The organism is uncultured Ruegeria sp., assembly GCF_947497005.1.
Taxonomy (GTDB): domain Bacteria; phylum Pseudomonadota; class Alphaproteobacteria; order Rhodobacterales; family Rhodobacteraceae; genus Ruegeria.
Window position 1 is genome coordinate 56,388 of the sequence record NZ_CANMFF010000005.1, and the last position, 53,145, is coordinate 109,532.

The 53,145-nt window shown below is 58.2% G+C and carries 69 protein-coding genes (2 of these 69 running past the window's edge); 35 read left to right on the forward strand and 34 right to left on the reverse strand.

The annotated features are described in order from the left end of the window. The 4 genes in view from ugpB to Q0816_RS08550 are tightly spaced (at most 52 nt apart) and all read left to right on the forward strand, a layout consistent with a single transcriptional unit that may run on beyond the window. Positions 1–614: the final stretch of a sn-glycerol-3-phosphate ABC transporter substrate-binding protein UgpB gene (ugpB, locus tag Q0816_RS08535; protein WP_298849451.1), read on the forward strand. Its footprint begins 697 nt before the window's first position; only the last 614 of its 1,311 coding nucleotides appear in the window; the start codon falls outside the window, past its left edge; its stop codon occupies positions 612–614. A 52-nt stretch (positions 615–666) separates the two neighbouring features. Next, a complete protein-coding gene (gene ugpA / locus Q0816_RS08540; protein ID WP_298849453.1) occupies positions 667–1,548 on the forward strand; it encodes a sn-glycerol-3-phosphate ABC transporter permease UgpA in 882 nt (293 codons plus the stop codon). A 20-nt stretch (positions 1,549–1,568) separates the two neighbouring features. After that, complete coding sequence (ugpE, locus tag Q0816_RS08545; RefSeq protein ID WP_298849905.1) at positions 1,569–2,405, forward strand: sn-glycerol-3-phosphate ABC transporter permease UgpE; 837 nt, start codon at positions 1,569–1,571, stop codon at positions 2,403–2,405. Between the two features lie 3 nt (positions 2,406–2,408). Next, positions 2,409–3,464 carry an ABC transporter ATP-binding protein gene (locus tag Q0816_RS08550; RefSeq protein ID WP_298849456.1) on the forward strand — a complete coding sequence of 352 codons (1,056 nt, stop codon included), beginning with the start codon at positions 2,409–2,411 and terminating at the stop codon, positions 3,462–3,464. Between the two features lie 323 nt (positions 3,465–3,787). Here the strand turns inward: Q0816_RS08550 and Q0816_RS08555 are convergent, their stop codons facing one another. Continuing rightward, positions 3,788–4,597 carry a division plane positioning ATPase MipZ gene (locus Q0816_RS08555; protein WP_298849458.1) on the reverse strand — a complete coding sequence of 270 codons (810 nt, stop codon included), beginning with the start codon at positions 4,595–4,597 and terminating at the stop codon, positions 3,788–3,790. A 217-nt stretch (positions 4,598–4,814) separates the two neighbouring features. Between Q0816_RS08555 and Q0816_RS08560 the strand changes: the two genes are divergently transcribed. Continuing rightward, complete coding sequence (locus tag Q0816_RS08560; protein ID WP_298849461.1) at positions 4,815–5,702, forward strand: transporter; 888 nt, start codon at positions 4,815–4,817, stop codon at positions 5,700–5,702. 78 nt (positions 5,703–5,780) lie between these two features. After that, positions 5,781–7,388: an MFS transporter gene (locus Q0816_RS08565; protein WP_298849463.1), complete on the forward strand. Its 1,608-nt coding sequence runs from the start codon at positions 5,781–5,783 to the stop codon at positions 7,386–7,388. On the opposite strand, the gene Q0816_RS08570 is transcribed toward Q0816_RS08565, so the two are convergent. The 3 genes from Q0816_RS08570 to rplS all read right to left on the reverse strand — a co-directional run bounded on the left by Q0816_RS08570 (position 7,385) and on the right by rplS (position 8,391). Next, a complete protein-coding gene (locus Q0816_RS08570) occupies positions 7,385–7,612 on the reverse strand; it encodes a hypothetical protein (protein WP_298849465.1) in 228 nt (75 codons plus the stop codon). The genes Q0816_RS08565 and Q0816_RS08570 overlap by 4 nt on opposite strands. A gap of 162 nt (positions 7,613–7,774) precedes the next feature. Then, positions 7,775–7,996 carry a 50S ribosomal protein L31 gene (rpmE, locus tag Q0816_RS08575; protein WP_050605278.1) on the reverse strand — a complete coding sequence of 74 codons (222 nt, stop codon included), beginning with the start codon at positions 7,994–7,996 and terminating at the stop codon, positions 7,775–7,777. A gap of 11 nt (positions 7,997–8,007) precedes the next feature. Further along, positions 8,008–8,391, reverse strand: a complete 384-nt coding sequence (rplS, locus tag Q0816_RS08580) for a 50S ribosomal protein L19 (protein ID WP_058273331.1) — start codon at positions 8,389–8,391, stop codon at positions 8,008–8,010. Between the two features lie 370 nt (positions 8,392–8,761). On the opposite strand from rplS, the gene Q0816_RS08585 reads away from it, so the two are divergent. Next, on the forward strand, positions 8,762–9,562 hold the full coding sequence (locus Q0816_RS08585) for a GH25 family lysozyme (protein WP_298849471.1): 801 nt from the start codon (positions 8,762–8,764) through the stop codon (positions 9,560–9,562). On the opposite strand, the gene Q0816_RS08590 is transcribed toward Q0816_RS08585, so the two are convergent. The 12 genes from Q0816_RS08590 to ffh form a co-directional block, all read right to left on the reverse strand. Continuing rightward, positions 9,559–9,984 (reverse strand): hypothetical protein, encoded by a 426-nt coding sequence (locus Q0816_RS08590; protein WP_298849473.1) that lies wholly within the window; start codon positions 9,982–9,984, stop codon positions 9,559–9,561. The genes Q0816_RS08585 and Q0816_RS08590 overlap by 4 nt on opposite strands. A 135-nt stretch (positions 9,985–10,119) precedes the next feature. Next, entirely contained in the window at positions 10,120–10,929 is an 810-nt protein-coding gene (trmD, locus tag Q0816_RS08595; protein WP_298849475.1) for a tRNA (guanosine(37)-N1)-methyltransferase TrmD, read from the reverse strand. After that, complete coding sequence (locus Q0816_RS08600) at positions 10,926–11,741, reverse strand: hypothetical protein (protein ID WP_298849477.1); 816 nt, start codon at positions 11,739–11,741, stop codon at positions 10,926–10,928. The genes trmD and Q0816_RS08600 overlap by 4 nt, the downstream gene beginning before the upstream one ends. After that, positions 11,741–12,244, reverse strand: coding sequence for a ribosome maturation factor RimM (gene rimM, locus Q0816_RS08605; RefSeq protein WP_298849479.1), 504 nt, complete (start codon positions 12,242–12,244; stop codon positions 11,741–11,743). Before rimM ends, Q0816_RS08600 begins: the two co-directional genes overlap by 1 nt. Further along, a complete protein-coding gene (locus tag Q0816_RS08610; RefSeq protein WP_298849481.1) occupies positions 12,237–12,386 on the reverse strand; it encodes a hypothetical protein in 150 nt (49 codons plus the stop codon). Before Q0816_RS08610 ends, rimM begins: the two co-directional genes overlap by 8 nt. A gap of 6 nt (positions 12,387–12,392) precedes the next feature. Further along, positions 12,393–13,028 (reverse strand): 5,6-dimethylbenzimidazole synthase, encoded by a 636-nt coding sequence (bluB, locus tag Q0816_RS08615; protein ID WP_298849483.1) that lies wholly within the window; start codon positions 13,026–13,028, stop codon positions 12,393–12,395. Positions 13,029–13,040: 12 nt separating this feature from the next. Next, positions 13,041–13,430, reverse strand: a complete 390-nt coding sequence (gene rpsP / locus Q0816_RS08620; RefSeq protein ID WP_298849485.1) for a 30S ribosomal protein S16 — start codon at positions 13,428–13,430, stop codon at positions 13,041–13,043. A gap of 67 nt (positions 13,431–13,497) precedes the next feature. Beyond that, on the reverse strand, positions 13,498–13,794 hold the full coding sequence (locus tag Q0816_RS08625; protein ID WP_298849487.1) for a chorismate mutase: 297 nt from the start codon (positions 13,792–13,794) through the stop codon (positions 13,498–13,500). After that, positions 13,791–14,345, reverse strand: coding sequence for a GNAT family N-acetyltransferase (locus Q0816_RS08630; RefSeq protein ID WP_298849489.1), 555 nt, complete (start codon positions 14,343–14,345; stop codon positions 13,791–13,793). The genes Q0816_RS08625 and Q0816_RS08630 overlap by 4 nt, the downstream gene beginning before the upstream one ends. After that, complete coding sequence (locus Q0816_RS08635; RefSeq protein ID WP_298849491.1) at positions 14,342–14,893, reverse strand: GNAT family N-acetyltransferase; 552 nt, start codon at positions 14,891–14,893, stop codon at positions 14,342–14,344. The genes Q0816_RS08630 and Q0816_RS08635 overlap by 4 nt, the downstream gene beginning before the upstream one ends. Continuing rightward, on the reverse strand, positions 14,890–15,402 hold the full coding sequence (locus Q0816_RS08640) for a GNAT family N-acetyltransferase (protein WP_298849493.1): 513 nt from the start codon (positions 15,400–15,402) through the stop codon (positions 14,890–14,892). Before Q0816_RS08640 ends, Q0816_RS08635 begins: the two co-directional genes overlap by 4 nt. A 41-nt stretch (positions 15,403–15,443) precedes the next feature. After that, positions 15,444–16,952 carry a signal recognition particle protein gene (gene ffh, locus Q0816_RS08645; RefSeq protein WP_298849494.1) on the reverse strand — a complete coding sequence of 503 codons (1,509 nt, stop codon included), beginning with the start codon at positions 16,950–16,952 and terminating at the stop codon, positions 15,444–15,446. A gap of 848 nt (positions 16,953–17,800) precedes the next feature. On the opposite strand from ffh, the gene Q0816_RS08650 reads away from it, so the two are divergent. Then, positions 17,801–18,688, forward strand: coding sequence for a sulfotransferase domain-containing protein (locus Q0816_RS08650; RefSeq protein WP_298849495.1), 888 nt, complete (start codon positions 17,801–17,803; stop codon positions 18,686–18,688). On the opposite strand, the gene Q0816_RS08655 is transcribed toward Q0816_RS08650, so the two are convergent. Then, positions 18,685–19,209: a hypothetical protein gene (locus Q0816_RS08655; RefSeq protein WP_298849497.1), complete on the reverse strand. Its 525-nt coding sequence runs from the start codon at positions 19,207–19,209 to the stop codon at positions 18,685–18,687. The two genes, Q0816_RS08650 and Q0816_RS08655, sit on opposite strands and share 4 nt — an antisense overlap. Positions 19,210–19,515: 306 nt before the next feature. Here Q0816_RS08655 and Q0816_RS08660 point away from each other — a divergent pair, with 306 nt between their 5' ends. After that, a complete protein-coding gene (locus Q0816_RS08660; RefSeq protein WP_298849498.1) occupies positions 19,516–20,046 on the forward strand; it encodes a prolyl-tRNA synthetase associated domain-containing protein in 531 nt (176 codons plus the stop codon). On the opposite strand, the gene Q0816_RS08665 is transcribed toward Q0816_RS08660, so the two are convergent. Continuing rightward, on the reverse strand, positions 20,047–20,784 hold the full coding sequence (locus tag Q0816_RS08665; RefSeq protein WP_298849500.1) for an aspartate/glutamate racemase family protein: 738 nt from the start codon (positions 20,782–20,784) through the stop codon (positions 20,047–20,049). 71 nt (positions 20,785–20,855) lie between these two features. Beyond that, positions 20,856–21,437: an NAD(P)H-dependent oxidoreductase gene (locus Q0816_RS08670; protein WP_298849502.1), complete on the reverse strand. Its 582-nt coding sequence runs from the start codon at positions 21,435–21,437 to the stop codon at positions 20,856–20,858. A 120-nt stretch (positions 21,438–21,557) separates the two neighbouring features. Between Q0816_RS08670 and Q0816_RS08675 the strand changes: the two genes are divergently transcribed. The 3 genes from Q0816_RS08675 to Q0816_RS08685 all read left to right on the forward strand — a co-directional run bounded on the left by Q0816_RS08675 (position 21,558) and on the right by Q0816_RS08685 (position 23,889). Beyond that, positions 21,558–22,436 carry a LysR family transcriptional regulator gene (locus tag Q0816_RS08675; RefSeq protein ID WP_298849504.1) on the forward strand — a complete coding sequence of 293 codons (879 nt, stop codon included), beginning with the start codon at positions 21,558–21,560 and terminating at the stop codon, positions 22,434–22,436. Continuing rightward, positions 22,433–23,347 carry a DMT family transporter gene (locus Q0816_RS08680; RefSeq protein ID WP_298849506.1) on the forward strand — a complete coding sequence of 305 codons (915 nt, stop codon included), beginning with the start codon at positions 22,433–22,435 and terminating at the stop codon, positions 23,345–23,347. Before Q0816_RS08675 ends, Q0816_RS08680 begins: the two co-directional genes overlap by 4 nt. Positions 23,348–23,475: 128 nt before the next feature. Continuing rightward, on the forward strand, positions 23,476–23,889 hold the full coding sequence (locus Q0816_RS08685; RefSeq protein WP_298849508.1) for a universal stress protein: 414 nt from the start codon (positions 23,476–23,478) through the stop codon (positions 23,887–23,889). On the opposite strand, the gene Q0816_RS08690 is transcribed toward Q0816_RS08685, so the two are convergent. After that, entirely contained in the window at positions 23,886–24,221 is a 336-nt protein-coding gene (locus Q0816_RS08690; protein ID WP_298849510.1) for a metalloregulator ArsR/SmtB family transcription factor, read from the reverse strand. The two genes, Q0816_RS08685 and Q0816_RS08690, sit on opposite strands and share 4 nt — an antisense overlap. 231 nt (positions 24,222–24,452) lie before the next feature. Here Q0816_RS08690 and Q0816_RS08695 point away from each other — a divergent pair, with 231 nt between their 5' ends. The 6 genes from Q0816_RS08695 to Q0816_RS08720 all read left to right on the forward strand — a co-directional run bounded on the left by Q0816_RS08695 (position 24,453) and on the right by Q0816_RS08720 (position 28,057). Beyond that, positions 24,453–24,785 carry an AtpZ/AtpI family protein gene (locus Q0816_RS08695; RefSeq protein ID WP_298849512.1) on the forward strand — a complete coding sequence of 111 codons (333 nt, stop codon included), beginning with the start codon at positions 24,453–24,455 and terminating at the stop codon, positions 24,783–24,785. 2 nt (positions 24,786–24,787) lie between these two features. Beyond that, a complete protein-coding gene (locus Q0816_RS08700) occupies positions 24,788–25,546 on the forward strand; it encodes a F0F1 ATP synthase subunit A (protein WP_298849513.1) in 759 nt (252 codons plus the stop codon). 48 nt (positions 25,547–25,594) lie between these two features. Next, the gene (locus tag Q0816_RS08705) at positions 25,595–25,819 is read left to right on the forward strand and encodes a F0F1 ATP synthase subunit C (RefSeq protein WP_005981269.1); all 225 of its coding nucleotides are present in this window, start codon (positions 25,595–25,597) and stop codon (positions 25,817–25,819) included. An 86-nt stretch (positions 25,820–25,905) separates the two neighbouring features. Then, positions 25,906–26,457, forward strand: coding sequence for a F0F1 ATP synthase subunit B' (locus Q0816_RS08710; RefSeq protein ID WP_298849516.1), 552 nt, complete (start codon positions 25,906–25,908; stop codon positions 26,455–26,457). A gap of 5 nt (positions 26,458–26,462) precedes the next feature. Next, on the forward strand, positions 26,463–27,023 hold the full coding sequence (locus Q0816_RS08715) for a F0F1 ATP synthase subunit B (RefSeq protein ID WP_298849518.1): 561 nt from the start codon (positions 26,463–26,465) through the stop codon (positions 27,021–27,023). 179 nt (positions 27,024–27,202) lie between these two features. Next, positions 27,203–28,057: a hypothetical protein gene (locus Q0816_RS08720; protein WP_298849520.1), complete on the forward strand. Its 855-nt coding sequence runs from the start codon at positions 27,203–27,205 to the stop codon at positions 28,055–28,057. A gap of 44 nt (positions 28,058–28,101) precedes the next feature. Here the strand turns inward: Q0816_RS08720 and Q0816_RS08725 are convergent, their stop codons facing one another. Then, entirely contained in the window at positions 28,102–28,872 is a 771-nt protein-coding gene (locus Q0816_RS08725; protein WP_298849522.1) for a FadR/GntR family transcriptional regulator, read from the reverse strand. Between the two features lie 150 nt (positions 28,873–29,022). On the opposite strand from Q0816_RS08725, the gene Q0816_RS08730 reads away from it, so the two are divergent. The 6 genes from Q0816_RS08730 (at position 29,023) to Q0816_RS08755 (ending at position 36,460) form a co-directional block, all read left to right on the forward strand. Next, positions 29,023–30,216, forward strand: coding sequence for a PLP-dependent aminotransferase family protein (locus Q0816_RS08730; protein WP_298849524.1), 1,194 nt, complete (start codon positions 29,023–29,025; stop codon positions 30,214–30,216). 44 nt (positions 30,217–30,260) lie between these two features. Continuing rightward, positions 30,261–30,668, forward strand: coding sequence for a hypothetical protein (locus tag Q0816_RS08735; RefSeq protein ID WP_298849526.1), 408 nt, complete (start codon positions 30,261–30,263; stop codon positions 30,666–30,668). A gap of 140 nt (positions 30,669–30,808) precedes the next feature. After that, positions 30,809–34,264, forward strand: a complete 3,456-nt coding sequence (locus Q0816_RS08740) for an AAA family ATPase (RefSeq protein WP_298849528.1) — start codon at positions 30,809–30,811, stop codon at positions 34,262–34,264. 53 nt (positions 34,265–34,317) lie between these two features. Next, entirely contained in the window at positions 34,318–34,668 is a 351-nt protein-coding gene (locus Q0816_RS08745; RefSeq protein WP_298849530.1) for a hypothetical protein, read from the forward strand. 223 nt (positions 34,669–34,891) lie between these two features. Beyond that, positions 34,892–35,230, forward strand: coding sequence for an acyl-CoA thioesterase (locus tag Q0816_RS08750; protein WP_298849912.1), 339 nt, complete (start codon positions 34,892–34,894; stop codon positions 35,228–35,230). Between the two features lie 522 nt (positions 35,231–35,752). Then, positions 35,753–36,460, forward strand: coding sequence for a hypothetical protein (locus Q0816_RS08755; RefSeq protein ID WP_298849532.1), 708 nt, complete (start codon positions 35,753–35,755; stop codon positions 36,458–36,460). A 204-nt stretch (positions 36,461–36,664) separates the two neighbouring features. Here Q0816_RS08755 and Q0816_RS08760 read toward each other — a convergent pair whose 3' ends face one another. Genes Q0816_RS08760 through Q0816_RS08770 form a run of 3 tightly spaced genes read right to left on the reverse strand, consistent with a single transcriptional unit; the run spans position 36,665 to position 39,722 of the window. Then, on the reverse strand, positions 36,665–37,828 hold the full coding sequence (locus Q0816_RS08760) for a lytic murein transglycosylase (RefSeq protein WP_298849534.1): 1,164 nt from the start codon (positions 37,826–37,828) through the stop codon (positions 36,665–36,667). 11 nt (positions 37,829–37,839) lie between these two features. Next, complete coding sequence (cbiB, locus tag Q0816_RS08765; protein ID WP_298849915.1) at positions 37,840–38,760, reverse strand: adenosylcobinamide-phosphate synthase CbiB; 921 nt, start codon at positions 38,758–38,760, stop codon at positions 37,840–37,842. Beyond that, a complete protein-coding gene (locus tag Q0816_RS08770; protein ID WP_298849535.1) occupies positions 38,757–39,722 on the reverse strand; it encodes a threonine-phosphate decarboxylase in 966 nt (321 codons plus the stop codon). The genes cbiB and Q0816_RS08770 overlap by 4 nt, the downstream gene beginning before the upstream one ends. Positions 39,723–39,907: 185 nt before the next feature. Here Q0816_RS08770 and Q0816_RS08775 point away from each other — a divergent pair, with 185 nt between their 5' ends. Beyond that, on the forward strand, positions 39,908–40,270 hold the full coding sequence (locus Q0816_RS08775) for a response regulator transcription factor (protein ID WP_050605244.1): 363 nt from the start codon (positions 39,908–39,910) through the stop codon (positions 40,268–40,270). On the opposite strand, the gene Q0816_RS08780 is transcribed toward Q0816_RS08775, so the two are convergent. Next, positions 40,252–41,241 (reverse strand): glutathione S-transferase family protein, encoded by a 990-nt coding sequence (locus tag Q0816_RS08780; protein WP_298849539.1) that lies wholly within the window; start codon positions 41,239–41,241, stop codon positions 40,252–40,254. The two genes, Q0816_RS08775 and Q0816_RS08780, sit on opposite strands and share 19 nt — an antisense overlap. Positions 41,242–41,453: 212 nt before the next feature. Here Q0816_RS08780 and Q0816_RS08785 point away from each other — a divergent pair, with 212 nt between their 5' ends. Beyond that, positions 41,454–41,807 carry a hypothetical protein gene (locus Q0816_RS08785; protein ID WP_298849541.1) on the forward strand — a complete coding sequence of 118 codons (354 nt, stop codon included), beginning with the start codon at positions 41,454–41,456 and terminating at the stop codon, positions 41,805–41,807. On the opposite strand, the gene Q0816_RS08790 is transcribed toward Q0816_RS08785, so the two are convergent. Then, positions 41,804–42,331, reverse strand: coding sequence for a L,D-transpeptidase family protein (locus Q0816_RS08790; RefSeq protein ID WP_298849544.1), 528 nt, complete (start codon positions 42,329–42,331; stop codon positions 41,804–41,806). The two genes, Q0816_RS08785 and Q0816_RS08790, sit on opposite strands and share 4 nt — an antisense overlap. Before the next feature lie 3 nt (positions 42,332–42,334). Further along, positions 42,335–43,507, reverse strand: a complete 1,173-nt coding sequence (locus tag Q0816_RS08795) for a MalY/PatB family protein (protein WP_298849546.1) — start codon at positions 43,505–43,507, stop codon at positions 42,335–42,337. A gap of 94 nt (positions 43,508–43,601) precedes the next feature. Here Q0816_RS08795 and def (Q0816_RS08800) point away from each other — a divergent pair, with 94 nt between their 5' ends. The 6 genes from def (Q0816_RS08800) (at position 43,602) to speB (ending at position 46,893) form a co-directional block, all read left to right on the forward strand. Next, positions 43,602–44,120: a peptide deformylase gene (gene def, locus Q0816_RS08800; protein WP_298849548.1), complete on the forward strand. Its 519-nt coding sequence runs from the start codon at positions 43,602–43,604 to the stop codon at positions 44,118–44,120. Then, the gene (def, locus tag Q0816_RS08805; protein WP_298849550.1) at positions 44,117–44,611 is read left to right on the forward strand and encodes a peptide deformylase; all 495 of its coding nucleotides are present in this window, start codon (positions 44,117–44,119) and stop codon (positions 44,609–44,611) included. Before def (Q0816_RS08800) ends, def (Q0816_RS08805) begins: the two co-directional genes overlap by 4 nt. 2 nt (positions 44,612–44,613) lie before the next feature. Further along, positions 44,614–45,528, forward strand: coding sequence for a methionyl-tRNA formyltransferase (gene fmt, locus Q0816_RS08810; RefSeq protein ID WP_298849552.1), 915 nt, complete (start codon positions 44,614–44,616; stop codon positions 45,526–45,528). A gap of 6 nt (positions 45,529–45,534) precedes the next feature. Next, the gene (locus Q0816_RS08815) at positions 45,535–45,771 is read left to right on the forward strand and encodes a hypothetical protein (RefSeq protein ID WP_298849554.1); all 237 of its coding nucleotides are present in this window, start codon (positions 45,535–45,537) and stop codon (positions 45,769–45,771) included. Position 45,772: 1 nt separating this feature from the next. Further along, the gene (locus Q0816_RS08820; RefSeq protein ID WP_298849557.1) at positions 45,773–46,009 is read left to right on the forward strand and encodes a GlsB/YeaQ/YmgE family stress response membrane protein; all 237 of its coding nucleotides are present in this window, start codon (positions 45,773–45,775) and stop codon (positions 46,007–46,009) included. A gap of 62 nt (positions 46,010–46,071) precedes the next feature. Beyond that, positions 46,072–46,893, forward strand: a complete 822-nt coding sequence (gene speB, locus Q0816_RS08825; protein ID WP_298849559.1) for an agmatinase — start codon at positions 46,072–46,074, stop codon at positions 46,891–46,893. Here speB and Q0816_RS08830 read toward each other — a convergent pair whose 3' ends face one another. The 7 genes from Q0816_RS08830 to Q0816_RS08860 all read right to left on the reverse strand — a co-directional run bounded on the left by Q0816_RS08830 (position 46,894) and on the right by Q0816_RS08860 (position 51,392). After that, on the reverse strand, positions 46,894–47,496 hold the full coding sequence (locus Q0816_RS08830) for an alpha/beta hydrolase (protein WP_298849561.1): 603 nt from the start codon (positions 47,494–47,496) through the stop codon (positions 46,894–46,896). It abuts the gene before it with no gap. Between the two features lie 66 nt (positions 47,497–47,562). Next, positions 47,563–48,186: a trimeric intracellular cation channel family protein gene (locus Q0816_RS08835; protein ID WP_298849563.1), complete on the reverse strand. Its 624-nt coding sequence runs from the start codon at positions 48,184–48,186 to the stop codon at positions 47,563–47,565. Next, on the reverse strand, positions 48,183–48,650 hold the full coding sequence (gene rnhA, locus Q0816_RS08840; RefSeq protein ID WP_298849565.1) for a ribonuclease HI: 468 nt from the start codon (positions 48,648–48,650) through the stop codon (positions 48,183–48,185). Before rnhA ends, Q0816_RS08835 begins: the two co-directional genes overlap by 4 nt. Beyond that, complete coding sequence (locus tag Q0816_RS08845; RefSeq protein WP_298849567.1) at positions 48,643–49,230, reverse strand: bifunctional 2-polyprenyl-6-hydroxyphenol methylase/3-demethylubiquinol 3-O-methyltransferase UbiG; 588 nt, start codon at positions 49,228–49,230, stop codon at positions 48,643–48,645. Before Q0816_RS08845 ends, rnhA begins: the two co-directional genes overlap by 8 nt. Next, the gene (locus tag Q0816_RS08850) at positions 49,227–49,679 is read right to left on the reverse strand and encodes a DUF3429 domain-containing protein (RefSeq protein WP_298849569.1); all 453 of its coding nucleotides are present in this window, start codon (positions 49,677–49,679) and stop codon (positions 49,227–49,229) included. The genes Q0816_RS08845 and Q0816_RS08850 overlap by 4 nt, the downstream gene beginning before the upstream one ends. Continuing rightward, positions 49,676–50,626 (reverse strand): 4-hydroxy-3-methylbut-2-enyl diphosphate reductase, encoded by a 951-nt coding sequence (gene ispH / locus Q0816_RS08855; protein WP_298849571.1) that lies wholly within the window; start codon positions 50,624–50,626, stop codon positions 49,676–49,678. The genes Q0816_RS08850 and ispH overlap by 4 nt, the downstream gene beginning before the upstream one ends. Before the next feature lie 190 nt (positions 50,627–50,816). Continuing rightward, the gene (locus Q0816_RS08860) at positions 50,817–51,392 is read right to left on the reverse strand and encodes an NYN domain-containing protein (RefSeq protein WP_298849573.1); all 576 of its coding nucleotides are present in this window, start codon (positions 51,390–51,392) and stop codon (positions 50,817–50,819) included. Positions 51,393–51,533: 141 nt separating this feature from the next. Here Q0816_RS08860 and folK point away from each other — a divergent pair, with 141 nt between their 5' ends. From folK to Q0816_RS08875, 3 genes are all read left to right on the forward strand, one after another. Beyond that, positions 51,534–52,103 (forward strand): 2-amino-4-hydroxy-6-hydroxymethyldihydropteridine diphosphokinase, encoded by a 570-nt coding sequence (gene folK, locus Q0816_RS08865; RefSeq protein WP_298849574.1) that lies wholly within the window; start codon positions 51,534–51,536, stop codon positions 52,101–52,103. A gap of 94 nt (positions 52,104–52,197) precedes the next feature. Next, positions 52,198–52,551 (forward strand): DNA-directed RNA polymerase subunit omega, encoded by a 354-nt coding sequence (gene rpoZ / locus Q0816_RS08870; RefSeq protein ID WP_298849575.1) that lies wholly within the window; start codon positions 52,198–52,200, stop codon positions 52,549–52,551. Positions 52,552–52,577: 26 nt separating this feature from the next. Next, a protein-coding gene (locus Q0816_RS08875; RefSeq protein WP_298849576.1) for a bifunctional (p)ppGpp synthetase/guanosine-3',5'-bis(diphosphate) 3'-pyrophosphohydrolase crosses the window boundary here: on the forward strand, positions 52,578–53,145 show its beginning. 1,565 nt of this gene lie beyond the right edge of the window; the window shows 568 of its 2,133 coding nt (coding positions 1–568); it begins with the start codon at positions 52,578–52,580; its stop codon lies off the right edge, out of view.

A 53,145-nucleotide genomic window follows, 5' to 3' on the forward strand; every position in this document is an offset into this window, starting at 1 on the left:
TGACGGCCATGGGTGACTGGGCGAAAGACGGCAAGTTCATCTATACCGGGCGCCGCAATGAAGGTGGCGCTAACTTCCGGTCTGGTGAATGTGCGCTGTTCACCGAAAGCTCGGCTGGTTATGCCGGGATCAAGGCGGAAGCAGAGTTTGATTTCGACGTGCGACCACTGCCCTACTGGGAAGGCGTCGGAAACGGCCCGCAGAACACCATCATCGGTGGGGCTTCCCTTTGGGTCATGGAAGGCCATGAAGACGCCGAATACGCAGGTGTTGGCGAATTCCTGAGCTTCTTGTCGTCCAGTGACGTGCAGGCGCAATGGCATCAGGACACCGGCTATCTACCCATCACCGCAGAAGCGGGCGAAGCAACCCGCGACGCCGGATTCTACGAGGCAAACCCCGGTACCGATGTGGCTGTGATCCAGATGACCGCGAAAGAGCCGACGGCGAACTCCAAAGGCTTGCGTCTTGGGTCCTTCGATCAAATCCGCGGCATCATCGACGAAGAGCTTGAGGCCATCTGGGCAGGTGACAAGACCGCTCAGGAAGCGATGGACAGCGCCAAGGAACGCGGCGACGCGTTGCTGCGCCGGTTCGAGTCGGCAAACAACTAAGGCAATACGAAGGGTGGGCCAAACGGCCCGCCTTTTTTAGCCGAGGGGTCTGATGGAAAAACGGGTTAAGTTTCGCGGTTGGGTGCTGCCGCTGCTGCTGATTGCGCCGCAAGTCGTAATCTCGGCAGTGTTCTTTTTCTACCCGGCCGGCCAAGCGATCTGGCAATCGTTGTTCATTCCCGACCCCTTTGGCCTGTCCATGCAGTATGTGGGCCTTGGTAATTTTGAATACCTACTGTCGGACAAGTTCTACCGAGCATCTTTTGTGACGACTGCGATCTTTTCGATCCTAGTTACACTGTGCTCGATGATTCCGGCATTGTTTCTTGCCGTCATTGCGGATCGTTTGATCAAGGGATCCGGCGTTTACCGCACGTTACTGATCTGGCCCTATGCTGTGGCTCCTGCAGTTGCGGGTGTGCTCTGGCTGTTCATGTTCAACACCCGCGTCGGCGTGGTATCCTGGTATCTGGGACAATTAGGATACGACTGGAACCATGTACTGAACGGGACAGAGGCAATGGGCCTTGTTGTCGTTGCATCTGCCTGGGGGCGGATCAGCTATAACTTCCTGTTTTTTTTCGCGGCCCTACAAGCCGTGCCAAAATCGGTCATCGAGGCCGCTGCCATAGATGGCGCGCATTTCTGGCGGCGGTTCTGGACAATTGTCCTGCCGCTTTTGTCGCCTACGACCTTCTTCTTGCTTGTGGTCAATATCGTCTACTCCTTTTTTGAAACCTTCGGCGTGATCCACACCATCACCGGAGGCGGGCCGCAGCAGGCAACCACGATCCTTGTCTACAAGGTCTATTCGGACGGGTTCGTCAGCCAGGATCTAGGGTCGTCTTCCGCGCAATCGGTCATCTTGCTGATCGTGGTGGGGCTGCTGACGATCCTGCAGTTCAAGTTTATTGAAAAACGGGTGCACTACTGATGGCACGCGAAATTCACGGCATGGTCGAAAAGCGAGGCACCGGGCTGTGGCTTACTCACGTCTTTATGATTCTTGGTGTGCTGGTGATCTTCTTTCCGATCTGGCTGGCATTCGTGGCCTCGACGGTGACCCAGTCAGACATCATCCGCCCACCCATGCCGGTCTGGCCGGGTGATCAGCTCTGGATCAACTATAAGAACGCACTCTACTCAGGTATCAACGTGCCGGTCGGGACAATGCTGTTCAACAGTCTGGTTTTGGCCATCGGGATCGCAGTGGGCAAAATTGTCATTTCCCTTCTTTCGGCATTTGCCATTGTCTACTTCAAGTTTCCCGGTCGGGGCATCTTTTTCTGGCTGATCTTCCTGACACTAATGCTGCCTGTTGAGGTACGTATCGTACCCACTTACGAGGTGGTGGCCGGATTCGGTATGCTGAACTCATATTCCGGCCTGATATTTCCTCTGATCGCCTCGGCCACGGCGACGTTTTTGTTTCGGCAATTCTTTCTGACCATCCCGGATGAACTGGCAGAGGCTGCACGCGTGGACGGCGCCCGTCCGATGCGGTTCTTTTGGGATATCGTTGTCCCGATGAGCCGCACAAACATCGCTGCGCTTTTTGTTATCCTCTTTATCTATGGCTGGAACCAATACCTCTGGCCGCTGTTGATCACGACGGACCCGGAGATGAACACAATCGTAATGGGCATCAAACAGATGTTCCCAAGCGGAGATGACTTTGCCCACTGGCCAACGATCATGGCCACCTCAATCCTTGCGATGATCCCGCCGGTAATCGTAGTCGTGGGCATGCAACGGCTGTTTATTCGCGGCCTTGTCGATAGTGAGAAATAGCAGATGGCAACAGTTTCCCTGCAAGATATCAAGAAAAGCTTTGGCGACACTGAGGTGATCCACGATGTCTCTGTGGACATTGTTGATGGCGAATTCATAGTCATCGTCGGACCGTCGGGCTGTGGAAAATCCACCTTGCTACGCATGGTAGCAGGGTTGGAAACGGTAACCGCTGGAGACGTATTAATCGGGGGAGAGCGCGCCAACGAAAAGGAGCCGATGGACCGCGACATCGCAATGGTGTTTCAGAATTATGCTCTCTACCCGCATATGTCTGTGCGTCAAAACATGGGCTACGGGCTCAAGATCGCCAAGCTTCCGAAGGGAGAGGTTGACGCCAAGGTGCTGGAAGCCGCCAGATTGCTGCAACTTGAACCGCTGTTGGATCGCAAACCCCGAGAACTCTCTGGCGGGCAGCGTCAGCGCGTAGCGATGGGGCGGGCTATCGTACGTGAACCGGCGGTGTTTCTCTTTGATGAACCACTGTCGAACCTCGACGCCAAACTGCGCGTTCAAATGCGTCTTGAGATCAAAGAGCTTCAGTCGAAGCTGGGTATAACGGCACTATACGTTACTCATGATCAGGTCGAGGCGATGACTATGGCAGACCGGATGATCGTGATGAATGGTGGCGTTGCCGAACAGATCGGCACCCCACTCGAGGTTTACGAAACCCCGCGCACACTTTTTGCAGCACAGTTCATTGGCAGCCCGGCAATGAACATTCTGGATGCGGAAATTAAGGATGGATGGGTCACTTCGGGCGATCAACGTATTGCTGAGTCTAGTGGGCCCAACGGCCCAGTCAAATTTGGTGTCCGCCCGGAGCATCTGATCGCCGAAGACGCCGGAGCCATCCGCGTGCGCCCCAAATTGGCTGAACCGCTTGGCGCAAATACTCTTCTGCATTGTGAACTTGTTGACACAAACGAAAGCTTCACAGCCAGCCTGCCGGGTGTTCATGTCCTGAGCGGTGAGAACTCTATCATGCGGTTTTCGATCCAGCCCGCTAAATCGCATCTCTTCGATATTGACACAGGCCTACGTCGTACGGGTTAAAAATCTTGTGTTTCACTGCGGTTTTCCAAGTCACCAAATACGCTAAACCGGAACATTGCGACTGACTTGCAGCCTCGGCGATTTCAGATTTGCTATCGCGATTGGCGGTTTGGATCTGTCTAAGCCGACCTCAATGAAAGCTATAGCCCGTTTGTGGTCGTTGACACAGCGCGCATCAATTGGAGTGATTGGGCTCACTGCATTCGTTCTCTGCGGCTAGCTCGGATGGGTTTAATGAGCGCTGAGCCGCCATTGAGCACACTTTGGTCATTTGCAAGCGCGGCACATCGCCTAGCGCGCAATGCGGCTGCCAAGACAGCCGGTCAGAAATCGATCTCAACACCCGGCAGGTTCAGCTCTTTCATCATGTCGCGCAGCTCTTGACGGGCGGCGATGTTCGAGATGTTCAGCTGCTTGACGCCGATATCCTTGAGATCAAGCAGAGTCAGACCACGGGGGAATAGTTCACGGAAAACAACCCGTTCGGAAAAGCCTGAAGCGACGCGAAACCCGATGCGCTGCGACAGCATCTCGATTGCGCGCTGCATCTTTTCCTTGTTGACCATCCGCTGCGTCCCGACCCGGTTGCGGACAACAACCCAGTCGATGGGTTTCAACCCGGCCTGGGCCCGAAGTTGACGGGCATTCCACACCATCTCGGAATAGACCGACGGGCCGAGGATTTTCTCGCCCTTCGAGTCAATCCGCGCCAGCAGGTCAAAGTCGATGAAACTGTCATTCAGCGGCGTGATCAGCGTGTCGGCCAGCGAATGCGCCACCTGGCTGAGCCGCGTGTGTGATCCCGGACAGTCGATCAGGATGAAATCGCTGTCGCTTTCCAGTTGCGACACGGCAGCGGATAGACGGTGGTCATAGATGTTCTCACCCGGCTTCAACGTCGCGGCATCGATCTCAGGCAGGTCGTGGTGGCGCGGGCCGGGCAGAGTCAGGTCCGAGCTTTTGAGGAAGTTGTTGCGGTTCTCGAAATAGCGTCCCAGACTGCGCTGGCGCAGGTCCAGGTCCAGCGTGCTGACCTTGTGTCCCAATCGGGCCAGTGCGGTTGCCACATGCATCGACACGGTCGATTTGCCTGCGCCACCCTTTTCGTTCCCGACCACAATAATATGTGCCATGCTTGTATTCCCAAGTCTTGCCGTGTTTGACTACACGTTGTTGTCAGCCACTATATGTTGTGTCGACTGCGATGAAAAGAACCTCAAGCGCTGCTTTCGAGCAATATCAGGCCCTAAATTGGAAAACCCTGCGCAACACGAGGGTTACAAGGGGCGCTTGTCAAAACATCGACCCTGATTCACAGTCTGAACACCGTTTTGGCAAGGAGAATTCGGCTTGGAACATCTGTTCCTGAACGTTTTGAATGTGGTTTTACCAGTTCTGATCTGTGCCGGGATCGGCTTTGGCCTAGCCGTGATTCACGCGCCGTTCGACAATAAAGTCATTGGTGGGATCGTCTCAAAGGTGGGCTATCCGACGCTGATCATCTCGCATTTATCGACCACGAAACTAGCGGTGGGCACCTTTCTTGACATGATGGCCGCCGCCGCTCTGGCGGTGTCAGGGTTCGCTGTGTTGGGCTTTGTCGCGCTCAAAGCTCTGCACCTGCCTGTGCGGGCCTTTCTGACACCGTTGATGCACAGCAATGTCGGCAATATCGGCCTGCCGATTGCACTGCTGGCGCTGGGCGATGCGGGCATGGCCTATACGATGGCCTTTGTGGTGGTGGTGCTGATCAGCATCTTCACCGTCGGCATGTGGATTCCGGCCGGAGAGTTTTCGCCAAAGAAACTGGCGACCTCTCCGATTATCTACGCCGTGGCGCTTTCGCTGATCCTGATGACCACGGGGACCAGCCTGCCGCAGCCGGTTGCCAAATCCTTTGACATTCTGGGCGGGCTGTCGATCCCGCTGATGCTGCTGACTCTGGGCCACACTCTGGCGACGTTGCAGGTCAAGCGTCTGGGCCGGGCTGTTTTGTTGACGGCCCTGCATCTGGCAATGGCGGTTCTGATTGCCAGTGTTCTGATCTGGTTGTTCGGCTTCACCGGAACCGAGCGGGGTGCTCTGATCCTGTGCTGCCTGATGCCGTCATCCGTGGCGACTTATCTGTTTATCGACCAGCATGTGCCGGAATATGGACCGGATGTGGCCGGGCTTATTCTCGTCTCGACGCTCAGCACCATCCTGGTGCTGCCGATTGCACTGTCCTTCTGGATCTGACGCCACCCTATGCGCGGAGGCAAAAATCGCTAAACTGATGAATAATTGCATTAAACAATCATAGTCTGAGGGTATTTCATGCGCGACAAGACCTCGGCAGATATATCTCAACAGTCCCGCGCCCGCGTGGTGCTGGCGATGACGGCAATCTGCATGATGGTCGTGGGGTTTAACACCACCGCCGTGACCACCATTTTACCCAACCTCAAGGCAGAGTTCGATCTGACCCCGTCAGGGCTGCAATGGGTGATGGCCACTTATTCCGTGACCAGCGCGACACTTGTTTGCATCGTCAGCCGCCTGGGGGACATCACCGGCAAGATGGGCGTGTTCTTCTTTGGCATGATTGTTTTTGCGATCGGATCGGCCCTGGCCCTGTTCGCGCAGGATGGGGCCATGCTGTTGTTCGGGCGCGGTGCGCAAGGGGCAGGAGCAGCGGCATTGTTCGGCACCTCCTTGTCACTGCTGACCGCTGCCACCCCCGAGGAGCAGCGCGCCAGCGTCACCGGTATCTGGGGTGCGATCGTTGGCCTGGCGATCGGTGTCGGGCCGATCGTTGGCGGCGCTTTCGGGCACTATGTCAGCTGGCGCGCAGTCTTTGCGGCCGACCTGGTTCTGCTGGCTTTGGCCTTTGCCATCGGTCTGCATGTCAGCAAACGGAAATACATCCCCGACACCCGTCTGGCCGGGGCAAAGTTCGACTACGCGGGGGCGCTCGCCATCCTGTTTTTCCTTGGACCATTGTCTTTTGCGCTCAGCAACGGGGAAAGCGGCGGGTGGACTTCGCCTCTGACACTGGTGCCGCTTTTAGTGGCGGCGGTGTCGACGGTTGCCCTTGTTATCGTGTCCCGCCGCAGCGACGACCCGCTGATCGAACTGCGATACTTTCGCCATCCGCGTTACTTGATGGCTGCGGCAGGAATGTTCTTTACCGGTTTCACGCTGTTCTGTTTCTTTGTCTATTTCAACACATTCGTCCAATCGCCCGATGCCTTTGGATATTCGTCCATCAGTGCGGGTCTGGCAATCATGCCTCTAAGCCTCAGCATGTTCGCAATCTCGGTCATCGCGCCCCGCTTTCTGGCACCCTACAGTTTTCAGTGGCCGATCGCGATTGGCCTGGGCGCGATGGCTTGTGGGTTTCTGCTGCTGATGACGACCACGAACACCACGCATTTCACCGAAATCTGGTGGAAGCTGCTGATCGTCGGCGTTGGGCTGGGCATCTGCTTTTCGCTGTTGCCACGGCTTGGTCTGCGCCTGCTACCCGAGCAACATGTGGGGCAGGGTTCGGGGGTCATAAATGCCTGCCTCTATTTCGGCGCAACACTTGGTGCCGTGGTCGGAGGCCTGGCCGAAGCTGTCACGAAACGCCGTGATCTGTCCGAGGTGATCGATGCGCTGCCTGCCGGATCGACCCAGCGCGAGGGTCTGGCCCACGCGCTGACGCACGGAACGCCTAACCAGATCCAGCAATTGATCTCGGGGATGGATCCGACAACGGGAAGTGCATTGGCCAAAGCCTTACGGGATGTGCAAGACAACGCCTTTGACAGTGCCATGATGGTTGCCGCGATTGCGGCGCTGGCCGGGATGGCCCTGGCGCTGATGTTGTTGCGCGGACCGATACCCCCTGTCCACAGTGCGGCCGAGTTGACGCGCAAACCGCGACAACCCAGCCCCTAGCCGCCAAGGTAAACCCCCTTTTGCGGACGATAGAAGACCTTCTGATCGTGCAACTTACCCAGAAGTTCGTGAATGCGCCGTAAAGTGTCTTCACGGTTGGCCTTGCTGTCCTCGGGTTCATCCAACGCGGCTTGTGACAAAGAAGCGACGGAGTCGCGCAAAGCCGTTTCAATCAGGTCCATATCCTTGACCGAAAGCTCGATCATGTCGTTGTACTGGGGCATTCCGGGTTTCTCCATGGCATCTGAGCGTTGGTCAGATGGAGTGTAGCATCTTAGGGCCTTTACCGAAAATGCATCGTGTCTGGCGTTTACCCCATGTGGCCGAGATCCAAAAAGAAAAGGCCGCCCCAAAGGACGGCCTTTCGCAATCGAAACGGGTCAGGATTAGAAGCCCAGACCTTCGTATTTCTTTTTGAACTTCGACACACGGCCGCCAGCGTCCATCAGACGCGACGAACCACCGGTCCATGCGGGATGCACGGAGGGGTCGATTTCCAGAGCCAGCTGATCGCCTTCGGCGCCCCAGGTGGATTTCATCTGAACTACGGTGCCATCGGTCATTTTGACGTCGATGACGTGATAATCGGGATGGATGTCTTTTTTCATCTTTCCGCTCCTTACGCCTCGGCGCCAGCCTTGGGCTTGTAGTTGGTAACCTCTGCGATACGCGCGGATTTACCACGGCGCGAGCGCAGATAGTACAGTTTGGCGCGACGGACGCGGCCGCGGCGGACAACGGTGATGCTGTCGATGTTGGTCGAATACAGCGGGAACACACGCTCCACGCCTTCGCCAAACGAAATCTTGCGCACGGTGAACGCACCGGCGATGGTGTTGCCGCCCTTGCGGGCGATGCAGACGCCTTCATAGTTCTGCACACGGGTGCGCGACCCTTCGGTCACTTTAAAGCCGACACGGATGGTGTCACCGGCTTTGAAATCGGGGATATCTTTCCCCAGGGCGGCAATCTGTTCCGCCTCAAGCTGTGCGATCAGGTCCATCGCAGTTTCTCCTATCTGCTCGTGGTTGGTCCACGAAGTTTGGGCACGGCCTGAGAGCTCTTGGTCTTCACCGGGTCCTGCACACAGCCCGCCAGAGGTCAGATCGAATGTTCCTTTGATCTGGTCCGATCCGACACGTCCGTGCAGAAGAAAGCGGGACGCCATGTCATGATGCAAACCAAAACACCGGAGTCGCAGGATGCGGCACCGGATAGCGGTCGTTTAAGGGTATTGGGGGCAGGGATCAAGAGCAAACTGCAGGGCACGGCGGTGGGATTCCGCTTTTGGGAAATTCCGCCGTTGCCATAGCGGTCAGATCAGGCATTCTGGAGGAAATTGGAAGAGCAGAAATTTCAGACAGGACCCAATGATGCGAATTGCATTCATGCTGGCAGTTGCGGCTGCTTTGCTTATGTCGTGCGGGCGCGGTGGCCCGAAACCTCAGACCGTAAACCCCACGCCGGGCGTGGACAGGACTGCACCATCCGTGATCTACCCGGATTTTGGCGATGCCGATCCGCATGACTGGGATGGTCGCCACCCGGGGCATTACCCGATCCACGGGTTGGATATCTCGCGCTGGCAGGGTCCGATTGACTGGCGTAGGGCCAAGGCGTCGGGAGTGAGCTTTGCATTCCTGAAAGCAACCGAAGGCGGCGATGTAGCGGACCCGTTGTTCCGTGACCATCGGCGCGGTGCGCAGGCGGTGGGCGTACCCTGGGGGGCCTATCATTATTACTATTTTTGCCGATCAGCCCGGGAACAGGCACAATGGTTCATCCAAAACGTGCCAAAAGGGGCAGACCTGCCGCATGTGCTGGACATGGAGTGGACGCCGCATTCCAAAACCTGCACGCTGCGGCCTGATGGCAGAACGGTCCGCGCCGAAGCACAGCGCTTTCTGGACATTCTTGAACGGCATTATGGCCGACGCCCAATCGTCTATACCACAGTGGATTTCTTTGCAGATACCGATATCGGGCGTCTGCCCAAGACCGAATTCTGGTTAAGATCCGTTGCGGGCCATCCGCGTCAGGTCTATCCCCGCACGGTCTGGCGGTTCTGGCAATATACCGGCACCGGACTGGTGCCGGGTGTTCAGGGCAAGGTGGATATTAACGTCTTTAACGGCACCCCAGAGGCCTGGGCCAACTGGAAGGCACGACCTTAAATCTTTGGCGTTCCATAAGTCTCGATTGTGCCGCCGCTGACCAGATGATCCAGGCGTCGTTCGCGTTCTTCACCAAACGCGTTGCGCACCCAGAACGACTCGCCCGCATTTAACTCGCGGCGTTCGAACCCGCGCGCGCGCAGGCAGCGGTCTACCTGATCGATCTCGCCCTGCACGCGCAGTTCGTCCTGAACCGGGGCGGTAACAGCAGGGCCGACGATGATGCCCCAAAGAAGAATATTGGTGGCATATCCACCGATGACGGCGCTATTGCCGCCCTCGTCGGCTTCCTGAGAGCAGGAATCCACCGCAACTCTGGCAGAGTGCAAATTGTGACCGGCTTGCGTCGGAACGGACATCCCAAGTTGTTTGGTGGTGCAGGCGGAAGCAACCAACAATGCACCAAGCAATAGTTTTTTCATAATGTCGTCTGTCTCACTTTTTAATGCTTAAAAAATCTATGGGACTCAAAAGTGAATAAATTGAGGCGCGTTCAACTTCAAATAGCAATCTGATAAACAAAAAGACCTGCGGCATGTGCGCCACATCCCGCGTCTTCAGCCCGAGGTTTTGTCGCTGCTTTTCAGGTATTCTTCCCAGATATCGGGGCGCCGATTGCGTGTCAGATCCTCGGCCATTTCCTGACGCCACTCGGCGATGCGGCCGTGATGACCGGACATCAGAACCTCTGGTATCGGGCGTCCTTTCCAGTCTGCCGGGCGTGTGTATTGCGGGTGTTCCAGCAGGCCGGAAGAAAAGCTTTCCTCCTCGGTCGAAGCTTGATTGCCAAGAACGCCGGGGATCAGGCGCACCGTTGCATCGATCAATGCCTGCGCCGCGATTTCCCCACCGGTCATGACGAAATCGCCCAACGACACCTCTTGCACGCCGTAGTGTTCCAACACGCGCTCATCCACACCTTCGAATCTGCCACACAGCAAGGTTATGCCGTCACATCTGGCCAGGTTCTGCATCATGCGCTGGTCCATGCGACGTCCGCGCGGGCTGAGATATATCAGCGGCCAATTTCCCTGAATGCCAGCCATGGTGTGCTCGATCGCGTCGCCCAGCACGTCCGCCCGCAACACCATTCCGGCGCCACCCCCGGCAGGGGTGTCATCCACGTTGCGATGTTTGCCGACGCCGAACTGCCGCAGATCCACGGTTTCCAGTTGCCACAGACCTTCCTGCAGGGCCTTGCCCGTCAGGCTTTCGCCCAGAACACCGGGGAAGGCTGACGGGAACAGAGTGATGATCTTGGCTTTCCAGACCCCGTGCAGGTCCGGGGTCGGTGTCATCAGCTCACGTGGCTTCAGGGTTGGGCGGATCGCCTTGCGGCCATGGGATCTGCTGGGTTTTTCTGTCATGTCTGGCGGGCCAGTTCATTCTGCGCGGTTTGAATCAGAGCCTTCTTCTGGGTGATCAATGCGGCTTCGTCCAGCGGAGAACGATTAAGCGCCAGCAATTCTTCCAGGACATCGGTGGAAAATCTAGGGCTTGTTCGCGCAGGTCCCACAAGCTGCTCAGATTTCTCGGTCGGCAGGTCCAGGAAGTCCGCCAAAGGCGCCCCTGACCCAAATCTGTGGTCATGCATTTCTTCCATCCATCCGGTCTGAACCGTGACCGATGACAGCCGGTTCCTGATCTTGTCCACTGTGTCCTGCAGCGGTGGCAGATGGGCTAGGTCGTCGCAATAGTCATCCAGGGTCTCAACCAGACGAGAATGCTGCAGATCATGCGCCCAGAGGCTGCGCAACCATTGATCGCGCCGGCGCAAGGACAGGTAGACAGTGATATCGATATCCCGCTCCAACAGGCGGCGGCGCAATACGCCGACCAGAGTGTCCGCCAGTTCCGGTGCGGCCCCGTATCCCTCGCTTTTGTTTCTGCTGGGGCGCAGGCCCAGGAAATTCTCTTCACTCAGGATCAACCCGCGACGCGTCCCGAAATCAAGACCGTCGAGAAATTCGCGTATCTGGCCGCCAAACCCTGCCAGCGTTGCGTCCAGTCGATAGATCGAGTGGCGCGTGGCTGCTTCGCTCAGACCCAGCTTGCGTGTCTTATATGGAAGAACCAGAGAATAGCGCGGCCAGATCAATTTTCGGTTTTCATACAGAAAGGATTGTGCTGCGGTCATGCCTGTCTTGTGCAGGCCCAGATGCAGCAGGACCCGACGCATCAGATCAGGCCTTCGGGCGGGTCAGCGACGATACGGCCTTGCTCCAGATCCACCGTAGGTACCGCTTGCAACGTGAAGGGCAGCAATACAGTGGTTTTCAGGCCCGGCCCGTGCAATTCCAGCAAATCCGCAGCGCCGTGGTTCTGTACGGATTTAACCTTGCCCAGCAAGGTGCCGCCGGTGTCATAGACCTCAACCCCGATCAGATCAGTATGATAGAACTCATCATCAGGCAGCGAGGGCAACTGATCGCGCCTTGCAAACAGGCGCAATCCATTCAGGGCATCCGCCTGTTCCTTGGATTCTACCCCGCCAAGATGGGCCGCGAAGCCGTTCTTGATCGCGCGGGTCAGAACCACAGGATAGCGGTCCTTGCCGGTTTCATCGGTCAGGGGTGAATAGGCCTCGATATCTTCGGCAACGGCACAAAAGCTTTTCAGGCGCACTTCGCCGCGCACGCCGTAAGACCCCGCGACGCTGCCAACGCAGATCAGATCACTCATTGGCTGCCCCTGTCGTCAAGCAAATTCCGTTTCTCCATTCGCCAAGCCCCTCGCAGGCTTCACGCTGATTGCCGCGTTCAAAGAACACGCCCACAATAAAGGCGATCAGCAGCAGAATGGGAAGTCGTATCAATCCGAACATCAGGCCTTACCGTGTTTCGATTTTCAGGCCCTCGGCCCGGTTTTCCCAGCCGACCTGTTCCAGTTCTGGCTTATCCGACATCTGTTCAGGCCATCCGACACAGAAATATCCGATCAGCCGCCAGCCTTCAGGCACATCCAGATCGCGCGTCATCTGATCGGGATCCAAAATCGACACCCAACCCAGCCCCAGCCCTTCAGCCCGCAGAGCAAGCCAGAACAGGGTGATGGCAGAAACGACGGAATAGCGCCGCATCTCGGGCATCGTGCCTGCGCCAAGCCCCATCCCTTTGTCGGTGCTGTCGTCGCAGAAAACGGCCAGCTGCACAGGGGCCTCCTGCATCCCGGACAGTTTCAGGCGGCTGTAAAGCTGCGCCTTGTCGCCGGAATACCCCGTCAGGGCTTCATCATTGGCGATTTGAAAATTCTTCAGCGCTGCGGCCCGTGCCGCTTTGCTTTCGACGCGGATCACGCGCCAAGGTTCGCTGAGTCCCACCGAAGGGGCCAATCGAAATGCGTCGAGGCAGCGCGCCAGCACTGCCTCGTCTATCGCGTCGGTGCGGAACCGGCGCACATCGCGCCGGAGCCGCAACAACAGTTCGAACTGCGTGCGAAAATCGTCAGTAAAGGTTTGATCCCGCACGCGCCCGCCTGCTTATTCTTCTGCTGCGGCTTCTTCAGCCGGTGCAGCCGCTGCTTCGGCCGCTTCAGCTGCCTTTGCCGCTTTCTCTTCCACGCGCTCCTGAGCTTTCTTGCCCGGGGTACCCTTGTTGGGGTTGTTGCGCTCGGCCTTGTCACGGGTGCCGGCAGCTTCCAGCATGCGTGCAATACGGTCGGTGGGCTGGGCGCCCTGGTCCAGCCAGTACTGAATGCGCTCCATGTTCATTTTCACGCGATCTTCGCTGTCTTTCGGCAGCAGCGGGTTGTAGGTGCCCAGTTTCTCGATGAAACGGCCGTCGCGCGGCATGCGGCTATCAGCAGCCACGATGCGGTAGAAGGGACGCTTTTTCGAGCCGCCGCGGGCGAGACGAATTTTCATTGCCATGGTGGTATCTCCTTTGAATGGCATCACGCCAGAGGCGTGTCTTTGTTTGAGCCGGGATCGTTTCCGGTTAATTCTGGTGTTTCTTGTGGTGTCGGATGACTTCCTGAATGATGAAATTCAGGAAAGCCTTGGCGAAATCGGGGTCCAGATCGGCCTCCTTCGCCAGGTCTTCTAACCGTGTGATCTGCGCGGCTTCACGCGACGGATCGGACGGGGGAAGGTCGTGTTCGGCCTTGAGCTTGCCAACGGCCTGTGTGTGTTTGAACCGCTCGCCCAGCGTGTAGACAAGGATCGCGTCCAGCCGGTCGATGCTTTCGCGGTGCTCTTTCAACAGCGCGGCAGCCCGCGTCACAGGGTTGGTCATTGGCCTGTCCTTTCGGAGGTCAAAACGGGTTCAGACAAATCGATTTGCGGGTGTCGCCAGATCTGGGCGCGTTTGCCCAGAAGTTCGGCATCCTGTTGCTCCAGCGTCGCGCCAAGTCGCTCGGCCAGTGTACGCGAACGGCCATTGGCATGCGCGATATAGCTGATGACGCCATTCAACCCCTGATGGCGGGCAGCATATGCGCGTGCGGCTTGCGCGGCTTCGAAAGCCAGACCTTTGCCTTCGGCTTGTTCCATCAATGTCCAACCCAGCTCGGGTTCCTGCCAGCCGGGCACGTTGATCATGCCAGCCCAACCAACGAAACTACGGCTCGATTTCTCGGTCAGATGCCACAGCCCAAATCCATTCAACGCCCAGTGACCCAGCCGTTTGGCCAGCGAATCCCAGCTGCCGAGCGGATCTTTCGGCCCGCCAACCATATGGCTGCGTTTGGTGGCAAAAAATGCGGTCATCGCGGGCAGATCGTCCAGATGCGGGGCGCGCAGGGTCAAGCGCTCGGTCTCAATGGTCGGAATGGTGAAAGAGGTCATGCGTACGCCTCCATCCCGCCATTCACCAGATCTGCTGGCGCCGGGTGCCGCCAGATCTCGGATTTGCCGAACTTTGGGTGGTCATAGAGGTACTCGAACTGCGCGCCCAGACGCTTGGCGACAGCTTTGCTGGCGCGATTGTTCAGATCGATTAGCGAGATCGCTGTTTCCCAGCCCAGAACGTCATAGGCATAGGCGCGCGCGGTCAGAGCAGCCTCGGTCGCATAGCCTTTGCCGGTGGCATAGTTCAACAGCGTCCAGCCGACCTCGGGTTCAGGCCAGCCCTCAGGGAACCAAAGCCCAATCCGCCCGACATAGGTGCCTGTGTCTTTTTCATCGACACTCCAATAGCCATAGCCGCGCAGGGCCCAGTGACCCAGCAGCGAGGCGACCACCCGCCAAACCTCATCCTTGCGCAGAGGACCACCGACGAACTTCGCGGCATCGCTGGCAAAGAAGGCGGTGTCCGCGTCGACATCAGACTCGGACGGCGCGCGCATAATCAGGCGTTCGGTTTCCAATGTGGGAATGGCCAATGCAAGTGTCATGCTTGCACCTCGCTATAGCGCCAGACATTCTGGTCCACGCCAAATGCGAGTTCCGCATTTGCGTCCCGCGATGCGCCCAGCCGTTTGGCAAGCGCATTCGAGCGGGCGTTGGATGCTGATACGTAGCTTACGAAGCCACCAGATCCGAGCAGGTCAAAACCGAAATCGCGAACCGCAGAGCATGCCTCGGTGGCATAGCCCTGCATGCGATGATCGGCAGAAAACAGATAGCCAAGCTCGGGTTCCCGGTCGTCCCATTCGAGACCCAGGATGACGAAGCCAATGACCTGATCATCTTCTTTCAACGCGACTGTGAACAGGCCATGACCATGCAGAAGCCAACCGGATGTATAATAGGAAAACTCGGTCCAGGCTTCCTGGTCAGTATCGCCAAAGCTGTCTTTGCTGATCGACGTCCATACCGGAAGATCTGTCAAAGTGGGAGCACGCAGAACCAGCCGCCGGGTCTGAATGACCGGCAGAGCGGCGCTATATTGCGCTGCTGCCATCGCCGCCTTTCCGGACGGGGGCTGGGTGCAGCGTGCTGGCGTCACTTCTTCTTTCCAAACCCGCTCAGGCCCTGAGGCAGGCCCATGCCGCCACCCATGCCGGGCATGCCGCCGGGCATTTTACCGCCCATCGCCTTGGCCGCCTGTTCCAGCGCCTTGGGGTCCATGCCTGCGGCCATATCCTCGGGCGAGGGGCCGCCTTTGCCAAACATGCCCTTCATGGCCTGTTTCAGCATCTTGCCTTTGCCCATCTTGCCCATCTTCTTCATCATGTCCGACATCTGCCGGTGCATCTTGAGCAGCTTGTTGAGGTCGCTGACCTCCATCCCGGACCCGGCCGCGATGCGTTTCTTGCGGCTGGCCTGCAGCAGCTGAGGATTGGCGCGTTCGCGTTTGGTCATCGATTGGATCAGGGCGATCTGCTGGCGCAGGATCTTGTCGTCCATTCCGGCCTGATCCATCTGCTTGGCCATCTTGCCCATACCCGGCATCATCCCCATCATGCCCTGCATGCCGCCCATCTGGATCATCTGTTCCAGCTGCATTTTCAGGTCGTTCATGTTGAACTGACCTTTGACCATGCGCTTCATCATGCGCTCGGTCTGTTCCATCTCCATCGTTTCCTGGGCCTTTTCGACCAGAGCCACGATGTCGCCCATACCCAGAATACGCCCGGCGATCCGATCCGGCTCAAAGGTCTCAAGCGCGTCCATCTTCTCGCCCAAGCCCACAAAGCGAATAGGCTTGCCAGTGACCGCGCGCATCGACAGCGCCGCACCGCCGCGCCCGTCACCGTCCATTCGGGTCAGGACCACGCCCGAGATGCCGACCTTGGCGTCAAATTCCTCGGCCACTTCAACGGCGACCTGACCGGTCAGGCCATCGACGACCAGCAGGGTCTCGCGCGGATCGACCACGTTGCGAACCTGCTCGACCTCGTTCATCAGCACTTCGTCGATGTGCAGACGGCCCGCAGTATCCAGCATGTAGACGTCATAGCCGCCCAGCGTGGCCTGCTGCTTGGCACGCTTGGCGATATCTACAGGTTTCTGGCCGGGAACGATCGGCAGCGTATCGACGCCGACCTGCGTGCCCAGAACCGCCAACTGATCCATCGCCGCCGGGCGATAGACATCCAGCGAGGCCATCAGGACCTTCTTGCCTTCTTTCTCTTTCAGACGCTTGGCCAGCTTACCGGTGGTGGTCGTCTTACCGGAACCCTGCAGACCGACCATCAGGATCGGGGCAGGCGGGTTGTCGATCTTCAGCGCGCCGGGGTCATCCTCGCCACGCAGGGTATCGACCAGCGCGTCGTGCACGATCTTGACGACCTGCTGACCGGGAGTGATCGATTTGGTGACAGCCTGACCAGTGGCCTGATCCTGCACCTTCTTGACGAATTCACGCGCCACCGGCAGTGAGACGTCGGCCTCAAGCAGGGCAACCCGGACTTCGCGCAAGGCGGTTTTGACGTCTTCTTCGGACAGCGCGCCCTGTTTGGTCAGCCGGTCAAAGACGCCGGAAAGGCGTTCGGATAGATTTTCAAACATGCCTGCGGCCTCCTTAGCCGGTTTTGATCTGGCACTTCCCAGATAGGAAACACCGGTTGAATACACAATTGCCCCCACGGGCGTAACACGCTGGTGGGGGGCGATCCCTGAACGACTCAAGGGACCGGAAGGCTAGTCTCTTCCGGATGTTTGGAGGCGGATTTAGGCGGAACGGCCGCCAGAGTCAACCACGTTCACTTTGACCCAATCGTTCAGGTAGGCCATTGAACGGTGTGTTTGATCTGACCACTGCGTATATCCCTCGATCAAAGGAATCGAAGACACGCCGTCCGTGCGCACAAAGTGGAGCACAGGTCGAAAACTGGGTTCGCGTTTGTCGTTGTTAGCAGTCTGCATTTCGGAGCACCGGAAATCCGACAGCCTATGCGTTTCGGACTTATAAGTTTTCAAAATGCTACGACGCCGAATGGTGACAGTGTCACTTGGTTTGTCAAAAATGATCTGAATACGTTGCACAAGACGGATCGCCATCAGCCCACATACGAAAGACATCAGCAATAGTGAAAATACGTACTCAAATCGGCCAATTGAACCGTTATTCTGATGGCCCACAAGGCTTGCCAGTCCAAGGAGAAAAACGCCAACAAGAAACAAGCCGGTCAACCAGGGTGTGTGTGACAGGATCAGCTGATCAGATGTGTTTCGCGTAATCTTCAATGCATTGTCCTGCGGTCGTATGGATAAGGCCAACCGTGCCACTTACGTTTGACTTCGCCAAGAGCGTTTCGTGCTCTGTCTCGGGTCCTTGAGCGGCACGAGTCAAGATAAGCTATGTGAAGGCCACAGGCGTGGGGTATTCTGATCGAAACAAGCTAAGGGAGCGGGCTATGAAGGACGATTTTCCGCGAAAGACGGCAGATTATGTTGGTGAGGTCACAAACACCGATATCTGGTCCGGTTTCGAGATACGGCCTGACGACGTCTTTGTATGCACGCCACCCAAATGCGGTACCACTTGGACGCAAACACTGGTGCGTATGCTTATTACCCAAACCGCCGACCCTCGTGTATACGACAACAAGATATCACCATGGCTGGATTGCGGATTTCGGGACCGGGTCGAGCAGGCAAATGAACTAAACACGCAAAGCCATCGGCGCTGTATCAAGACACATACGCCACTGGACGGAATTCAATTCTCACCCGATGCCCAGTATCTGGTTGTGCACCGCCATCCGGTCGATGTCCATTTTTCCATGCGCCGCCATGTCGAGAACATGAAGGCTGATTGGCTGGATTACCTGTTTCCCAACGATCTGTCAGAGGCGTTTGCCATGTTTCTAAACCGACCGTCGTCGCCAAAAGGTACGGACGACCTGACCCTCAGATCGTTTGTTCATCACTTCAGGACATTTTGGAAGTTCCGTGACCTGCCCAATATTCATTTCCTGCATTATGCCGAACTCAGCCGCGATCTGCGCGGCCAGGTCGCGCGGCTTGCCCGGATCATGGACATTGAGTTTGAGCAGAAGCTGATCAAGGACATTGCCGAGGCCGGCAGTTTCGGATCGATGAAAAATAATGCAAAACGTCTGGAACGATCCCCCGGCTTCACCAGTGGTTTTCACGACTTCGCACAGTTCTTCTCCTCGGGCACCAGCAACAAATGGGAAGGCAAGCTGACGGCGGAAGACATGGAGCGATATGACGCCTGTATGTCCGAGCTGGTCACACCCGAAGAACGCTTGTGGCTGGAACACGGATGTGCGCCTTAGCCGATCCCGACTTCGCGGCTATCTTGACTGAGTTCCGACGGAAGCCAGTCATTTACGGCCTCTGCCAGCCGATGAGAGCCCGCTCCGCTGGAAAATGCTTCGACAATGGGGTGGCGACCGGCGCTCATCCCCTTTTCCAAAACCAGGACAGGGCGATATAGCGTCGAGGTGCCCTTGTCGCTGCGGGATGTCGTGCTTTCCACGTCGGCGTGGGACAGGTTGGACAGCTTGTGTTCGACCGCCTCGTAACCGAAGACAGACTGGCGGCGGATCAGAATACTGTCCTTGTTCCTATCCAGAATGATCTGAACCCGTCTTGCAAAAGCGCAAAACGCGCCAAAGCCAAGACCGCCTCCGCCCAAAGCGAAGATCAGGCCGAACCAGATGCCTTCACCGCCGGTGCTCATCAGGAAGATACCGGGGCCAACAAAGGCCAGGATGAATATGATCAACATGATCCCGATGAACCAGGGTGTGTCAGCGATGATCAGTTGGTTCGGGGTATTTCGTTTTACTTTCATGGCGGCACGCTAGCACCGAAAATCGCATCTGTCGTGGTGGGAGTTTGCCATATGCCGCGCCGTCCGTAGCCCGCTACAAGATTGAAGAGGGTCAGTATTGTTCCAGCTTGACCCGCCTGTGGGCGGACGAAGACAGTGGCCGTTTCAGTATTGCTCGTAACGAAGATCAGGGGCTGAAATATTTCACCGGCCCCGCTCTCCGCAGAATTGTCGTGAGGCTGCCCGGCGTTCGAACCGCATTCCGACTGATTGCGGGCGGGTCCATTCTGTGGCACAGCGCAGAGAATTCTGCGCAAGGAGATCGGGATGGACGCTTCATCCGCCTATCAGGACACACTACCGCTGAGTTCCGACGCATTGCTGGCGCAACTGGACGAGTGGGGGTTGGCCTATCGTATGCATACTCATGTGCCCCTGCGTACGGTCGAGGATGCCAAGTCCGTCGAAGGTCAATTCATGGTGCCGGGCGAGAATGCGTTGCGGGTCAAGAACCTGTATCTGCGTGACAAGAAAAAGCGCAACTATCTGGTGACGCTCGAGCAAAGCCGCGAGATTGACCTCAAAGCGTTGGGCGCAGAGCTGGGCATTGGCAATCTGTCCTTTGGCTCGGCGGACCGGCTGTTACAGAATCTCGGCATTCGACCGGGTGCGGTCAGCCCGATGGCGATGATCAACGGGGTTCAGAATGATGTACGGTTCTTCATGGATGCAGCAGCCCAACAGGCCGAGGTGATTTACATGCACCCGCTGGTCAATGACCGCACTGTCGTCCTGAAACAGGCCGACATGATGGCTTTCTTCGATCGCATCGGGTGCGAGGTCACCTGGCTGCCCTGATCACTCAAGCGCCTCTATCAGCGCGGCGGCGACATGCGCGGCAGACGGGTTGACGAACAGATGCCCGTCAGCCTCGAACACCGGATCGTCCAGATTGTTCGGAAAAGCCAACGGAAGCTCGGTACAGGCCAGCAGGATCGCGGTTCCGGGTCTGGCGTGCTTGTTGCAAAAGGCCAGCAATCGCGCACGGGCGGTGTCGGATGCGCCACCGTAGAAGTCACTGTCGATCATGGCCTGCATTTCGGAAATCTCGGGCTCTGGCAGCCGCTCATTTGCAGTGACGCCCTCGGCAGCCAGACGATCCGCATAGTTGGTGGCCTGCATCGTTACGGTTGTGCCCAGGACCAGAGCCTCGGACGCGCCAGTTCCTGCCGTGGCGTCGGCGGTTGCATCAAAGATGCTGAGGATGGGCATGGAAACACCAAGCCGGATCGCGTGGAGCCGTGCGTGTGGCGTGTTGGACGCGATGATGCCGAAGTCGCAGCCTGCACGTTCCAGTGTCAGCAAGGCATCGCGGAATACGGCGTCAAAACCCGCCCAGCTGGCCTCATCCCCGGCGACACCGCGCAAGGCACGTGTTTTGGCCTGTGTGACAGATTCGATCGTCATCGGAGGGATCGGCAATGGCGAGCCATGGCCGCGTTCTGCGAAATAACGCCCTGCCCCTTCGGCAATCGCTCTGTAATAGTCGACGGTCGAGGCCCAGCCCACACCGCCCAGAATGCCGATTTTCTTCATGTGCTCCATCCAGCCTGTCAGTTTTTCTGACTGGCAGACTGGACGTTTCCGGGCTCATTGACCAGAGAGGATCAGGCTGCAAGCTCAGCTACAGCCTTATGGGCGCTTTGCAGCGCTGCTTCGGGGTTCACGGCCATCTGATCAGCTGCAATGACGTCCACGTCATGGATGCCGATAAAGCCCAGAACATGGCGCGCATAATCGGTGGCGAAGTCTGCTTCGGATCCAATAGGGACACCGCCCGAGGCGATGGCCAGAATGGCGCGTTTGCCTTCCAGCAGGCCTTTGGGACCATTTTCAGTATAGGAAAAGGTCAGACCCGCGCGGGCAACAAGGTCGATCCAGGCCTTGAAGGCGGCTGGAACCGAGAAGTTGTAAATCGGCAGGCCGATGACAATAGTGTCGGCATTCTGAAGCTCGGCCACCAACTCATCCGACAGGGCCAGCCGGTCGCGCTGTACATCGTCGCGCTGGTCGGCAGCGGTGAAGTTGGCGGCAATCCAGTCTTCGGTCAGCAAGGGCAGGGGGGTGGCCAAATCGCGGCGGATGATGCGTTCTGCACCCAGTTGCTTGACCACACGGTCTGACAGATCGCGGGTCGTGGACTCCACGCGGCGGGCGGATGAGTCGATGTGAAGGATAGTTTTGGGCATTGTTCAGGTCCTTTGGGTCAGGGAAATCTTGTCCTGAGCCCAATATGATTGTTGCGTTTGCGAACAAAACTCGGATACATCAACAGTTATTGTTGGAAATTGCACAGTGACTACATTGCCATGGACAATTGGGATGAAGTGAGAACCGCCTATCAGGTGGCGCGCATGGGCACGGTCAGCGGCGCGGCCGAGGTTCTTGGGGTACACCATGCCACCGTGATCCGACACATCGATGCGATCGAAGCGCGGCTGGGCGTCAAACTGTTTCAGCGCCACGCCCGGGGCTATACGCCGACCGAAGCGGGCGACGATCTGCTGCGCGTGGCACAAGCCACCGAAGATCAGTTCAACCAGCTTGTCGGTCGGATGAAGGGTCGCGGCGACGATGTCTCGGGCGAACTGGTCGTAACATCTCTGGGGTCGCTTGCGCCTCTGATCGTGCCAACACTCACGGCGTTTCAGAAGATGCATCCGGATCTGATCGTGCGATACCTGACCGGCGACCGCCTGTTCCGGCTGGAATATGGTGAAGCGCACGTGGCCATCCGCGCAGGATCGGCCCCAGATCAACCCGACAACGTGGTTCAACCATTCCGTCAAGAAGAAGTCGGCCTTTTTGCCAGCGCCTCTTACATTGAACGGTTCGGCAAGCCATCTGGCATCGAGGATTTCGCGACCCATCATTTCGTCAGTTCAGACGATGAAAGCAGCCGCGCGCCATTCACCCGATGGCTGCGCACGACGGTACCTGCTGATCGTATCACCTTCCGGTGTACCAACAATTTCTGCATGCGCGAGGCCGTTTTGGCCGGTGCCGGCATTGGCTTCATGGCCCGCTGGGAAGCCGCCCGCCACGACAATCTGGTCGAGGTGATCGATCCGCTCCCCGAGTGGTTCGGCAATCTGTGGCTGGTGACCCACGTGGATCTGCACCGCACCACCAAAGTGCAGGCGTTCCTGAGCTATCTGAAAGAAGAAGCCAAAGGCTGGCAGCCGTGAGCCCTCAGGCGCGTGGCCATTTGGCCATGCTGACCTTCTCGGCCCTTGTCGCGGGCAGCTTTTCGCTAGGGTCCATGATCGCCAATGAGATTGCCCCTGCTGCGCTGAACGCGGTCCGCTTTGCAATTGCGGCTACGGTGATTGGTGTGGCAGCTCTGGCGACAACCGGCCTGCCCCGAAGCGCGGCGCAGGCTCCTTGGCGCTATTTGGTACTCGGGGCTTTGTTCGCCACCTATTTCGTCCTGATGTTCTACGGGCTGCAAACCGCTCCGCCGGTCAGTGCAGCGGCAGTGTTCACCCTGACACCCATTGTGTCTGCCGTTGCGGGATGGGTCTTGCTTCGCCAGATCACCACGCCGCGGATGGCGCTGGCACTGACAATAGGTGCGGTGGGAGCGCTGTGGGTGATCTTCCGGGCCGACTGGCAGATGTTCCGCGCATTTGAAATCGGTGGGGGTGAGATCATCTACTTCTGGGGGTGCGTCGCCCACGCGATATATACCCCCATGATCCGCAAGCTGAACCGAGGAGAGCCTGCGGTAGTGTTCACCTTCGGTACTCTGGTCGCCGGGTGCCTGTTGCTGGTCGTGTTTGGATGGTCCGACCTGAGGTCGACCGATTGGGCGGCGCTTCCGGCCATCGTCTGGATCGGATTGCTCTATATTTCGTTCTTTGCAACGGCGGCCAGTTTTGTGCTGGTTCAGTTCTCGTCCCTCCGGCTGCCGTCCGCCAAGGTGATGGCGTATACCTATCTGGTGCCCAGCTGGGTCATCCTGTGGGAAATCGCACTGGGCAAAGGCGTGCCAACCGGTCTGATCCTGGGCGGCGTGGCGCTGACAATCATCGCCTTGCTGATGCTGTTGAAAGAAGAAGTGCCGAGCGCCACGCCGGTTCACCGCGTCACGGATTAAGGCCTAAGCTTCGCTTAAGAAAACCGGGCGACTCCGATAAGTATTCCAGAGATCGAATTTGTTGAGCCAGATCAAGGCATCCCCGCGGCTGCTCCAATAGCTTCGTCATCAGGCAAGAGGAGGAGACCATGTTCAAACATATCATGTTACCGATTGACCGGCATCTACCGCCTGAGGTTCGCAAAGCTGCCGAAGTCGCCGCACAAATGGCAAAATGGCAGAGGGCCAAGATCACTCTGGTCTGCGTCACCGGGGCACATATGGGTGAATCCTCAGAGGCCCAGGCTGAATTAGATAAGGAACTCGCTGCTTTCACCGAACAGCTGGCCGCTGAAGGTGGATCCGACGTTTCCATGCGCAAAATTCACTCGGTCGACGTCGCTGCCGAAGTGGACAGCGATTTGACACGTGCTGCAGAAGAGATTGGTGCAGACTTGGTCATTGTTGGCACCCATGCGCCACGGATCACTGATTACATCTTTTCCAGCCACGCCGGGTATCTGGCCAAGCATGCCAGCATGTCGGTCTTTGTAGTGCGCTAGGCTTCGTCTGGCGTCGGCAATTCAATTTCCAGAAACCGCTCGAACGCGTCCAGATTGACGGGTTCGAACTGTCCAAAGCCTTGCATCCACACCGACGCAGTCCGCAGGGCGTCGGGCTCCAGCTTGCACCATTTTACCCGCCCACGTTTTTCCTGACTGATCAACCCTGCCTTGGTCAGGATTACGAGATGTTTGGAAATCGCAGCCAGTGACATCTCGAACGGCTCGGCCACGTCTGTCACGGCCATGTCGTCCTCCAGCAGCATTGCCAGTATGGCGCGGCGGGTGGGGTCGGCAAGAGCTGCAAAGACTGTGTCGAGATCGTTGGGCATGCATCCGCTCAACCATAGCCGTCCGGATTGGTCAACCATTTGGTTGAATATGCGGACTCATGGCACCTGAACGGCAATCGCAGACGTTCAATCCGTCGCTGTACGCGCGATGCTTTAAAATAATAATTGATTACAGCATGTTAAGGTGCGTCAATCAGGGCCGTCAATGTCGTTGACTCTGCGCCCTGCGCGCCTTAGCACCTAGCCCAAGACTGTGCGAGGGAAACGCCCGTGACCGATGACGACCAAAAGCAGCGTATGGCGCAGCTGGAGGCCAAGATCGACGCGGCGAAAAAGGCTAAAAAGCCCGAGACCCGCGCAGATGCTGACTATTCGGGAGGCGAGCTTGCCTGGAGGATGGTCATCGAAATGGTTTCCGGTCTGGGGATCGGATTTGGCATCGGATACGGGCTGGACAGCCTGCTCGGGACGATCCCGATCTTTCTGGTGCTGTTCACATTGCTGGGCCTTGTCGCAGGCGTGAAGGTTATGCTCCGCAGCGCACAGGAAGCTCAGGCGAAGCAAACGGCGGCTGACGCGGCCGAAAAGGACGAGAGGGACTGAACGTGGCGACTGAGACCACCGCAGCAGAAGGCAGCAGCCTGGTTTTCCACCCGATGGACCAATTCATTGTCAAGCCGTTGTTCGGCGACGGTGCGGTGGGCATGTTCACTGTCACCAACGTGACTCTGTGGTTGTTCTTTGCGGTGCTGGCCGTGACAGCTCTGCTGGTTCTGCCCACATCCAAACGCGCTATTGTTCCGACACGGATGCAGTCGGTCGCGGAACTGGCCTACGGCTTCATTTACAAGATGCTGGAAGACATCTGCGGCAAGGAAGGGGTCAAGTATTTCCCTTATGTCATGACCCTGTTCATGTTCATTGTCGTCGCGAACTTCCTGGGTCTGATCCCTACGTCGTTCACCACCACATCGCATTTCGCCGTAACCATCCCGCTGGCGCTGGCCGTGTTCCTGACCGTGACCATCCTGGGTTTCGTCAAGAACGGCGCCGGGTTCCTGGGTTTGTTCTGGGTGTCTAGCGCGCCGCTGGCGCTGCGCCCGATCCTGGCAATCATCGAGCTGATCTCGTACTTCGTGCGTCCCGTCAGCCATTCCATTCGTCTTGCCGGTAACGTCATGGCAGGCCACGCGGTGATCAAGGTTTTCGCAGGCTTCGCCGCGATTGCCGTGATCTCGCCCGTGTCGGTTCTGGCGATCACCGCGATGTACGGCCTTGAGGTCCTTGTGGCCTTCATTCAGGCCTACGTCTTCACCATTCTGACCTGTGTTTATCTGAAAGATGCGCTGCATCCTTCGCACTAAGGTCCGATACCCAAACATCGAAACTTCCAATTCGTAAGGAGAAACATCATGGAAGGCGATCTCGCACACATCGGCGCAGGCCTGGCAGCAATCGGTTCCGGCGCAGCCGCAATCGGGGTGGGCAACGTAGCAGGCAACTTCCTGGCCGGCGCCCTGCGCAACCCTTCGGCGGCTGCTTCGCAGACCGCAACCCTGTTCATCGGTATCGCATTCGCAGAAGCCCTGGGGATCTTCGCATTCCTGGTCTCGCTGCTGCTGATGTTCGCCGTCTAATCTGCGGAACCTGATCCTTACGCGCAGGTGGGCCCAAGCCATAGCGGCCCATCTGTTGTAAAGACAACGTTCCGACGGAGGACATCATGGCGACTGAACCCCTTACAGAAGAGGTAGCTGGCTCGTGTGTTGACGCCTATGGCTCTGCCATTGGTATGCCGCAGCTCTGCTTCGATTGGTTCCCCAACCAGATTTTCTGGCTGGTCGTTACGCTGGTCGTCATCTTTCTGGTCCTGTCCCGCGTGGCTCTGCCCCGCATCGCGGCAATCCTGGCTGAACGTCAGGGGACCATTACCAACGACCTGGCTGCAGCCGAAGATCTGAAGGCCAAGGCGGTCGAGGCCGAAGAGGCCTATAACAAGGCGCTGGCCGACGCTCGTTCCGAGGCACAGCGTATCGCAGCAGAAGCGCGCGCCGAAATCCAGTCTGGTCTGGATGACGCGATTGCCAAGGCGGACGCGGAAATCGCTGCAAAGGCGGCTGAATCGGAAAAGGCCATTGCCGACATCCGTGCCGGTGCGCTGGAAAGCATTCAAGTGGTTGCCAAGGATACGGCGGCTGAACTGGTTACTGCGCTGGGCGGTGAAGCGGATGCTGATACCATTGCCAGTGCTGTTGACGCGCAGACGAAAGGCTAAGTGACATGCGGAACACTCTTGCCCTTATCCTGACCATTGGCGCAGCCAGCCCGGCCTTTGCGGCCAAAGGTCCGTTCGTCTCGCTTGGCAATACCGACTTTGTCGTTCTTCTGGGCTTCATCGTCTTCATCGCGGTGCTGTTCTACTTCAAGGTCCCCGGCATGATCGGCGGTGCGCTGGACAACCGTGCCGAAGGCATCAAGTCCGAACTGGACGAAGCCCGTGCCCTGCACGAAGAAGCACGCACTCTGCTGGCCTCGTACGAGCGTAAGCAGCGTGAAGTTCAGGGGCAGGCCGATGCAATTGTCGCCGCAGCCAAGGAAGATGCGGCTCTGGCAGCAGAACAGGCTAAGGCCGACCTTGAAAAGTCGATCGAACGTCGTCTGGCCGCTGCTCAGGACCAGATTGCTTCGGCCGAGGCGTCGGCAGTGAAAGAGGTGCGTGATCAGGCCGTTTCAGCTGCGGTATCTGCGGCCAGCTCGGTTCTGGCCAAGCAAATGACCGCAGCACAGGCGAACAAGCTGATTGACGCGTCGATTGCAGATGTGGATACCAAGCTGCACTGACGGATGACCCGGTCAGACAAATGAAACAGATGACCCGAGAGCTTTTGGCTGTCGGGTCTTTTGTTTTTTACTCGCTTCTGGTTCTGTTGTCCGAAGCACTCCGAATCCTACATTCTGCCGGGGATCAGGTTGATAGGGACGTTCTGTAGAGAGCGTGACAAAACAGGGAAAGACAGGCCGTGTCAGGCACCGCAGTTTCGATGAATATTGTAGGCGTGGTCAGAAATGGCGGCTCTGCGCTGATCGACACGATCAACAGGATCGAAAACCTGTCTGCCCAGTTGCATCGATACACGGTCACCATTGCGACCAATGACAACATGGATGGCACGGATCGGGTGTTATCCGACTACGCTGGTCGAAACCGGCATGTCGATATCATCCAACTGGATGGTCTTGCCGCAAAGCTGCCCGACCGGTTGGAACGCATAACGGCGGCCAGAAACGCGGTTCTCCAAAAGCTGGAAGAGCAGGACGGTGATCACGAATTGACGCTGGTGCTGGATCTGGGCGGCCCGAATGCCTGTCTGGATGCTCAGGCGGTTCTGACAGCAGCGCAGCGGGTTGCCCCGCTGTGGGAGGGTGTCTTCGCCAATTCCAAACCTGCGTACTATGATATCTATGCGCTGCGTTGCCCGGGCTGGTGCGACGAAGATATCTGGCAGCGCATTCAGAGCACGCGCAGACCGTTGTTCGGACGCCGTAAATGGCGCCAGTCCTTGCTGAAGTCAGCAGTTTTTGATCGTCAGTTTCACATTCCTGCCGACACGCCCCTGATCCCGGTCGACAGCGCTTTTGGCGGGGCAGGGTTATACAAATCGCGCGCGCTCAGGGGCTTGCGATATTCATGCAGGGACGACAAAGGCCAGCAGATATGCGAACATGTGATGCTGCACAAACACCTGAGACACCGTGGCGCAAGGCTGTTCATCGATCCGGCGCTGACGACATTGGCCGCGGATGATCATCTGGGTGAAGGCAGCGGGGCGCCGTTCCCACAACATCTGATACCAGCCGCATCAGGGGCTGCGTGATCCCAGTCTTTTCCTTCTATGTTTGCAAAAAAGCAGGACGGCCTTCAGCTCCGCCCGGTTTCGTGTTGCAGTCTTTGTTGCGCAATGGCTTCGTTCCGTTCGGTCTTTTGTTGATCTGCCATGCAGCGTTCGACAAAGTCCAAATGGTGTTCAATCGCAGTGCGCGCAGCTAAGGGGTCACGCGCCTGCAGGGCCGTATTGATGGCGCGGTGCTGATCCAGAATGGCCTCACGCGTGGCGCGCTGTCGGAACATGGTCTGACGGTTATAGAACACCCCTTGCACCAGCAGATCATACATTGACCGCATCATGTGCAGCATAACCACGTTGTGGCTGGCCTCGATGATGGCCATGTGAAACTCGGCGTCCAGCTGCGCCTCGTCATCGGCTGCGTTCCGGCCATGAGCCGCCTGCATCTTGTCAAAGATCGCCTGAACCACCTTCAGGTCGCTGTCTGACCCCAGCCGCGCTGCCCGTTCTGCTGCCAGCCCCTCCATGTCACGGCGAAACGACAGATAGTCGAACACGGCTTCGTCATGGCTGCCGAACAATCGGATCAGCGCCGGGGAAAAGGCAGAACCCAGAACCTCGGCCACATAGATCCCTGATCCGGCTTTCGCAGTCAAAAGTCCATGTTCCTGCAATTCGGAAATCGCGTCACGCAGGGATGGGCGCGACACGCCCATCCGCTCTGCCAGTTCGCGCTCTGACGGCAGACGTTCACCGGGACGCAGGATGCCGCGCAGGATCAGAAGCTCGATCTGGCGAACGACTGCAAGCGACAGTTTTTCCGTCTGAACTTTTTGAAAGGGCATCCGATATTCCAAAATTGGTCAATTCATTTGACCATGGACGACGGGGCTGTTCAAGAATACCCGGTCACATCCATTGAAATACTAGGTCAGTAATATTGACTTTAATTTAGGACGGCATAGGCTGCACCGAAATGAGATCGGAGGAGCCTCATGTCCCAACACCCATTGTTTGCCACCCGGGCCTCCCGGATGAAGGCGTCAGAAATTCGCGAATTACTGAAACTGCTCGACCAGCCCGGCATCATTTCCTTCGCTGGTGGTATTCCCGACCCCGCGCTGTTTCCCGGCGATGCATTTGCGCAGGCGTTTCAGCAGGCATTGGGGCCGGATATGCAGGCGCAGGCGCTGCAATATTCCGTCAGCGAAGGGTATGCGCCTCTGCGACAATGGCTGGCACAACATATGCGTGGGATCGGGGTAGAGTGTGACATTGACAACATCCTGATCACTTCGGGTTCACAACAGGCGCTGGACTATCTGGGCAAGCTGTTCCTGTCCCCCGGTGATACGGCCTTGGTCGGATGGCCGACTTATCTGGGCGCGCTGGCTGCGTTCAATGCCTATGAGCCCCGCTATGACAGGCTCAATGGCAACCTTGGCGTAGACGAATACAAGGCCGCAGCAGGCAACGGCGCAGTGAAATTTGCTTATCTGTCACCAGACTTCGCGAACCCGACAGGGGAAACAGTGGACTTGCAGGGCAGGGAGGCTCTGCTGGATCTGGCAGAAGATCTGGATTGCATGTTGATCGAAGATGGAGCCTATCAGGCGCTGCGCTATGACGGGGATCCAATTCCGCCTGTTTTGTCCTTGGAGCTGGCCCGCAAAGGGTCAATCGAAAACTGTCGGACGATCTATTGCGGCAGTTTCTCGAAAACCCTGTCACCGGGTTTGCGCATGGGTTGGGTCGTTGCGTCCAAGCCAATCATCTCTCAGATGGTTTTGCTGAAACAAGCTGCTGATCTGCATTCGGCGACTATCAATCAGATAGCCGTGCATCAGGTGGCGAAGGCCTGTTTTGACACCCATATCCCCAAGGTGCGCGATGTCTATCGGGCCCGCCGGGATGCGATGCTGGACGCGTTGGAGCAGAACATGCCGGATGGGGTCGAGTGGACACGACCCGAGGGCGGCATGTTCATCTGGGTCACGCTGCCCTCAGATCTGAGCGGGTCTGACTTGCTGGCCCGTGCGCTGGACACCGTGAAAGTTGCCTTTGTACCGGGGCAGGCGTTTTTCCCGGATGGCAGCGGCGCAAATACGATCCGTCTCAGTTTCTCGAATTCTGACGAGGCGACGATCCGCGAAGGCATACGCCGGTTGGGAGAGGTTCTGCGGGCCTGACGTTCGGAAAGATTCTGTTAACCAAAATGCTGCAACTCTGCGGCATGATCCGATTTCTCCTCCCCCTGTTGCTGGCCGCCTGCGCGGCCGGGACCCCTCATTTCCGCGACGTTCCCGCCACGCGGGTCGCAGTCAATGACAGTGTGTTCGATGTGCGCGTGCGGGGCGACCTGGCCGAGGCTGTTCGGATCAACGCGCAATACGCTCCTCGGTTGGGTCCGGTTCGGGATCGTGCCGCTTTGGCGATGGCGCAGGTTTCGGGCTGTCCGATTCTTGATGTGCTGGGTGATGCGGCAGTCACGGTTGGTGTTCTGGGCTGTGATCAAGAGGCGGGCGAGCGGTTATTGATCACAGCTGTCTCAACCACGAATTACGAGTGCATCGACTATGGTATCTATGAAAATGTCAGTGACGACTACGGCTACCAGGTCTTTGAGTGCACCCCATATTGAAATACGCGCATTCTTGCGCATTTCGGCAAGATGTTGTGGATAACTCAAGTTGATATCCCATATACTGCGCAACTCCGTTGACTCAGACCCCATCCCTTGCGCAGACTTTCAACTCATAGGAATCATGGGACACGCAGCCGTTGCGTTTCAGCAAACTCAAACTGACCGGCTTCAAAAGCTTTGTTGATCCGACCGATCTGATCATCGCGGACGGGTTGACCGGTGTTGTGGGTCCAAATGGCTGTGGCAAGTCCAACCTTCTGGAAGCACTGCGTTGGGTGATGGGTGAAAACCGCCCCAAATCCATGCGCGGTGGCGCGATGGAAGATGTTATCTTTGCGGGGGCTGCGACACGCCCGGCGCGCAATTTTGCCGAAGTGGTCCTGACCTTGGACAACTCGGAACGTCTTGCCCCGTCAGGTTTCAACGACAATGATCAACTGGAAATCGTGCGTCGCATTACCCGTGATGTCGGCAGCGCCTACAAGACCAACGGCAAAGACGTTCGGGCGCGTGATGTGCAAATGCTGTTCGCCGATGCCTCGACAGGGGCGCATTCGCCTGCGCTGGTCGGCCAGAACCGTATTGCCGAGCTGATCAACGCCAAACCCCGCGCCCGCCGCCGTATTCTAGAGGAAGCCGCCGGGATCTCTGGCCTCTATCAGCGACGGCATGAGGCCGAGCTGAAACTGAAAGGCACCGAGGCCAATCTGACCCGCGTCGATGACGTGCTGGAACAGCTGGGAGGGCAATTGGCCCAGTTGGCGCGTCAGGCCCGTCAGGCGGCACGCTATCGCGAGATCGGCGAGCAGCTGCGTCAGGCCGAGGGGATGTTGCTCTATCGGCGCTGGAAAGAGGCCGACATAGCCCGCCAGCAAGCTGAAGAAAAGCTGCGCGAGCGGATCACCGAAGCCTCGCGCGCAGAGGCCGAGGCCCGCGCCGCTGCCACGCAACGGGCCGAGATCGAAGAAACTCTACCACCGCTGCGTGAGGAAGAAGCCATTGCCGCCGCGGTGCTGCAGCGCCAGCAGGTGCAGCGCGATCAACTGTCCGATCAGGAAACCCGTGCACGTCAAACGATTGAGACGCTGACCAACCGGATTCAGCAACTGGGCAACGATATCGAACGCGAAACGGGCCTGAACCGCGACGCAGGTGAGATGATCGAACGGCTGGATTGGGAAGCGCGCGAGTTGTCGAAAGCAGCCGAAGGTCATGATGAGAAAGTGGCCGAGGCGGCGGAAACCGCCCGCGAAGCGGCCTCGATCCTGCAGCAACGCGAAGACCACCTGTCGCAGCAAACCGAAGATATGGCCCGACTTGTCGCTCGGCACCAGTCTGCTCAGCGTCTGGTGGAAGACAGCCGCAAGACACTGGCCCGTTCGGAAGGCGAAGAGGAAAAAGCCCGACAAGCCGGTGATGAAGCGAAAACGGCCCTGACCCGCACCAGCGAGGCGTTTGAAGCAGCCCAAGAGGGCGAGGAAGAAGCCCGCGAAGCGGCCGAGGCCGCCGAAGAAGCCCTTGCTGAAGCGGATGAGCTGCGCAATGAAACTCAGGGGCGCGAGGCCGAGGCCCGGGCGCAACGCTCTGAGGCGGAAGGCGAACTGGGTGCCATACGAGCCGAAGCCACGGCATTGGCCAAGCTGGTGGAGCGCGACACAGCCGAGGGCGGGCAGGTGATGGATCTGCTGCGGGTGGAACCAGGCTTTGAAAAGGCCCTGGGTGCGGCATTGGCCGACGATTTGCGCGCGCCTATGGTCGAGGGTGACGGCCCCTCCGGCTGGGTGCAGGTGGCAGGCTATGACAGCGACCAGTCGCTGCCGCAAGAGGCCGAGCCGCTGGCGCTTCATGTGTCTGGGCCAGATCGCCTGAGCCGCCGGATTGCGCAGATCGGTCTTGTGGATGCCGATCAGGGCGCGCGCCTGCAAGCGTCTCTGAAGCCGGGTCAGCGGCTGGTATCACGTTCCGGAGATCTGTGGCGCTGGGACGGGTTCCGGGCCTGGGCCGAGGATGCGCCCAGTGCCGCAGCGCTGCGATTGGAACAGCTCAACAAGCTGGAAGCGCTGAAACAGGAACTTACCCGCACCGAAGCGCAAGCCGACGGCGCCCGTGCCGCGCATGAAGCGCTGTCGCAACAATTGGCGGATGTGACCGAAGCCGACCGCCGCGCGCGCGAAGCCCGCCGTGCTGCGGACCAGCGTATGGCTGAAACAGCGCGCATGCTCAGCCGTGCCGAAGCTGATCGCAATCTGGCGCAGGGCAAGCTGGAAACTCTGACCCTTGCTGTGGATCGCCACAAGGAAGACGCAATGTCCGCCCGTGCGCAACTGCGCGAGGCCGAAAGCGCATTAAGCAGTTTGGGCGATCTCGATAGCGCCCGCGCAGACGTCGAAGACATCAAACAGACCGTTGAGGCAGCTCGGATCACCATGCTGACCCATCGATCGACTCATGATGAGCTGCGCCGTGAGGGGGACGCGCGCACCCGGCGTGGCCAAGAGGTTACCAAAGACCTCAGCGGCTGGCGGCACCGTCTGGAAACTGCTGAAAAGCGGATTTCGGAGCTGACCGAACGCAAGGAAAGCTCGGAAGAGGAACTGACCGAGGCGATGGCCGCCCCCGGTGAGATTGCCGAAGCGCGGGAAGAATTGAACGAACTGATCGAGGCTGCCGAAGCGCGTCGTGCCGAAGCTGCCGACAAGCTGGCCGAAGCCGAAACCCAACAGCGCGTGGTTGTTCTGGCTGAACGTGAGGCTGAACGTCTGGCCTCGGAAGCGCGTGAAACCCGTGCAGCGGCTGAGGCGCGCTGTGATGCGGCCAAGGAAAGCGTTGTCGCGGCAGCTGAACGGATCGCCGAGGATCAGCAACTGACCCCGAACCAGTTGTTGAATCAACTGGACGCGAACCCAGACCAGATGCCTGCTGCGGATGTTCTGGAATCCGAAGTGAACCGCCACAAACGCCAGCGTGATGCGATGGGTGCCGTGAACCTGCGAGCGGAAGAAGACAGCAAGGATGTTCAGGAAGAGTTCGATACGCTCAGTAGTGAAAAGGCCGATCTGGAAGAGGCGATCAAAGCCCTGCGCAGCGGCATCGCCAGCCTCAACCGCGAAGGGCGTGAACGTCTGCTGACCGCGTTTGAACAGGTGAACTCCAACTTCGCGATGCTGTTCAAGCACCTCTTCGGCGGTGGTGAGGCCAATCTGGTGATGGTCGAAAGCGACGACCCGCTGGATGCGGGCCTTGAGATCATGTGCCAGCCGCCGGGCAAGAAGCTTTCGACTCTCAGCCTGCTGTCAGGCGGCGAACAGACCCTAACCGCCACCGCGCTGATCTTTGGTGTGTTCCTGGCCAACCCGGCACCGATCTGTGTGCTGGATGAGGTCGACGCGCCGCTGGACGATGCCAACGTGACCCGCTTCTGCGACCTGCTGGACGAGATGTGCCGCCAGACAGATACGCGCTTTTTGATCATCACCCACCACGCGGTGACCATGGCGCGGATGGATCGCTTGTTCGGTGTCACCATGCAAGAGCAGGGCGTCAGTCAGCTGGTCTCGGTTGATCTGAAGAAAGCAGAGCAGATGGTCGCCTGACTGATCACTGCAACGTTATGAACGTTGCGGGGATAACGCGCTACCTTAGGCGCATGATGCGCTTTCTGATCCCAGCTATTATTGCCGCCAGCCCGGCCTTCGCCGCCGACTGGCCCGTCAAAACCGGAGACATTCCCCTGACGTCCGCCGAGCTTGACGCCCTGGCAGGTCAAACGCTCACCTTTTACGATGACGGCCAAGCCAAGTTTTCGCCCGGAGGTGCATATTCCTACACATACGCCAGCGGAGACGCCGCCTTTGGCACCTATTCCATCGCTGAAGATGGCAGCGTCTGCATTGCCTACCGCAACGGGTTCAGCCGCTGTGATTTGTATGTGCGAAGCGGCGAACGGTTGGTCCTGATCGATGAGAAGGGCGACCGGTATCCGGTTCGCCCAGAATAAAACACTGTGTACTTGCAGCCCCCACGCCAAAGCATGAGACAGGCAATCTCTTCATTTAGGTGGGAAATATTGCCAGACTGAGCACATAACCGTTCAGCCAATGGCTCATGAAGGGATTGAATCTGTGACAGATGACTGTGACAACCGGCTTGCTCTGGGAAAACAACGCGGGTCGCATGGTCGCCAGCAGGACGAAGGTGTTCTTGTCATTCGCACGATTGCGATGCCCGCTGACACCAATCCTGCGGGTGATATTTTCGGCGGGTGGCTGATGTCACAGATGGATCTGGCTGCTGGTAATATGGCGGCGCGCGTGGCGCAGGGACGATCAGCGACAATATCGGTCGAGGCGATGCAGTTCCTGCAACCGGTCAAGGTTGGTGACGAAGTGACGCTCTACGCGACGCTGGTCAATGTCGGACGCACATCCATGCGCGTTCACGTGGATGTCTGGGCGCGCCCAAGACAATCCGACAATGGTCAAAAGGTAACGGATGCGGATTTCGTGTTTGTCGCACTGGACGATTCCGGGGTGCCACGCCCTGTGTTTGAAGACGGCTAAAGCAACCATAGGCGGTTCAACGACTCTGCCGTAGGTCACGCACCCACAGCCAGACCCAAGCACTGCTGTTCGGTCTGCCCAGCCGCCCGCGTCCCGGCCCCCGAATGCCGTCAGTCTTGCCCACATTGTGCCCGCGCGCCTGTAACCTTCTTTGCAATTGCCTCTTCGATCCGGCTCGCTTTGGTGACGCTGATCGAATTCGTGCAGTGCAGAACGACGGATTCGTCCTGGCATTCGGTATCGCGATGCGCACAGCCAGCGCTTATGTTTCAAAACCCGCTGGTTTCTTGATTTTCTGGTCTCATTGTGATTGTTTTACTGTGTTGGGTAAGGGGTACAGTGATGAATTTGATTAAACAGATTTCTGTTGGTGTTCTATTGTTCTGCAGCGCTCAGGCGTCTCAAGCTATGACATTCAATCCGTCCACAGTCGGGGTTGTGTTTCTGAATGGACAAGAGACATGCACGACATCTACGTCCGGAGGATTTGATAACACAACGTGCACTGGCCCTGAGGGCTCCATGTCAACCAGCGTAAGTGCCGCCGGAGGGGTGCTGAAAACCGGCAATCAGAGTTCGATTGATTACAGTGCTGTCTCCGGGTCGCTCTTTGGGACCCTCTCGCATGCCGGTGCCGGGTATTTGGACTCGATCACAGTTACCAATGGACCGAGTAGCGGGTTTCTCGATATTTCTTTGCGTGTTCAGGGAACTGGAACGATCGCCTATACCGGACCCTCTTCTAACAGCGGCTCTTTGAGGCTTGAAGTGTTCATGAACGGAGCGCCGGGATCCGGGGCAGTCGGCCTGAATATCGTCAACGATTATTTCTCGAATATGAGCATAGATCAGATATTCACGGCCAGTATCCCGTACCAGAATTCTGTTGCAGACATTTCCGTGTATTTGAACACCTTTGTTTCATGTCCCGGGGCCGCCGCAGGCACGGGCGGGACCTGTTCGTCTTCGATGAACTTCCTGAACAGCGCGACCGTGGTCGGTACACAGGTTTTCGATTCAGGTATGAATCTGGTGACCGGGGCAACGCTGACATCTGCTTCGGGGTTCAATTACGCGACCGGAATCACACCTCCGATGGCGCCAGTCCCAATTCCCGCTTCAATTCCTCTGCTGGCCTCGGCGATTGCTTTGCTGGGTTTTTTGAGCTTTGGGCGCCGCAAGCAATCTGAACGTTCCGTGCCGGCCCCAACGCCGGCCTGTGCCATTTGAAGCGCACCGGTTCGGGTTCTGACCACCTCTCGATTGGCTGATTTGTTCTTACAAATGCCGATCGAGGGCGATTTGCACCACGACCACGAAGCCAGCAGCACAAGGTTCCGGGCAATGCTTGTGCTTTGAACCTTCCTCATGTGCATCAGGTCAATCGGATCATAGGCAGAAAAACACTGTCGGCCGGGTTTATGGGCTGCTGGATCAGAGGTTGTTCAACAATTCCACCGTTGGCCATGCATCCGCGGGCAGTCCCAATCGAGCCTGTTCCGCTTGAACTGCGGCTCGTGTACCGGCCCCCAGAATGCCGTCGATTTTTCCAACATCATAGCCTTTGGCCTGCAACTTGCTTTGCAACTGTTTCATCTGTGCGCCGGACAGACCCTGAGCCGGATTGCCCGCGCCATAGATCTGTGCACCCTCAAGCCGCGTGCCGAAATAAGCGGCCGTCATTACATAGACAAAGCTCTGGTTCCATTCGAAATAGACGTCGAAATTCGGATAGGCCAGAAAAGCCGGACCCTTGTGTCCCTGCGGCAGGATCAGTGAGGCCGGAAGGCTCGCCAGCGACCCGCTGCGCGCCTGAACGCCCATGGCCTGCCACTCTGCCACCGAACGCGGCTTGCCAGGGCCGGACAGCGACCAATCCATCTGCGCAGGCACTTTGACCTCCTGCAACCATGGCTCACCCGGTTGCCATCCCAGATGCGACAGCATCTTTGCCCCGGACATCAGCGCGTCGGGGGCCGAGGTTTTCAGGCGGACATGTCCATCCCCATCCCCATCAACGCCATTCTCCAGGATGTCGCGCGGCAGCATCTGGACCATCCCGATCTCTCCGGCCCATGCTCCGGTAGTTCTGGCCGGGTCGAAGTCACCATTTTGATACAGCTCGATGGCCGCAAAGATCTGTGGGCGGAACAGTTCGGGGCGGCGACAGTCATGGGCCAAAGTCACCAGCGCATTGCGGGTGTTGAAGTCGCCCTGGAACGATCCGTAGTCGGTCTCAAACGCCCAAAAGGCCAGCAACACCCCACGCGAGATGCCGTATTCCCGCTCGATCCGGTCAAACACCGCATCGTATTTGCGCGACATCGCCTGCCCGCGTTCGATGCGATTTGCCGAGATCAGACGGCGCGAAAATTCGATGAATGGTTTCTGAAACACCCCTTGCGCCCGGTCGGCCTTCAACACGGCGCTGTCCTGCTGTACGCCTTTGAAAAACGCGTTCACGGTGGATTTATCAAAGCCTTGCTGCGCAGCCTCGGTTTTCAGCCCTTTGACAAAAGAACTGAACCCGCCACCACACTGGGCAAGCGCGGGAGAGGCAAACAGAGTGGCGGCAATCAGGCTGGAAAGAAAACGCATGAAGGGACCCTTCAGAATATCAGTTTGACCACAACCCACACTGACACGAGCCCAAGCGCAAGCCCCCAAACGCTCCACAGCATGTGACATGCGCGAAAAACCTCTGACGCCCCGATCTCGCGCGGGGCATCGCCATTGACCCAGGCCAGATCCCGTAGCTGCCCGTCATAGCTGCGCGGACCAGCGAGGGCGACGTTCAGCGCGCGGGCCATGGCGGCCTCGGGCCAGCCTGCGTTGGGCGAGATATGGCGACGTGCGTCCGCCACAATCGCGCGCCAGCGCGACCGCTGTCCAGAGAGTGCCACGATCATCACACAGGTCAGACGGGCAGGGATCAGGTTCAGCAGATCATCGAACCGGGCCGAGGCCCAGCCGAAGTCGCGATATTTTTCATTGCGGTATCCGATCATGCTGTCAGCAGTGTTCACCGCCTTGTAAGCCAGCAGCCCCGGCAACCCTGCGACCAGAAACCAAAAGACAGGCGCGATGACCCCGTCGCTGAGGTTTTCGGCCGCGCTTTCAATGGCCGAGCGCGCCACCTGCGCCTCGGTCATATCCCGCGTATCGCGTGAGACGATCATGGCCACCTGTGTCCGTCCCTCTGTCAGCGACGTCAGTAACCCATCACCCACAGCGCGGACATGCGCGACCAGCGATTTTTGCGCCAGCAGGATCGCGCAAAGCAGGATCTCGACCACTGGCCCCAGCAGGGATAAAGCCCAGCCAAGCCCCCATGCGCTGCAAAACAGCAGGGCAAGAACGCCCACCCCTTTCAGATGCCGCCCGGTCCCCTGGTTCAGGCGTCTATCCAGCCAGCCGATCAGGTTGCCGATCATCACCGCCGGATGTTTGACGCGCGACCAGAGCCAGTCGGGCTCTCCTAATGCGGCGTCCAGGCACATGGCACAAACCAGCATCAGGCCAAGGCTCACAGCGCGGCCCTCAGCCTGTCCCATCCATCCGCAGGCGGGAGCCCGAGGCGCAGATAGGTGGTCGAATAGGGAAAGATGCGGCTCCAGATATGGCTCTGTGCCAGCCGATCCTGCCAACTGGCGGCGTTGTTGACCTGATAAAGACGGAACAGGCTGGTGCCACCAACCAACTCGGCACCCCTTTCTGTGACCAGCGAATCCAGTCGAGCGGCCTCATCAGCCAATCGTGCACGCGTGGCGTCTGCCCAGCCATTGTCTGACAGGGCTTGTGTTCCAACGCGCAAGGCGGGACCAGACACCGCCCATGGGCCGGTCAGATCGTTCAGACGATTAATCAGGTCAGACTTCCCGATGGCAAACCCCAGTCTCATCCCGGCCAGCCCCCAGAACTTGCCAAAACTCTTCAGCATGATCACGCTAGGGCGATCCGCCAGATGAATCAAAGATGCCTCAGGCATGACGTCGCAAAAGCTCTCATCAATCACGGTCAACGGGCCAGAGATATCGCTTTCCTGCCAGATACGCCCGTCCGGATTGTTCGGGTGCACGATCACACCGGCGTCACTCGGCCCTTCAGGTTGAACATTCCACCCTTGCGCCGAAAAGGCGGCGGCGTGTTCGTTATAGGTGGGCGGTGTGATCTGCACGGTGCCCGTCGTGGTCAGCGCTGGGATACGCGCGATGATGGCCGATGCTCCGGGTGCGGGCAGGATCGCGGCACCATCCGGTACGTTCCAGAACCGACGTGCGGCATTGCTCAACCGCTCAAAGGCGCCATGATCCGGCAGTTCAGCCCAATCCGCGGCTGTCAGGCCCGAAACCGGATAGGGATGTGGGTTGATGCCGGTCGACAGGTCGATCCAGTCGGCGCGTTGACCGCCATACTTGACAATCGCCCTGTCCAGTCCGCCTCCATGGTCGCGAACTGCGCGTGGGTCCAGACCGTGATCCGATGTGCTCATCTGCTCTCTCTGCGGGAAATGGTCGGTTTTAGCGTGCTTCAAGCGGATTTTTGCCTCTTATTCAAGCAAATCCGCATGGCCACGGACCTGTGAGGGCGCCGTTAACACTTTGTTAAGGAAATAACGAGATCACAGACTACGGGGGTCGGCACCACTCACCATATCAAGTGCCGAGGTTGTTGCAAATGAAAGTTCTGATTGTTGAGAGTAATCCCGATCTTGGTCGGGTCTGGAAAAGGCATCTGGAAAGGCAAGGCGCCGAGGTCACGCTGGTCGAGACGCAGGAGGCCGCCATTCTGGCGCTGTATGGCACGGATTTCGAAATCATCGTGCTGGATCTGGTTTTGGAAACCGGAAGCGCCTTGGCTGTGGCCGATTTTGCCAGCTATCGCCGCCCCGAGGCGCGGGTGATCTTTGTGACCAACACCTCCTTCTTCTCGGACGGGTCGATCTTTGCCCACAGCCCGAATGCCTGCGCGTATGTGCAAAGTGAAACGCCGCCAGAGGATCTGGCGGCGATGGTCGAACATTACGCTGCAGGTCGCTGATCGCGGCCATGCGGCTCTGCATAGTCCAGCACCGGGTTCACCGGAATAATTCGGTGTGGATTGATGCTGTCATGGCTGTAGTGATAATGGCGCACGATGTGGTTCATGTTCACCGTCTGCGCTACACCCGGCCACTGGTACAGTTCACGCGTATGGGCCCATAGATTTGGATAATCGATCAGTCGCCGCTTGTTGCACTTGAAATGCAGGTGATACACCGGATCGAAGCGGATCAGCGTGGTGAACAGCCGCCAGTCAGCCTCGGTGATCCGATCCCCCACCAGATATCGGTTGCGGGACAGACGGTCTTCCAGCCAGTCCAGCGTATCGAACAACGGACCCACAGCGGCGTCATAAGCCGCTTGCGAGGTGGCAAAGCCGGACTTGTAGACACCGTTATTGACGTCTGAATAGATGCGCGCGTTGACCTCTTCGATCTCGTCCCTAATCGCTTCGGGCCAGTAGTCGTCGGTATTGCCGGTAATACCGTTGAAGGCCGAGTTGAACATGCGGATGATTTCCGAGCTTTCGTTTGAGACGATGGTTTCCTGCTGTTTGTCCCACAGGATCGGCACCGTTACGCGACCGGAATAAGAAGGATCGGCCCTGGAGTAAATCTGATGGGCATAATCCAGGCCATACAGGTCGTCACCAGCGGCACCATGATTGTCGGTTTCAAACGTCCAGCCTTTGTCCAGCATGTCCGGATGCACGACTGAGACCGAGATCAGATCGCTCAGCCCTTTCAATTCGCGAAAGATCAGCGTGCGATGTGCCCAAGGGCAGGCGTGACTGACATAGAGGTGATATCGTCCGGCTTCTGCTTTGAATCCTCCCTTGCCTGACGGTCCCGCGCTGCCATCGGCGGTCAGCCAGTTGCGAAACTGCGCGGCGCTGCGTTTGAAAGCCCCGCCCGTGGACTTGGTATCATACCAGGTGTCGTGCCATTTTCCGTCGACCAGCAGGCCCATATCTTTTCCTCTGCGTAAGCGTTTTGCCAAAGATAGGCCCATTCCGGGCTTCTTCCTATGCGAGCGCCCGCGCAAATACCCTGCATTCGCGCACAGTCGGGGCCGGGATTTCTGTGCAACAAACTCCGGATAGATCACCTTCTGTGACGTGGTTCACTGGATTTTTACAATTGTTCCCGCACAATAGAAGTCATCCACGGGGGAACGGTTTAATGAGTACTTATGTTTCAAAGGAAATACGCGCCGAGTTGGACGCGGCCCGAATCGCTACGTTGAAGAAAACCAGCCGTTTGCGGGTGGAAATGGGCGACAATACCTACAAGATTCTCAAATTGTGGAAAGACGGATTCACGGTTGAGGCTGAAACTACGCCGCGCCTGCGCGGTCTGGTTGATATCTATGACGGAGCCAACCACCTCTACCAATGTCTGATCGTCGCTGATGAGGATGAGGGTGGTGAGATGCGGTATGAATTCAAGCGCAGTACCGCTGCACATGACAAGGCACCGCTGGACTTTTACCGCGCGCCGGATGCGCCAATCGCTCTGTTGGGTCACGACGATTAAGGGCGAATTTCAACGGTCGTTCCGGTTTCGGTCAGGCTCCAAAGCTGCGCCATCTCGGTATTCGACAGCGCGATACAGCCCAATGTCCAGTCTCCGGGTAGGGTGACACCGACCACACCGTTGGGTTGGCCATGGATGAAGATATCTCCTCCGGGGTCTATACCCTGTTGACGTGCGCGTTCGATATCGTCTGGTTGCGGATAGTCAATTCCCAGTGACAGGTGAAAGGCGCTTTTCGGGTTACGCCGATCGATTTCAAAAAATCCGACAGGGGTTCTTCCGTCCCCTTCAATCTGCTTGTCCCCGTCAGGGGCGAAGCCCAACGCAATGTTGGTTTGCATCACCACGGCCCCGTCCAGCGTGGCGGTCAGGCGGCGGGCGGATTTCTCGATCAGGATATGGTCAATACGTGTAGCCTCGGGCGCCAGCGGAGGGGCAGGTGGACGCGGGCCAAGGCGGTGCCAGCCGAACCAGCCAGCACCTAGTGTCAACAGAATGAGACATATCAGCCCCAGCCGCAGCATGTCTTATTGCAGATCCCCGAAGGCTCGTTTCAATCGCGCGCATGCTTCCTCGACCCGCGCCCGTTGTGTGGCGAGGTTGAACCGTTCAAACGTTTCTCCGCCGGTGCCAAAGCCGGGACCTGACGAGGTCGCAATCCGCGCATCCTCACGCAGGCGGCGAACAAATTCAGCGTGATCCATACCGGTGTCCGAGAAATCGACCCAGGCCAAATAGGTTGACTGCAAAGGCATCGACCACAGGCCCGGAATTTCAGCGATGGTCTGATCGAACAGACGCCGGTTGTCCTCCAGATGCGCGATTTGGGCATCTACCCATTCAGCGCCTTCCGGGCTGTAGGCGGCGGTGATCATCGCCACACCCAAGGCGCTGGGATCATAATCCAGCGTCTGCAACCGGTGCTTCATGGCCGCGCGCAGCTTGGGATCGGGAATGATCATGTTGCCGGTCCGCTGCCCTGCGATGTTGAAAGTCTTTGACGCCGCAGTCAGGGATACTGTCCATGGTCGTGCATCCGGTGCTGCTACATCCATCGGCACGAATTTGGCGCCGGGATAGACCAGATCGTGATGGATTTCGTCCGACACCAGAATCAAACCGTTCCGCTCGGCAAACGCGGCCACGGCACGCAATTCTTCTGGCGTCCAGACCCGACCTGACGGGTTCTGCGGCGAACACCACAGCAGCATCTTCTCGGACCCGTCCAACCGTGATTGAGCGTCCTCCAGATCAAGGCCATAGCTGTCGCCTTCTCGCACCAATGGGCATTCGACGACCCGGCGGCCTGATTTATTCACTTTGTGCGCAAACTCATGGTAAACGGGAGTGAAGATCACGATGCCATCGCCCGGCTCGGTCCAGACATCCAGTGACAGCGCAATTGCGTTGCCCAAGCCTTGGGTTGTCAGAATCCAATCAGTGTCGATCTGCCAATCATGACGGGTTTTCATCCACCATTGAACCGCAGCCAAATAATCCGGGTGCATCCAGGAATAGCCGAACACGCCAAGATCTGCCGCTTTGCGCACCGCGTCGATCACGCAAGGCGCTGTTTGGTAATCGGAATCGGCCGTCCACATGGCCAGCCCATCCTCGGGTGAGACACCATACAGCGTCTCCATCTTGTCCCATTTTGAACTGTTGGTGCCCCGGCGGTCGATCAGGTCGTTGAAAGTCATGTCTGCTCCGTTCTGTTGGTCGAAAGCTAACCGCAAATCGGGCAGGTGCAAGGGGGGCGTTGCGGCGCGGGGCGGGATGGCCTAAATCAGCCCCATGAAATGCAATATCCTGATCCATCCTGATCCCCGCCTGAAGAAGGTCTGCGCCCCTGTGGCCGACCTCACGGATGAGCTGCGTACGCTGGCTGACGACATGCTGGAAACGATGTATGACGCGCCTGGGATTGGCCTGGCCGCGCCGCAGATCGGTGTGCTGGACCGGCTGATCGTTGTCGATTGCGTCAAGGAAGAAGGCGAGGCACCGCGCCCCCTGATCATGTTCAACCCCGAGGTCATTGCCTCGTCGGACGAAACCAATGTCTACGAGGAAGGGTGCCTGTCCATTCCCGATCAGTATGCCGAAGTGACCCGCCCCAAGGTGGTCGATGTCACCTGGATGGATGAAAACGGTAACCTTCAGCAGGAGACCTTTGACGGGCTCTGGGCGACTTGTGTGCAGCACGAGATCGACCATCTGAACGGCAAGCTGTTCATTGATTATCTCAAGCCGCTGAAACGGCAAATGATCACCCGCAAGATGCAAAAGCTGAAACGCGAGCGCGCGCGCGCATGACCGTTCGCACCTGCCTGCCATGGCCCGACAAACGTTTGCGCACCGATGCGGATGAGGTGAGCGGGATCACCGATGAGATCCGCGAAATCTGGGACGACATGATCGACACGATGGAAGCGATGCCCGGCGTGGGCTTGGCTGCGCCGCAAATCGGGGTGATGCTGCGTCTGGCTGTTGTTGACGGCTCGACCGAGCGCGGCCGCGCCGTGCGTCTGGCCAACCCGGAAATCCTGCACAGCTCGATTGAACTGCGCGAACATGAAGAGGCCAGCCCGAATCTGCCTGGCGTGTCAGCCACGATCAAACGCCCGCGCGCAGTAACCGTGAAGTTCCTGAACGAACAGGGCATGGTGGACCGCCGCGATTTTGTCGGGATTGACGCGACCAGCGTGCAGCATCAGATAGATCACCTGAACGGGCGGATGTTTTTCGACCGGCTCAGCAAGGTCAAACGCGACATGCTGTTGCGCAAAGCCAAAAAGCAGGGATAAAGATGCGCATTGTCTTCATGGGAACCCCGGATTTCTCGGTGCCGGTTCTGGACGCGCTGGTCGAGGCGGGGCATGAGATCGCCGCCGTCTATTGCCAACCCCCACGCCCTGCCGGTCGCGGCAAAAAAGACCGACCGACACCCGTTCACGCCCGCGCCGAAGCGTTGGGCCTGTCTGTCCGCCATCCCGTTTCGTTGAAATCCGCCGAAGAACAGAACGCCTTTGCCGCGCTGAATGCAGATGTGGCCGTGGTTGTTGCCTATGGCCTGATCCTGCCCCAACCCATCCTCGATGCGCCCAAGCAAGGCTGCCTGAACATTCACGCCAGCCTGTTGCCGCGCTGGCGCGGGGCTGCTCCGATCCACCGGGCGATTATGTCAGGCGACGCCGAGACCGGCATTTGCATCATGCAGATGGAGGCCGGTCTGGACACCGGTCCGGTCCTGCTCCGACAGGCAACTGCGATTGAGGCTGAAGAAACCACCGCGCAATTGCACGACCGGCTCTCGGCCATGGGGGCGGCGCTGATCATCGAGGTTCTTTCCAATCTGCAGGATCTTACACCTGAACCGCAACCCGAAAACGGCGTGACCTATGCCGCCAAGATCGATAAATCCGAGGCCCGTATCGACTGGACACGGACTGCTGAAGAAATCGACAGGCAAATCCGTGGCCTGTCGCCCTTTCCCGGCGCCTGGACCGAAATAGATGGCGAGCGCATCAAGCTGCTGGCGTCGCGTCTTGCAGACGGGCAGGGCGTGCCGGGTGAAATTCTGAACGGCGATCTGCACGTGGCCTGCGGACAGGGTGCTGTCGAGCTGCTGCGCTTGCAAAGGGCAGGCAAAGGCGCGCAGGATAGGGAAACGTTTCTGCGGGGCTGGACATTACCAACCGGCACTCGGCTGTCTTCGGAGTAAAGCCAAATGTTCATGGTGATGATGGGCACCGTCGTGATTGCCGGGATCGTTGGGTATCTGTCCGAGAAAACGGGATTTACCCAAAACGGTTATCTTCCATCGATCATCATCTGTGTGGGCGGAGCGTTTCTGTTCTACTTCGTGCGGATCATGTTCGGCATCAGCTTTGGCCCGCCGGGTCTGGATGCGGTGATCTCATCCGTTGGTGCCCTTGTCATAGTGCCTACGCATTGGAGGAAATGACATGCCCATCGTCGCTCTGATTGTCATCGGTGCTGCGGCAGGGTTCCTTGCCACCCGTTTGATGCGGATCGAGGCGGATATTCCGACGACCATGCTGATCGGCATCATAGGGGCCCTGATCGGAGGGCTTCTGCTGCGGTTTCTGGTTACCGTCATGGGCTGGCTGTCCGGCTTTGTCGGGGCGGTCCTCGGCGCGTTGCTGGTGATCTGGGTTTGGAAAACATATCTACGCCGCTAACCCCTTGACCTTGGGCCACCTCTCCGGCCAGATCGCGTTCAGCGATATATGGGGGAACGTCGATGCAGCACGATCTGAAACCGGGTGATGTCGCCCTGATGGGCGTTCCACTGGACCTGCATTCTTCCTTCCTGCAAGGCCCGGCCTTCGCCCCCGGACGCATCCGCGAGGCGCTGCATTCAGGCGCGGCCAACCTGACCGCTGAGGATGGCACTGATCTGGGCGCAAGCGTGCAGTTCCGCGATACCGGTGATCTGGACGTGTTCGAAATGCGCGGTCAGGAGCCGATTGACCGGATCGAAGCTGAAACGGCCAAGCGGATCGCAACCGGCGCGCGCCTTTTGTCGCTGGGTGGCGACCATTCCGTGGCCTATCCGCTGATCAAGGCCCATGCGGACCGGTACGAAGGGCTGAATATCCTGCACATCGACAGTCACCCCGATCTATACGACGAGCAGGATATCGGCCCGCTGGGCCATGGCTGCCCCTTTGCCCGGGTGAAGGAGAACTGCCCGGTCAAGCGGCTGGTTCAGGTTGGCATCCGCACCATGAACGCGCATCAGCGCGAACAGGCCGACAAGTTCGAGGTCGAGGTGATCGATATGCGCAACTGGAGCCCCGACCTGCAGATTTCATTCGATGGCCCGGTTTACCTATCTCTGGATCTGGATGCGCTGGACCCGGCCTTTGCCCCCGGCGTCTCGCACCATGAACCCGGTGGGCTGAGCACACGTGAGGTGATCAACCTGATCCATAGATTCGAAGGTCAACTGGTCGGTGCCGATATTGTCGAGCTCAACCCGCATCGCGACCCATACGGCATGACAGCAATGGTCGCTGCAAAATTCGTCAAGGAAATCGGTGCGCGCTTGCTGACCCGCTAACTACCGCTCGTCGCAAACCGTCGCCGAGCCAAGTGCCGGGGCACCCCTTGTGGTCAAATCGAAGCGGTTCGCCTCGGTGGCAGTCATCCAGTGCATGCTGTCGGCCGGGGCGGCGAAAAGGGTGTACCAGTAAAACTCCTCATCCACGCCGATGTCATTGAAATAGTCCAGGTACCGGTCATGTTCTGGGTCGTCCTTGGGCAACTCGGTGGCCACCAGCCCGGACCCGGCCCAGCTGTGAACGCCGACACAGGCCCCCGGTTGCAGCACGCGGCGATTTCCGGCCAAGAAAAGGTCGGTGCCACCGCTGGCGACCAGACCGTTTGAGGGCACGACGGTATCGAACCCGGCCTTGTGCACTTCGCGGCTGAAGATGACATTGGCGTCATCGTCCACCGATCCTTCGATATATTGCAGCACAAGCGTGCGTGCTTCGGGGTTTTCAGCTGTGGCTTCCTCAAAAGCGGACAGCGTTGTTTCGTCGATCGTGCCTGAGGCGATGATCTGGTCGCCCTGAGCCACGAAACTGACAGGTGTGTAATACGCACTGCATGACGCCAACAGAGCAAGACAGGCTGCTGGGAATGTAAATCTGTAGGTCATCGTTGGCCTCCGGACTGTGCTGCACAAATGGGTATCAGTCCGCCCCCGTTGCGTCCACCGACAGGCTCAATTGCGTGGCGGCCGGCTTTTGTAAACGGGCAGTTGCCATCCAAATACCAGCGACCCGGCTCGCAATGCCCAACACACGAGGGCACATAGGCCCAACGCCAATATGGTCGCTGCCTCAAGTTTAATCGCAAGAACTGCGGTCAACGCCCCCGTAAAAGCGCAGGAGACGTAGAGTTCGCCCTGTTTCAGAACCAGCGGCACCTCGTTGCAGACCACGTCGCGCATTAGCCCGCCCAGACATCCGGTTGTTACACCCATCAAAACAACGATGACGCCGGATTGGCCCAACGAAAACGCAGCTCCAGTTCCGGCAGCAACGGCAACTGACAGCGCAAAACTGTCCAGCCAGACCAGCCAGTTATAGCGGCTTTCCACCAGATGCGCGGTAAAGAACACCAAAACCGCCGCCGCGACGGCGATCAGGATGTAATCCGGTTGCCCCACCCAGAAGATCGGATGCCTGTCCAGCAGCAGATCTCGCACTGTGCCACCACCCACCGCCGTCAGGCACGCCATGAAGGCAAACCCCACCAGATCCAGTTGGGCGCGGCTGGCCACCAGTGCTCCGGTCAGGGCGAAGATCAAAACCGAGGCATAGTCCAGCAGGGTCAGCGCGGTCACGCCTGCGCCTTTTTGGGTTTGAACGGCGCCATGCCCGCGCGGGCAAGTTCATCGGCCTTTTCGTTTTCGGGGTGGCCCGCGTGGCCCTTGACCCATTCCCAGTTCACATCATGCCGGCCCTGCGCCTCGTCCAAACGCTGCCACAGATCGACATTCTTGACCGGCTTCTTGTTCGACGTTTTCCAACCGTTCCGCTTCCAGCCAAATATCCAGCCAGTCACACCGTTCTTCACATAGGCGCTGTCGGTGACGATGGTGATCGTCGACGCGCGCTCCAGCGCCTCAAGCGCGCTGATGGCGGCCTGCAGCTCCATCCGGTTGTTGGTCGTCTCGGCTTCGCCACCGTTCAGCTCACGCTCTTTCAGAACGGTGTCTCCGTCCATCGCGCGCAGCAGCACGCCCCAGCCTCCGGGGCCCGGATTGCCGGAACAGGCACCATCTGTATAGGCAAATAAATCAGGCATGGGCGAACACCAGAATAAACCCGTCATAAGACCCGGCCAGACCTTTGCCGATGCCATGAACGGCGCGGTCAATCGTGAACCCGGCGTTGCGCAGGGCGTCTTCGATCTCGGCCTCTGTGTAATAGGTGTAGTAACGATCCAGATCGTCGCGATGCTCACCCGTGCCCAGCTTCATCCCCAGAAACAACTGCCCTTTGGGTTTCAGAGCCCTGTGAATCGCACTCAGATGACGCGGGAAGTCTGCGCGTGGCGCGTGCAGCAGGGAAAAGCTGGCGTATACACCATCATATTCGGCAGTCTCGGTGACGTCTTCGAACGTGCCCAGATGCGCGTCCACGCCGTTTTCGCGGGCGTGTTCGACAAAGGCGGGTGTGGCATCCAGTGCCCGAACTTTCAGCCCCTGACGCATCAGGAAATTGCTGTCCGACCCGGGTCCAGACCCCAGATCCAGCACATACCCGCCTGCGCCGACCACATCGACAAAGTCCTGACGGGCCTCAAGCTGTTCAGGCGGCAGGGGGATATTCAAATACTCAGCCACCCTGTTCGTGTAGGCGCTGATCGTGCGTTTATCGGTCACAGATACACTCCGACTGCAAGGCTGGCCAATACGACGGCGGTCAGCAGGATGCGCAAGCGCATCCACCAGACCGGCGTTAGTCGCCAGTAAGAAAACAGGGCGTCCAGCAACAGCAAACCTGCGAACCCATACATCAGATTGGTGCCAGCATTGATTGGCCCGCCACCTGTCATGGCAAATGCCCAAAGCGCAGGCAGAACCGACAACTGATAACACAGCGCCGCCTTGCTGCCCGAGGTTTTGGTGGCAAAGCCCCAAAGAACACCGGACATGAAACTCAGGATGACCGAGCCATAGAACAGCTGCACATAAGGCCCGACAAAGCGCGGGCCAAAGGTTTGCGCGCCCCATGAATTCAAATCGTCATTCAGATAGGTCAGCGCGCCCCAGACAAACGGGATCAGCCCCGCCAGCCCCAGATAGAGCGGCGCCTTTGGCACTCCGTTCACGCTGGTTGCCTCAAAACGCGGGGGACTTTGAACTCGACATTTTCGACGGCGGTTTCGACCGGCTCGACGGTGACATCATAATGCGCGCTGAATGCGTCTACCACTTCGTTCACCAGAACTTCCGGCGCTGATGCGCCTGCGGTGACTGCCACGGTCGAAATACCCTCCAGCGCCCGCCAGTCGATCTCGGTGGCGCGCTGGACCAGCTGCGCATACTGGCAGCCCTCGCGCGAGGCGACCTCGACCAGACGGCGAGAGTTTGATGAATTCGGCGCGCCCACAACCAGCAATGCATCCGCCATGGGCGCCACGGCCTTCACCGCCTCCTGCCGGTTTGTGGTGGCATAGCAGATGTCTTCCTTATGCGGCCCAACAATGGCCGGGAACCGGGCCTGAAGTGCTGCGATGATATCCTTGGTGTCATCGACCGACAGGGTGGTCTGGGTGACAAAGGCCAGTTTCTGCGGGTCGCGCACCTCAACCGTGGTTGCGTCCTCCACGGTTTCAACCAGCAACACATCGCCGTCAGGCAGCTGCCCCATGGTGCCGACGGTTTCGGGATGGCCCTTGTGGCCGATCATGATCATCTGCAGCCCCGCATCCGCGTGGCGCTGCGCCTCGACATGAACCTTCGAGACCAGCGGGCAGGTGGCATCGACATAGATCATCTCGCGCTGGGCGGCTTCGGCAGGCACCGATTTGGGCACGCCATGAGCCGAAAAGATCACCGGGCGGTCATCGGGGCATTCATGCAGCTCTTCGACGAAAACGGCCCCCTTAGCGCGAAGGCTATCGACCACGAATTTGTTGTGCACGATCTCATGGCGCACAAAAACCGGAGGCCCCCATTTCTGCAGGGCCATCTCAACGATCTTGATGGCGCGGTCCACACCGGCGCAGAACCCACGAGGGGCAGCAAGGTAAAGTGTCAGCGGTGGCTTTGTCATTGGGCTGTCTCCTTAGGGCACAGGTAAGTCTTTTCCCGGCCTTGGTCCAGACAGGACATCGTCATTCATCTGACACGAATCGATGTTAGTCAGGTGATGTTTCAGCACCTATACTTAGTTAAAGAAGCGCGGCCAGGACCTATGTCCTGACCGCGCGTGTTTTTCCCATCATGGCAGGCGTTTTGCCTGATCAGCCGTTGCTGGCCACCGCGACGTTGCGAGGCTCTGCCGGCATTTCGCGCGGCGGGCGCCCTATAACGTCGCGCAGATCTTCCAGCTCGATGAAATTGTCGGCCTGGCGCCGCAGCTCGTCCGAGATCATCGGCGGCTGGCTGCGGATGGTCGATACGACCGAAACGCGAACGCCCTGACGCTGCAGGCTGGCGATCAGCGGGCGGAAATCTCCGTCGCCCGAGAACAGCACGATATGATCCACGCGCGGCGCAAGTTCCAAGGCATCGACGGTAAGCTCGATATCCATGTTTCCCTTGACTTTCCGACGCCCCATGCTGTCGGTGTATTCTTTTGCCGGTTTCGTGACCATGGTGAAGCCATTATAATGCAGCCAGTCAACCAATGGCCGGATCGGCGAATACTCGTCGTTTTCCAGCAGCGCTGTATAGTAGAAAGCCCGAAGCAACTTGCCACGGCGCATGAATTCCTGCCGCAGAAGTTTGTAGTCTATGTCGAAACCGAGTGCTTTTGCCGCGGCATAAAGATTCGAGCCGTCGATGAACAGCGCTAGCCGTTCGTCCTTATAAAACATAAATAGTCCCTTCCGGTATAATCCAGACCGCGCCGCGTTACGTGAGTGAGTGAGTGATAAAATGACGCGCTCTGGTAGGTCTATAATTAGAACTTTTGTCGATTATCGCAAGTATGCAGTGTGTCGAATATAGGGTATCACATGAGCAAAACCATGCCAAATGCCGTTGTCGCGCTGGGCGCAAATCTCGATTTGAGAGGAAATAGTCCCGCAGTAACACTTCAGCATGCACTTGACGCTCTGTCGCGTCAGGGTGTGGTGATTCGCTCTGCCAGCCGTTTTTTTGCCACGCCGTGCTTTCCGGCAGGAGCTGGTCCGGACTATGTGAATGCTGCGGCGCTTGTTGAAACCCGGAAGTCCCCGGCCGAGCTGTTGCAGGTGCTGCACCAGGTGGAACACGCGTTCGGGCGCGAACGCGTGCAGCGCTGGGGCATGCGGACGCTGGATCTGGATCTTGTCTGTTTCGGCGATCAGGTCCTGCCGGATCGCGCCATGTTCGATCGCTGGCTGAAGCTGCCGTCCGAGGCGCAACGGCAGGAGGCACCGGATCAGCTGGTTCTGCCGCATCCGCGTCTTCAGGATCGTGCATTTGTGCTGGTGCCAATGGAGGATATCGTACCGGATTGGCGTCACCCGGTTCTTGATCGCACGGTTTCCCAGATGGTTTCGGCCCTGCCTGTGGCGGAGGTTGCAGCGATCACGCCACTGTGATCCTCGCAAATGCAGCATTTCCTGCTTGTCAAGGCGCGGATTCGCGCTTAGATAAACCCCTTCCTGACATGGATTCAGAAACGGAGAGCGCCCAATGGCCCGCGTGACGGTTGAAGATTGCGTAGACAAGGTTCCAAACCGGTTCGAACTGGTGATGCTTGCCGCCCATCGGGCGCGCGAGGTGTCCGCCGGTGCTGCGATTACCGTTGACCGTGACAACGACAAAAACCCTGTCGTGTCCCTGCGTGAAATCGCCGACGAAACCCAAAGCGCAGATGAATTGCGCGAGCGCCTGATTGAGGCCAACCAGACCCAGATCGAGGTTGATGAGCCTGAAGAAGATCAGATGGCTCTGCTGATGGGTGCCGAAACGGACAAACCCGCCATGGACGATATGTCCGAAGAAAAACTCCTGCGCGCTCTGATGGAGGCTCAAGGACAGGGGTAAGCCCTAAAGACGAAGGTTCGGACCGGATGATTTCTGCTGACGACCTGATTGCGCTGGTCCGCAACTACAATCCCAAGACGAATGCTGACCGCATCGCGCTGGCCTACGAATTTGGTCGGCAGATGCATGACGGGCAATTCCGCCACTCCGGCGAGCCCTATTTCACCCATCCCGTTGCCGTTGCCGCCATCCTGACCGAACAGCGTCTGGATGACGCGACCATTATCACGGCACTTCTTCACGATACGATCGAAGATACGAAAGCCAACTATGGCAGGGTCTCGGAGCTGTTTGGCGATGAAGTCGCCAAACTGGTCGATGGCGTCACCAAGTTGACAAATCTGCAGCTGTCCAGTCGCGAAACCAAGCAGGCCGAGAATTTCCGCAAACTGTTCATGGCGATGTCCAAGGACCTGCGGGTCATTCTGGTCAAGCTGGCCGACCGTCTGCACAATATGCGTACGATCAAGGCGATGCGGCCGGAAAAGCAGGTTCAGAAAGCGCGCGAAACGATGGATATCTACGCACCGCTTGCGGGCCGGATGGGTATGCAGTGGATGCGCGAAGAGCTTGAAGACCTCGCTTTCCGTGTCC

Bases quoted from the DNA above. Each gene is read 5' to 3' on its own strand.
- ugpA (WP_298849453.1), top strand. From the start codon at position 667: ATGGAAAAACGGGTTAAGTTTCGCGGTTGGGTGCTGCCGCTGCTGCTG.
- ugpE (WP_298849905.1), top strand. From the start codon at position 1,569: ATGGTCGAAAAGCGAGGCACCGGGCTGTGGCTTACTCACGTCTTTATG.
- Q0816_RS08550 (WP_298849456.1), top strand. From the start codon at position 2,409: ATGGCAACAGTTTCCCTGCAAGATATCAAGAAAAGCTTTGGCGACACT.
- Q0816_RS08555 (WP_298849458.1), bottom strand. From the start codon at position 4,597: ATGGCACATATTATTGTGGTCGGGAACGAAAAGGGTGGCGCAGGCAAA.
- Q0816_RS08565 (WP_298849463.1), top strand. From the start codon at position 5,781: ATGCGCGACAAGACCTCGGCAGATATATCTCAACAGTCCCGCGCCCGC.
- Q0816_RS08570 (WP_298849465.1), bottom strand. From the start codon at position 7,612: ATGCCCCAGTACAACGACATGATCGAGCTTTCGGTCAAGGATATGGAC.
- rpmE (WP_050605278.1), bottom strand. From the start codon at position 7,996: ATGAAAAAAGACATCCATCCCGATTATCACGTCATCGACGTCAAAATG.
- rplS (WP_058273331.1), bottom strand. From the start codon at position 8,391: ATGGACCTGATCGCACAGCTTGAGGCGGAACAGATTGCCGCCCTGGGG.
- Q0816_RS08585 (WP_298849471.1), top strand. From the start codon at position 8,762: ATGCGAATTGCATTCATGCTGGCAGTTGCGGCTGCTTTGCTTATGTCG.
- Q0816_RS08590 (WP_298849473.1), bottom strand. From the start codon at position 9,984: ATGAAAAAACTATTGCTTGGTGCATTGTTGGTTGCTTCCGCCTGCACC.
- trmD (WP_298849475.1), bottom strand. From the start codon at position 10,929: ATGACAGAAAAACCCAGCAGATCCCATGGCCGCAAGGCGATCCGCCCA.
- Q0816_RS08600 (WP_298849477.1), bottom strand. From the start codon at position 11,741: ATGCGTCGGGTCCTGCTGCATCTGGGCCTGCACAAGACAGGCATGACC.
- rimM (WP_298849479.1), bottom strand. From the start codon at position 12,244: ATGAGTGATCTGATCTGCGTTGGCAGCGTCGCGGGGTCTTACGGCGTG.
- Q0816_RS08610 (WP_298849481.1), bottom strand. From the start codon at position 12,386: ATGTTCGGATTGATACGACTTCCCATTCTGCTGCTGATCGCCTTTATT.
- rpsP (WP_298849485.1), bottom strand. From the start codon at position 13,430: ATGGCAATGAAAATTCGTCTCGCCCGCGGCGGCTCGAAAAAGCGTCCC.
- Q0816_RS08625 (WP_298849487.1), bottom strand. From the start codon at position 13,794: ATGACCAACCCTGTGACGCGGGCTGCCGCGCTGTTGAAAGAGCACCGC.
- Q0816_RS08630 (WP_298849489.1), bottom strand. From the start codon at position 14,345: ATGACCTCTTTCACCATTCCGACCATTGAGACCGAGCGCTTGACCCTG.
- Q0816_RS08635 (WP_298849491.1), bottom strand. From the start codon at position 14,893: ATGACACTTGCATTGGCCATTCCCACATTGGAAACCGAACGCCTGATT.
- Q0816_RS08640 (WP_298849493.1), bottom strand. From the start codon at position 15,402: ATGGCAGCAGCGCAATATAGCGCCGCTCTGCCGGTCATTCAGACCCGG.
- ffh (WP_298849494.1), bottom strand. From the start codon at position 16,952: ATGTTTGAAAATCTATCCGAACGCCTTTCCGGCGTCTTTGACCGGCTG.
- Q0816_RS08650 (WP_298849495.1), top strand. From the start codon at position 17,801: ATGAAGGACGATTTTCCGCGAAAGACGGCAGATTATGTTGGTGAGGTC.
- Q0816_RS08655 (WP_298849497.1), bottom strand. From the start codon at position 19,209: ATGAAAGTAAAACGAAATACCCCGAACCAACTGATCATCGCTGACACA.
- Q0816_RS08660 (WP_298849498.1), top strand. From the start codon at position 19,516: ATGGACGCTTCATCCGCCTATCAGGACACACTACCGCTGAGTTCCGAC.
- Q0816_RS08665 (WP_298849500.1), bottom strand. From the start codon at position 20,784: ATGAAGAAAATCGGCATTCTGGGCGGTGTGGGCTGGGCCTCGACCGTC.
- Q0816_RS08670 (WP_298849502.1), bottom strand. From the start codon at position 21,437: ATGCCCAAAACTATCCTTCACATCGACTCATCCGCCCGCCGCGTGGAG.
- Q0816_RS08675 (WP_298849504.1), top strand. From the start codon at position 21,558: ATGGACAATTGGGATGAAGTGAGAACCGCCTATCAGGTGGCGCGCATG.
- Q0816_RS08685 (WP_298849508.1), top strand. From the start codon at position 23,476: ATGTTCAAACATATCATGTTACCGATTGACCGGCATCTACCGCCTGAG.
- Q0816_RS08690 (WP_298849510.1), bottom strand. From the start codon at position 24,221: ATGCCCAACGATCTCGACACAGTCTTTGCAGCTCTTGCCGACCCCACC.
- Q0816_RS08705 (WP_005981269.1), top strand. From the start codon at position 25,595: ATGGAAGGCGATCTCGCACACATCGGCGCAGGCCTGGCAGCAATCGGT.
- Q0816_RS08710 (WP_298849516.1), top strand. From the start codon at position 25,906: ATGGCGACTGAACCCCTTACAGAAGAGGTAGCTGGCTCGTGTGTTGAC.
- Q0816_RS08715 (WP_298849518.1), top strand. From the start codon at position 26,463: ATGCGGAACACTCTTGCCCTTATCCTGACCATTGGCGCAGCCAGCCCG.
- Q0816_RS08725 (WP_298849522.1), bottom strand. From the start codon at position 28,872: ATGCCCTTTCAAAAAGTTCAGACGGAAAAACTGTCGCTTGCAGTCGTT.
- Q0816_RS08730 (WP_298849524.1), top strand. From the start codon at position 29,023: ATGTCCCAACACCCATTGTTTGCCACCCGGGCCTCCCGGATGAAGGCG.
- Q0816_RS08735 (WP_298849526.1), top strand. From the start codon at position 30,261: ATGATCCGATTTCTCCTCCCCCTGTTGCTGGCCGCCTGCGCGGCCGGG.
- Q0816_RS08745 (WP_298849530.1), top strand. From the start codon at position 34,318: ATGATGCGCTTTCTGATCCCAGCTATTATTGCCGCCAGCCCGGCCTTC.
- Q0816_RS08750 (WP_298849912.1), top strand. From the start codon at position 34,892: ATGCCCGCTGACACCAATCCTGCGGGTGATATTTTCGGCGGGTGGCTG.
- Q0816_RS08755 (WP_298849532.1), top strand. From the start codon at position 35,753: ATGTCAACCAGCGTAAGTGCCGCCGGAGGGGTGCTGAAAACCGGCAAT.
- Q0816_RS08760 (WP_298849534.1), bottom strand. From the start codon at position 37,828: ATGCGTTTTCTTTCCAGCCTGATTGCCGCCACTCTGTTTGCCTCTCCC.
- Q0816_RS08770 (WP_298849535.1), bottom strand. From the start codon at position 39,722: ATGAGCACATCGGATCACGGTCTGGACCCACGCGCAGTTCGCGACCAT.
- Q0816_RS08775 (WP_050605244.1), top strand. From the start codon at position 39,908: ATGAAAGTTCTGATTGTTGAGAGTAATCCCGATCTTGGTCGGGTCTGG.
- Q0816_RS08780 (WP_298849539.1), bottom strand. From the start codon at position 41,241: ATGGGCCTGCTGGTCGACGGAAAATGGCACGACACCTGGTATGATACC.
- Q0816_RS08785 (WP_298849541.1), top strand. From the start codon at position 41,454: ATGAGTACTTATGTTTCAAAGGAAATACGCGCCGAGTTGGACGCGGCC.
- Q0816_RS08790 (WP_298849544.1), bottom strand. From the start codon at position 42,331: ATGCTGCGGCTGGGGCTGATATGTCTCATTCTGTTGACACTAGGTGCT.
- Q0816_RS08795 (WP_298849546.1), bottom strand. From the start codon at position 43,507: ATGACTTTCAACGACCTGATCGACCGCCGGGGCACCAACAGTTCAAAA.
- def (WP_298849548.1), top strand. From the start codon at position 43,602: ATGAAATGCAATATCCTGATCCATCCTGATCCCCGCCTGAAGAAGGTC.
- def (WP_298849550.1), top strand. From the start codon at position 44,117: ATGACCGTTCGCACCTGCCTGCCATGGCCCGACAAACGTTTGCGCACC.
- fmt (WP_298849552.1), top strand. From the start codon at position 44,614: ATGCGCATTGTCTTCATGGGAACCCCGGATTTCTCGGTGCCGGTTCTG.
- Q0816_RS08815 (WP_298849554.1), top strand. From the start codon at position 45,535: ATGTTCATGGTGATGATGGGCACCGTCGTGATTGCCGGGATCGTTGGG.
- Q0816_RS08820 (WP_298849557.1), top strand. From the start codon at position 45,773: ATGCCCATCGTCGCTCTGATTGTCATCGGTGCTGCGGCAGGGTTCCTT.
- speB (WP_298849559.1), top strand. From the start codon at position 46,072: ATGCAGCACGATCTGAAACCGGGTGATGTCGCCCTGATGGGCGTTCCA.
- Q0816_RS08830 (WP_298849561.1), bottom strand. From the start codon at position 47,496: ATGACCTACAGATTTACATTCCCAGCAGCCTGTCTTGCTCTGTTGGCG.
- rnhA (WP_298849565.1), bottom strand. From the start codon at position 48,650: ATGCCTGATTTATTTGCCTATACAGATGGTGCCTGTTCCGGCAATCCG.
- ispH (WP_298849571.1), bottom strand. From the start codon at position 50,626: ATGACAAAGCCACCGCTGACACTTTACCTTGCTGCCCCTCGTGGGTTC.
- Q0816_RS08860 (WP_298849573.1), bottom strand. From the start codon at position 51,392: ATGTTTTATAAGGACGAACGGCTAGCGCTGTTCATCGACGGCTCGAAT.
- folK (WP_298849574.1), top strand. From the start codon at position 51,534: ATGAGCAAAACCATGCCAAATGCCGTTGTCGCGCTGGGCGCAAATCTC.
- rpoZ (WP_298849575.1), top strand. From the start codon at position 52,198: ATGGCCCGCGTGACGGTTGAAGATTGCGTAGACAAGGTTCCAAACCGG.